This is a genomic window from Aeromonas sp. 2HA2 (assembly GCF_029237345.1).
Lineage (GTDB): Bacteria > Pseudomonadota > Gammaproteobacteria > Enterobacterales > Aeromonadaceae > Aeromonas > Aeromonas salmonicida.
In genome coordinates this window covers 630599-688269 of the sequence record NZ_JAACGB010000001.1, presented here as the reverse complement: position 1 = coordinate 688269, position 57671 = coordinate 630599, and the positions used below count along the sequence as shown (strand labels likewise).

Sequence of the window (57671 nt, the reverse complement as noted above, 5' to 3'; positions counted from 1 at the left end):
TTGAATTACCCGGCCAGGGGGATGGCTACGCTGGCATCCCCCTATATACCACTGTTTAATTTTCATTCGCCGGCATATGCTGCCGTTTAAAAATCATTTCACATAAATATTCACTACTCATTCGAAGCTTAATGCTATTGTGCTGATAGTGAATATTCCCGTCTGTTGCGCCTTTGTTGAAAGTAAAAGCACTAAAAATGATTGGTGGTGGTCATATAGTCTGCTTATGTGACATAAGTCATCATTTATGACTATTGAAATGACCACTGACTAGGCAAAGTATTGCGAAATTGTATAACCCGATCATTTACACTCGCGGTTAAACCGTCTAAGTTACTCGCGGGTTATTCCAAAAAAATGCAAAAAAACCGCCCGGATCGCTGGTTTAACTGCCTCATGGATTGAGCGTTTCTTACTCAGAACAAGCACTCAAGATAAGTACCAAGGCAAACCGGCATCTGCGGCTGATTTACGGACGAATTATTTGGGACGGATGTCCCCCGCAGAGGTAAACATGTCCTTGCTCGAAGTGAAAAACTTGCGGATCGAGTACCCCTCCCGCTATGGGGTGCTGGCCGCGGTCAAAGATCTCTCTTTGTGTGTCGAAAAAGGGGAGATCGTCGGTGTGGTAGGCGAATCTGGCGCCGGAAAATCCACCATAGGCAACGCCGTCATCGACCTGCTGAGCCCACCGGGTCGCATAGCCCGTGGCGACATCTATCTCAACGGCGAACTCATCTCCGGCAAGAGCCAGAACGAGATGCGAGCCATCCGTGGTTCCCGCATCGGTTTCATCTTTCAAGATCCCATGACCTCCCTCAACCCCTTGTTCACCGTTGAACAGCAGTTGGTGGAAACCATTCTGGCCAATACTGATCTCTCTCGCGATGCGGCTTTTGCCAAGGCCCTCGAGCTGATGGGGGCTGTGGGGATCCCGCAGCCCGAGCTGCGCATCAAGCAGTATCCGCACCAGTTCTCAGGTGGCATGCGTCAGCGGGTCGTTATCGCCATCGCCCTGAGTTGCGATCCTGAGCTCATCATTGCCGATGAACCGACCACGGCCCTCGACGTCTCCATTCAGGATCAGATCCTCCAGCTCATCCGCAACCTCTGCAAAGAGCGCCAGGTGGGCTGCATGCTGGTGACCCACGACATGGGCGTGGTTTCCAACGTGACCGACAAGGTGGCTGTCATGTACCGCGGCGATCTGGTGGAGTTCGGTACCACTGAACAGGTACTGGGCCGCCCCAATCACCCTTATACCCGCAGCCTCATCTCGGCTGTGCCCCGCTCGGACGTCAAACTGGTGCGCTTCCCGCTGGTCTCCTATATCGAGGATGCCAGTGCGCCGGATACCAATATCGATCTCAAGACCCACTGGCTCGGTCAGAGTCAGGACGAGCGCGCTTACGAAGGGGCCCTGCTGCGGGTGGAGAACGTGGACCTGAGGTTTGTCACCAAGGATTCCATCTTCCCGAGCCGCCGTCAGTACGTGCGGGCTTGCAACAACATCAGCTTCGAGATCTTCGAAGGGGAGACCTTCGGCCTGGTGGGGGAGTCGGGCTCCGGAAAATCCACCATAGCCCGCGCCATTACAGGGCTTTATCCGCCCGATACCGGCAAGATCTTCTTCGAGGGGATCGATCTCACCGCGCTAAAGAGCGAGCGTGAGCGTCGCCCCCTGCGCCGCCAGATGCAGATGGTATTCCAGAACCCTTACTCCTCGATGAACCCGCGCATGAAGGTGCGTGACATCATCGCCGAGCCCATCCGCTTTCATAAGCTGGCGGGCAGCGAGAGCCAGATCGAGGGGATCGTCAACGATCTGCTCGATCACGTCGGGCTCGGCCGTGGTGCCGGGGTCAAGTATCCCCACGAGTTCTCCGGTGGTCAGCGTCAGCGCATCTCCATCGCCAGAGCACTGGCGACCCGGCCGCGCTTCCTCATCTGTGACGAGCCCACCTCGGCGCTGGATGTGTCGGTACAGGCCCAGATCCTCAACTTGCTCAAGGATCTGCAGCAGGAGCTTGGGCTCACCATGTTGTTCATCAGCCACGATCTGCCGGTTATCCGCCAGATGTGCGATCGCATCGGTGTGATGCAGCACGGTCATCTGGTGGAAGTGGCCGAGACCGAGAAATTGTTTACCAATGCCGAGCATGAGTACAGCCGCAAGCTGATTTCCCTCATGCCGGAATTCAAGGGAATGTCCCGTGAGGGGCTGGAAATCGCAAGCTAGGAAAGCACCGGCTCGCCGGTTTGTCTGTCAATAAGAAAGCCAAAAGCATGGAGAAAGACATGAAGAAAGGATTATCCAAGATCGCCATGGCGCTGTTCGCCGCCGGCCTCGCCTTTAACGTTTCTGCCGCCGACATCAAGGTCGCCGTAGCCTCTGATCCGACCTCGCTGGATCCCCAGGAGCAGCTCTCTGGTCAGACCCTGGAGATGTCCCACCTGGTGTTCGATCCCCTGATGCGCTGGACTCAGGATCTGCAGTTCGAGCCGCGCCTGGCCGAGAAGTTTGAGCGTATCGACGACAAGACAGTCCGCTTCCATCTGCGCAAGGGCGTCAAGTTCCACTCCGGCAACGACTTCACCGCCGATGACGTGGTGTGGAGCGTCAAGCGTTTGAAAGACTCGGTGGACTTCAAGGCCATCTTCGACCCCATCGCCGACATCAAGAAGGTGGATGATTTCACCGTTGATATCATCACCGACAAGCCCTATCCCCTGGTGCTGCAGACCGTCACTTATATCTTCCCGATGGACTCCAAGTTCTATACCGGCAAGACGGAAGCAGGCAAAGACAAGGCCGAGATCGTCAAGAACGGTGACTCTTATGCATCCACCAATGTCTCGGGTACGGGTCCGTTCAGCGTCAAGTTCCGCGAGCAGGGCGTCAAGCTGGAGTACACCCGCAACGCCAACTACTGGGACAAGAGCTCCAAGGGCAACGTTGACAACCTGACCCTGGTGCCGATCAAGGAAGATGCGACCCGTGTTGCCGCCCTGCTGGGCGGGGACGTGGATGTCATCTACCCGGTTGCCCCGAACGATCTGGAACGGGTCAAGAATGGCAAAGACACCCAGCTGGTGACTCTGTCCGGTACTCGCGCCATCATCATAGAGCTGAACCAGAGCACCAACCCGGCGCTCAAAGACAAGCGCGTGCGTCAGGCGATCAACTACGCCATCAACCAGGTGGGCATCGTCGACAAGATCAACAAGGGTTTTGGTACCCCCGCTGGTCAGCTGAGCCCGAAAGGCTATGCCGGTCACAACGAAGCGCTGGTACCCCAATATGACCTGACCAAGGCCAAGGCGCTGATGAAGGAAGCGGGCTACGAGCAGGGCTTCAAGATGAGCTTCATCTCCCCGGCCGCCCGTTACGTCAACGACGTCAAGATTGCCCAGGCAGTCTCCGCCATGCTGGCCAAGATCAACATCAAGGTGGATCTGAAGACCATGCCGGTGGCGCAATACTGGCCCGAGTTTGACAAGTGCGCCGCAGACATGCAGCTGATCGGCTGGCACTCGGATACCGAAGATACGGCCAACTTCTTCGAGTTTCTGACCTTTACCAAGAATGCCGAAACCGGCATGGGTCAGTACAACTGCGCCGGCTATGCCAACGCAGAAGCTGACAAGATGGTGATGGATGCCAACGCCGAGACAGATCCGGCCAAGCGTGCTGCCATGCTGCAAAAGGTGGAAGCCATGTTGATCGATGATGCTGCCTATGTGCCGCTCCATTGGGAAAATCTGGCGTATGGCGCCAAGAAAAACGCCGACATCAAGCCCATCGTCAACGTAATGAACTTCCCTTACTTCGGCGATCTGGTGGTCGGCAAGTAAGCGAGTCGCAAGGAAGGACTGAGCGGGGGAAGCCAGCCTGTGGTAACCCCCGCCATTAACAGAAGCCTGTGCCAAGACACAGGCCACGTAGAAGGACAAGCATGTTTACATTCCTGCTGAAACGGTTCTATCAGGCCGTGATAGTGATGTTCGTCATCAGCCTGGTCGCCTTCTCCATCCAGGACAACCTGGGGGATCCGTTGCGCGAGCTGGTGGGACAATCTGTCTCCGAAGCCCAGCGTCACGAATTGCGCGAGAAGATGGGCCTCAACGATCCTTTCCTCATCAAATACAGCCGCTTCTTGAAAAATGCGGTGCATGGGGATCTGGGCACCTCCTATTTCTTCAAGCGACCGGCCCTCGAGGTGATCCTCGACAAGCTGGTAGCGACCCTTGAGCTGGTGTTTGGCGCTGCCGTGATCATAGTAGTGGTCTCCATTCCGCTTGGGGTCTATTCCGCGATCCGCCCGCGCAGCATCCTGACCAAGATCATCATGGCCGTGAGCAGCATAGGTATCTCCATCCCTGTGTTCCTGACCGCCATCATGTTGATGTACCTCTTCTCCATCCAGCTTGGCTGGTTGCCGGCCTATGGCCGTGGCGAGACCGCCAATGTGCTGGGCTGGGAGTCGGGTTTCTTCACCTGGGACGGTATCCTGCACCTGATACTGCCGGCTGTGTCCCTCTCCTCCATCATGCTGCCGCTGTTTATCCGGCTGGTACGCTCCGAGATGCTGGAGCAGCTCTCCTCTGAGTACGTGAAGTTTGCCCGTGCCAAGGGGCTGGACAACAACAAGGTCTACTACCAGCACGCTCTGAAAAACACCATGCTGCCGGTGATTACCGTCGGTGGCGTGCAGATCGGCACCATGGTGGCCTACACCATTCTGACCGAGAGCGTGTTCCAATGGCCGGGAACCGGTTTCCTGTTCCTTGAGGCGATCCACAGAGTGGATACGCCGCTCATCACCGCCTACGTCATCTTCGTGGGACTTATCTTCGTGGTGACCAATACCCTGGTCGACCTGCTCTACGGGTTCATCAACCCGACCGTCAACCTGACCGCCAAGGGGTAAGCGCATGAGTAACGCTGTGACTGTGAGCCCAAGCCGTTGGGCTCGATTCAAGAACTCTGATTTTGTCTACTACTTCCTGCGGGACAAGGTAGCCATGTTCAGCTTTGCGGTGTTCGTGGTGTTCGTGTTGGCGGCGCTGCTGGCGCCCTGGCTGGCACCGCACAACGTCTATGACCAGACCAGTTTTGATCTGATGGATGCGGAGCTGCCACCCTCCTGGCTGGATGGTGGCGAAGAGCGCTTTTGGCTCGGCACCGACAACCAGGGGCGCGATATCTGGAGCACCATCCTCTATGGTGCGCGCATCTCGCTCTCCATCGGCCTGTTCGCGGTGGGATTGCAACTGGTGCTCGGCATCGTCATTGGTCTGATCGCCGGTTACTTCGGTGGCCGCATCGACAATCTGCTGATGCGCTTTGCCGATGTGCAGCTGTCGTTCTCCACCATGATGGTGGCCATCATCATCTCCGCCATCTTCCAGGCAACCTTTGGCTCCGAGTTCTACTCCAAGTTTGCCATCCTGATGCTGGTGGTGATCATCGGCATTGCCGAGTGGCCCCAGTATGCCCGGACTGTGCGTGCCTCTGTGCTTGCCGAGAAGAAGAAGGAGTATGTGGAAGCGGCCAAGGTGATGGGGTTCCGTGCCCCGCGCATCATGTTCCGTCACATTTTGCCGAACTGCCTGTCGCCCATTCTGGTGATCTCCACCGTTCAGGTGGCCAACGCCATCATGAGCGAAGCGGCTCTCTCCTTTCTCGGATTGGGGATGCCGGTGGATCAACCTTCGCTGGGCTCGCTCATCAGTGTCGGCTTCAACTACATCTTCTCTGGCTCCTGGTGGATCACCGCCTTCCCCGGCATCTGTCTGGTGGTGCTGGTGCTGGTCATCAACCTGCTGGGTGACTGGCTGCGGGATGTGTTTAACCCGAAGATCTACAAGGGCTGACTCTGGTCAGAAGTGAAAATACAAGAAGGGCACCATCAGGCGCCCTTCTTTATTTGCTCGTCAACGAGCCTGTTCAGGTCAACAGCCAGGCCTCTATGCTGGCTTGAATGCCCGTGCTGTCGAGTCCCAGCAGCGCATAGATCTCCTCCTGGGTGCCTTGCTCCACGAAGCGATCCGGCAGGCCCAGATTGAGCACCGGCTTGCACTGCTTTTTGCGCATCAGCAGCTCGTTCACCGCAGAGCCGGCGCCACCCATGATGGCGTTGTCCTCTATGGTCACGAACTGGTCGTGGCTGGCAGCAAGCGACAGCACCAGCGCCTCATCCATCGGCTTGACGAAGCGCATGTCCACCAGGGTGGCATCAAGCGCTTCGGCGGCAGCCCTGGCCTGCTGCAGCAGGGTGCCGAACGCCAGTATGGCGGTGCCTTTGCCCTCGCGAATGACACGGCCCTTGCCCAGTTCGAGCGCCTGCATCTCGGTCTGCACCTCGATACCTGTGCCACTGCCACGGGGGTAACGCACCGCAGCCGGCTGGTTGCACTGATAGCCGGTGTAGAGCATCTGGCGACACTCGTTCTCGTCGGACGGGGTCATGACAACCATGTTGGGCACGGTGCGCAGGAAGCTGATGTCGAATGCTCCCTGATGGGTCGGCCCATCGGCACCCACCAGACCAGCCCTGTCGATGGCAAACAGCACCGGCAATGCCTGCAGCGCCACATCATGGATCACCTGGTCATAGGCCCGTTGCAGGAAGCTGGAGTAGATGGCAACCACAGGTTTCTTGTCGGCGATGGCAAGGCCGGCGGCGAAGGTGACCGCATGCTGTTCGGCGATAGCCACATCGAAGTAGCGATCCGGATACTGCTGGCTGAACTTGACCAGCCCCGAGCCCTCGCGCATGGCGGGGGTGATGCCGACCAGCTTCTCGTCTTTCGCCGCCATGTCGCACAGCCACTGGCCGAAGATGGCGGAGAAGCTTGGCTTGCCGCCACTCGCCTTGGGCAATGTGCATTCGTCCGGATCGAACTTGGGCACACCGTGATAACCGATGGGGTCTTTCTCTGCGGGCTCATAGCCCTTGCCCTTCTTGGTCTTGACGTGCAGCAGCTGCGGGCCCTTGAGATTGCGCATGTTGCGCAGGGTCTCGACCAGCGCCTCAATATCATGGCCGTCGATGGGGCCTATGTAGTTGAAGCCGAACTCCTCAAACAGGGTACCGGGTACTACCATGCCCTTGAGGTGCTCTTCGGCCCGTTTGGCCAGCTCCTTGACCGGCGGCAGCCCCGCCAGCACCTTCTTGCCGCCTTCGCGGATAGTGGTGTAGAGCTTGCCAGACATGATGCGGGCCAGATGGTTGTTCAGCGCCCCCACATTCTCGGAGATGGACATCTCGTTGTCGTTGAGCACCACCAACATGTCCTTGTGGACATCGCCGGCGTGATTGAGCGCCTCGAATGCCATGCCGGCGGTGATGGCGCCGTCACCAATCACTGCCACCACCTTGCGACCCAGGCCCTCGCTCTCGGCGGCAACGGCCATGCCGAGCGCCGCACCTATGGAGGTGCTGGAGTGACCGACCGAGAGCACGTCATACTCGCTCTCGCCGCGCCAGGGGAAGGGGTGCAGGCCGTCTTTCTGACGAATGCTTTGCATCCGGTCGCGACGCCCGGTCAGGATCTTGTGGGGATAGGCCTGATGACCCACGTCCCACACCAGGCGATCGAACGGGGTGTTGTAGACGTAGTGCAGCGCTACCGTCAGCTCGACGGTGCCGAGCCCGGAGGCGAGATGACCACTGGAGCGACTCACCGAACGCAGCAGATATTCACGCAGTTCGTTGCACAGCAGCGGCAGCCGTTCGTAGGGCAGGGATCGCAACTCGACCGGCGTATCCGCGAGGGCCAGGTTGGGGAAATTGCTTATATCAACGCTCATATTTTTACTGTTATCCAGCGTTTAGTGGGTTCGCTCAATGATGTAATCGGCAAACGCTTCCAGAATGTCGGTATTGTAGGGCAAAGATTGCAAGGCTGTTAAGGCTTTACCGTGCAGTTCGCGAGCCAGCTCACGGGCATTGTCGAGTCCGAGCAGGGCCGGATAGGTACTTTTTTCCTGTGCCAGATCAGAGCCTTGTGGCTTGCCCAGTGTCACTGTATCCCCTGTGATGTCGAGGATGTCATCCTGTACCTGGAAAGCGAGCCCTATGGCTGCCGCATAGGCTTGCAGTGCCGCCAGTGTGGTGTCGTCTACGTCGGCCTTGCACAGGGCTCCGAGGGCCACGGCGCATTCGATCAGGGCGCCAGTCTTGTGGCGATGCACCTGCTCCAGCTCGGGGAGGCTGATCTGGCGGCCTTCGGCCTGCAGATCCAGTGCCTGTCCGCCACACATGCCAAGGTAGCCGGAGGCGCGGGCCAAGGTGCTTAGCATACGTACCCGGTTGGCCAGAAGCCGGTCGGGCAGGGGATGATCTGCCAGAATGGAGAAGGCCAGGGTCTGCAAGGCATCACCGGCCAGGATGGCGGTGCCTTCATCAAATGCCTTGTGTACTGTCGGTTGACCACGACGCAAGTCATCGTTGTCCATGGCGGGCAGATCGTCGTGCAGCAGCGAGTAGGCATGGATGCACTCCACAGCTGCGGCAGGGCCGTCCAGCAGCTCGCGTTTGACGCCCAGCATTTCACCCACGGCATAGACTAAAAAAGGGCGCACCCGCTTGCCGCCTAGCAGCAGGCCGTAACTCATGGCATCGCGCAGACGCGGGGCCATGGCGGGCAAGGATTCAAGTTGTGCAGACAGACAGTCGTCAATACGTTGCCGATGCAGACGGGAAAAATCGTCCAGCGTCACTCATTCCTCTCCTTGCTCTGGCTGGAAGGGGACCGCTTGCTCAGTGCCATCGGCCTGAGTCAGCAGGATCTGGATCTTCTGTTCGGCCTGCTCCAGCTTCTGCTGCCCAGCCCGTACCAGATGGACACCCTGTTCGAATTGCTTGAGTGCCTCTTCCAGCGGTAAGGAACCTTGTTCCAGTTGATGAACTATGGTTTCCAGCTCTTCCAGAGTGGCATCAAAACTCAGGCGGTCGATTTTCTTACTGGCCATGTTCATCCTCGGGGATTGAAAAAAACGGCTTATCTTAACATCGACGACGCACAGGGGGGAGGCAGAAAAGCGCAGTCGGCTTAAACTCTCGGAAAAGTGGCCGATAATAAGCCATCTTGTGGGTAAGGAAAAATATGGTGGCCCTTGCCGCTTGGTGCGTAATAGCAGAAAATTCAACAAACTATCATAGACATCAGAACCGGTGACAGGAGTAGGGACGTGGATCTAGGCAGTCTGATAGGCATAGTGCTCGGCTTTGGGGTGGTGGGTTATGCCATGGTGCTGGGTGGTGGCGTCGGCATGTTTGTGGATGTTCCCTCCATTCTGATCACTTTTATGGGCTCAATTTTTATTGGCATGATGAAGTTCAACATCGGCCAGTTTTTTATGGCATTCAAGGTCGCTGGCAAGGCCTTCATGTACAAGGGCGACAAACTCGATGACTTGATCCTCAAGTCCGTCGAGCTGGCCGATGCGGCTCGCAAAGGGGGCTTTCTTGCACTGGAAGCTGCCGAGATCCCCAATACCTTCATGAAAAAGGGGATCGACATGCTGGTCGATGGTCATGATGCGGACGTGGTGAGATCTGTGATGGAAAAAGACATAGACCTCACCGAGGAGCGGCACACCAATGCCATCAAGGTCTTTCGGGCGCTGGGGGACTTGGGCCCCGCCATGGGCATGATAGGTACTCTGGTGGGGCTTGTTGCCATGCTTTCCAACATGAGTGATCCCAAATCCATCGGGCCTGCCATGGCGGTTGCCTTGTTGACCACCCTTTATGGGGCCATCCTTGCCAACATGTTTGCCATTCCCATCGCGGACAAGCTTGATTTGCGCAATTCGGAAGAACGACTCAGTCGCTCGCTTATCCTCGATGCCATCATGGGGATCCAGGATGGTCAGAACCCCAGGGTGATAGAGTCCCTGCTCAAGAATTATCTGCATCAATCCAAGCGTGAGCAGGCAACGGAGTAATCTGCACCATGGCAAAATGCAAGTGTCCGCCTCCCGGTCTTCCCGCATACATGGGGACCTTCGCCGATCTCATGTCATTGCTGATGTGTTTCTTCGTACTGCTGCTCTCTTTTGCCGAAATGGATGTACTCAAGTTCAAGCAGATCGCCGGTTCTATGAGAAATGCTTTTGGTGTGCAGAGCATTCTGGAAGTGAAGGACATTCCCAAGGGAACGTCCGTCATCGCCCAGGAGTTCAGGCCGGGTCGCCCCGAGCCGACTCCTATCGATACCATCATGCAGCAGACCATCGACATGACCCAGACGGAGCTTGATTTTCAGCCCGGTGACGCCGATCAGGCGGGTGGGCATGACAAGACTGATGGGCAGTTGAGTGGTGGCGATACCCAGCAAGAGGCGCAAAAGCAGCAGGAAGCACAGAAGCAGCAAGAGCAGTCAAATGCACTGGCCAAGGCGCTGGCCGAGCAGATGAAAGCCCAGATTCAAGATGGTGCCATCGAGGTGGAAGCCCTTGGTCAGCAGATTATCATCCGGATCCGTGAAAAAGCCGCCTTCCCGGCCGGTTCGGCTTTCTTGCAACCCCAGTTCTGGCCGGTTATTCGCAAAGTCGCCAGCTTGTTGAAAGATGTGCCAGGCGAGATAACCGTGTCGGGCCATACCGACAACATAGCGACCGAAAATGAGCTGTTTCAATCGAACTGGGATCTCTCATCCCAGCGTGCGGTGGCGGTGGCTCACCAGATGATCAAGGTGCCTGGCTTTGACGGTAAACGGTTGGTGGTGCAAGGCATGGCCGACTCCCAGCCCCTGGTGCCCAACACCAATCCGGACAATAGGCGTATGAACCGGCGAGTGGAGATCTCCATCATGCAGGGCAAACCGACAGTGTCGGCCCCGATTGGCGTCTCTGAGCCCAAGCAGAATTGAGTGCAAAGCGCGATCCCGCTCGCAGGGACTGACATGGATTTTGTGCTGGCTTCATATTAAGATGCCCCATCCGAACCGATAGCTGCGGCTCTCTTTGATTGCCGCAGCTTCTCTTTTTCAAGCAACCCAGGTTTCGACTATGAATCATACTCCGATGACTGTTCGCGGCGCGGAAAAGCTGCGCGAAGAGCTCGACTATCTGAAGAGCGAGCTTCGTCCGCAGATAATCGAAGCGATTGCAGATGCCCGTGAACATGGCGATCTGAAAGAAAACGCCGAATACCATGCCGCCCGTGAACAGCAAGGCTTCTGTGAAGGCCGCATTCAGGAAATTGAGAGCAAGCTCTCCAATGCCCAGGTGATCGATGTCACCAAGATTGCCAACAATGGTCGTGTCATCTTCGGTGCAACCGTGACTCTGCTCAAGAGCGAGACGGAAGAAGAAGTGGTCTACCGTATCGTGGGTGATGACGAATCGGACATCAAACAGAACATGATCTCCGTGAACTCGCCCATTGCCCGAGCCTTGATCGGCAAGGAAGTGGACGATGTCGTCATCGTCAAGACGCCGGCTGGCGATGTGGAATACGAGATCCTGGCCGTCGCCTACCTCTGATGTGAGGTGATGCCTGAAACAGGGGAGCACGGCTCCCCTGTTTGTATTTAGCGGGGTTGGTAAGCCTGGGTGAACGCATCCTGATGGCGCTGGAACATCCAGCTTCGCAGTCGTTCCAGGTCCGGCTTGGCCATCTGGAAGTGGAGTGCCCAGCCCTGTACGCCATTGCGCTGATGGATATGCCTGACCAGCTCGGCGCAGAGGGGGAGCGGGGCCAGTTCATGAATGAGCAGGGTACCGCTGAGAGTGGTGCCGACGGTCAGTTTGGTCGGCAAGCCTTCCACGACAAGCCCATCCAGCGACAGACTGTGTACCAGACATTCGGTTTCGGCCACCTTGAAGCGGGCCTTTTCATCCAGGCGCCAGGCGCGCAGATGGGGGTAACCCAGCTCCTTGATGACGGGCGCTGCGATGCGTGGTTCGACAAAGCCATCGTCTCCCTGAGTGAAGCGCAGCGGAAAGCGGAGTTGATGCCCGGCAAAGCGGGCTTCGAGTACCAGTTGATCGGCGCGTTGCAACAGTCCGAGCAAGGGAGTGGCGAGATAACCGCTCAGGGATTGTCCGGCGGCCATCTCCTGATCGCTCCCCAAGTCCCGTAGCATGGCCAGTTCATCTTCGGTGAGAATCTGATGGTGATCCATAGCGGGTATCCAGGAGTATTCATCGCAGGTTAAGGGCCTGGCGACTACTTTGGCAAGCGACTTGGGAAGAAGGGAAATGAAGGAAAGAGCGAGGCTCTTTCCTGTTACTTGCGAGGCAGCTGGATTTTCGGCTCGTTGGCCTGACGGTAGATAGTCAGCACGTGGCCGATACTCTGTACCTTGACCGCGCCGGTTTCACGGACAATTGCATCCATAACCAGTTGTTTCATCTCACGATCTTCAGACGCAACCTTAACCTTGATCAGCTCGTGGTGGTTCAGCGCCAGATCGATCTCGGCCAGTACACCTTCGGTCAGGCCATGTTGACCCAAGAGGACAACGGGCTTCAGACTGTGGGCAAGGCCCTTGAGGTACTGTTTCTGTTTATTGTTGAGAATCATGGCAATTTCTTCATAAGTCAGGGTTGAAAGGGGCGTATTCTACCCCCACTTAGCCCTTAATACTAATAACCCTTGTGGTTTTTTAAAGTCGATAATCATGACCCAGAAAAAACGTTCCCCCAGCTCAACCCGCTGGTTAAAAGAACATTTCGACGATCAATACGTCAAAAAAGCCCAGAAGTTGGGGCTGCGTTCCCGCGCTGTTTTCAAAATTGATGAAATTCAGGGCAAGGACAAATTGCTTCGCACCGGCATGACGGTCGTGGATCTGGGGGCCGCCCCGGGTGGCTGGTCCCAGTTCGCCGTTGAGCAGGTGGGTGACAATGGGCGAGTCATCGCCTGTGATATTTTGCCGATGGATCCCATTGCCGGTGTCGATTTCCTGCAAGGGGACTTTCGGGAGGAGACTGTACTCGGCGCCCTGCTGGACCGTGTTGGTCCGGACAAGGTGGACGTGGTCATGTCTGATATGGCGCCCAATATGAGTGGCACCCAACAGGTGGATCAGGCCCGCGCCATGTACCTGATCGAGCTCGCGCTCGACATGTGCAATCAAGTGCTACGCACTAATGGCAGCTTCGTGGTGAAGGTATTCCAGGGAGAGGGGTTCGATGCCTATCTCAATGAAATTCGTAAGCTTTTCTCTGCTGTCAAGATTCGTAAACCAGACTCGTCTCGTGCTCGTTCACGAGAAGTCTACATTGTGGCTACCGGTTTTAAACTGTAGTACCCTAACCTTCATCGTTAACTGTCAGTCTGCGAGGTCATTGATTTGAGTGACATGGCGAAAAACCTAATCCTGTGGCTGGTCATCGCCGTCGTGTTGATGTCGGTGTTCAATAGCTTCAGCCCCAGCGATACCACCAGTCGCCAGCTGGACTATTCCAGCTTCGTTAAAGAAGTGACCCAAGAGCAGATCCGTGAAGTGCGGATGGATGGCAAGGTCATTAATGGCGTCAAGCGCACTGGTGAACGTTTCACCACCATCATACCGGCGCCGGATCCCCAGCTGCTCAACGACATGCTCAATCACAATGTCAAAGTGATGGGTGAGAAGCCGGAAGAGCCGTCTTTGCTGACCTCTATCTTCATCTCCTGGTTCCCGATGCTGCTGCTGATCGGTGTCTGGGTCTTCTTCATGCGTCAGATGCAGGGCGGCGGTGGCAAGGGTGCCATGTCGTTTGGCAAGAGCAAGGCTCGCCTGATGAGCGAAGATCAGATCAAGACCACTTTTGCTGACGTCGCAGGCTGCGATGAAGCCAAAGATGAGGTGAAAGAGCTGGTCGACTATCTGCGCGATCCGAGCAAGTTCCAGAAACTGGGTGGCAAGATCCCGACCGGCGTCCTGCTGGTAGGTCCTCCCGGTACCGGTAAGACCCTGCTGGCCAAGGCCATTGCGGGCGAGGCCAAGGTGCCTTTCTTCACCATCTCGGGTTCTGATTTCGTCGAAATGTTTGTGGGTGTCGGTGCCTCCCGGGTACGTGACATGTTCGAACAGGCCAAGAAGTCGTCCCCCTGCATCATCTTCATCGATGAAATCGATGCGGTCGGTCGCCAGCGTGGCGCCGGTCTCGGCGGTGGTCACGATGAGCGCGAGCAAACCCTGAACCAGATGCTGGTCGAGATGGATGGTTTTGAAGGTAATGAAGGCGTCATCGTCATCGCTGCCACCAACCGCCCTGACGTACTGGATCCAGCCTTGCTGCGTCCGGGTCGTTTCGACCGTCAGGTTGTGGTCGGTCTGCCGGATGTGCGCGGTCGCGAGCAGATCCTGAAAGTACACATGCGCAAGGTGCCATTGGCAGATGATGTCAATGCAGCCGTGATTGCACGTGGTACTCCGGGTTTCTCCGGTGCTGATCTCGCCAACCTGGTCAACGAAGCTGCGCTCTTCTCTGCCCGTGAGAGCCGCCGTGTGGTTTCCATGGCCGAGTTCGAGAAGGCGAAGGACAAGATCATGATGGGGGCGGAACGCCGTTCCATGGTGATGAAGGAGTCCGAGAAGGAGATGACGGCTTACCATGAGGCGGGTCACGCCATCATAGGTCGTCTGGTGCCGGATCATGACCCTGTCTACAAGGTTTCCATCATACCGCGCGGTCGTGCGCTGGGTGTGACCATGTACCTGCCCGAGCAGGATCGCTGGAGCCACTCCAAGCAGCACCTGGAGTCCATGATCTCCAGCCTGTACGGTGGTCGTCTGGCGGAAGAGCTGATCTACGGTGCCGAGAAGGTCTCGACCGGTGCGTCCAATGATATCGAGCGTGCGACCGACATCGCCCGCAAGATGGTGACCCAGTGGGGCATGTCCGAGCGTCTCGGTCCCATGCTCTATGCAGAAGAAGACGGCGAAGTGTTCCTCGGTCGCAGCATGGCCAAGGCCAAGCACATGTCCGACGACACCGCGCGAGTCATTGATGCAGAGGTCAAGCAGGTTATCGATCGCAACTACGCCCGCTCCAAGCAGATCCTGCTGGACAACATGGACGTACTGCACACCATGAAAGATGCGCTGATGAAGTACGAAACCATCGACGCCAAGCAGATCGACGATCTGATGGCCCGTCGCGAGGTGCGTGCTCCGAGCAACTGGCATGATGAGCACAGCGATACCCCGTCAGGTGGTACCACTGTCGCAGAGGATGCCAAACCAGCTGTGACCGAGGTCGAGCAGGTGGCTGATGTCGATATCGACAAGGCCAATGATCTCCCGGCCAAATAAATTGTAATGATGCAAACCCCGGGCTGGTCCCGGGGTTTTTCTTTGTGCAAATGGAAGTGAAGATGCAGCTAATCAGCAAAGGGCTCAGCCTCTCCCTCGAACGCCCCCATGTCATGGGGATCCTCAATGTTACCCCAGACTCCTTCTCCGATGGCGGTCATTTCAATCAGATTGAACGGGCGATGGTCCATGCGCGTCAGATGGTCTCTGACGGGGCAACACTTATCGATATTGGTGGCGAGTCGACCCGTCCTGGCGCCCCTGACGTGAACGAACAGGAAGAGCTGGACAGGGTGATCCCCGTGGTCGAGCGGCTGGTCGCCGAGCTGGATGTGATGATATCCCTCGATACCTCCAAGGCTGCCGTGATGCGCGAAGGTTGCAAGTCTGGGGCCCATCTCATCAATGATGTCAGGGCGCTGCTTGAACCCGGCGCCCTGGCGGTTGCCGCAGAAGCTGACGTACCAGTGTGTCTGATGCACATGCAAGGCCAGCCGAGAACCATGCAGGCCGAACCCCATTATGATGACCTGCTGGGGGAGGTGAGGGCTTTCTTCGATGAGCGTATTGCCGCCTGTCTGGCCGCCGGGATACGGCGCCAGCAGTTGTTGCTGGACCCGGGCTACGGCTTTGGCAAGACGCTGGCACACAACTATCAACTACTGGCACAGCAGAGCAAGTTGCTCGATTACCAGCTTCCGCTCTTGGTCGGGATGTCGCGAAAGTCTATGATAGGCCACCTGCTTGGCCGACCGGTTGATGATCGGTTGGCCGGCAGCCTGGCCTGCGCGCTGATCGGGATGCAACATGGCGCCCGGATCATCCGGGTGCACGATGTGCGAGAGACCATGGATGCCCTGCGCGCCGGCTGGATGGTAATGACGGGACAAGATTTCATATCCAAATAAAAAAACGAGAACAGATAATGGCAAGAAAGTATTTCGGCACCGATGGTGTCCGCGGCAAGGTTGGCGAATTTCCGATCACCCCTGATTTCGTGATGAAGCTGGGTTGGGCAGCAGGCAAGGTGCTCTCCAAGAAGGGCACCAAGAAAGTGCTGATCGGCAAAGATACCCGCATCTCTGGCTACATGCTGGAATCCGCACTGGAAGCCGGCCTCTCCGCTGCCGGCCTCAAGGCTATTCTGATGGGCCCCATGCCCACCCCGGCCGTTGCCTACCTGACCCGCACCTTCCGTGCCGAGGCCGGTATCGTCATCAGCGCCTCACACAATCCCTTCTATGACAACGGCATCAAGTTCTTCTCCGCTGACGGTACCAAGTTGCCGGATGATGTGGAAATGGCTATCGAGGCCGAGCTGGATCACGAGATCAAGTGTGTCGAGTCAGCCGATTTGGGCAAAGCCGTGCGTATCGAGGATGCTGCTGGCCGCTATATCGAGTTTTGCAAGAGCACCTTCCCCTCCAATCTGAGTCTGGAAGGGTTGAAAATGGTGGTCGACTGCGGCAATGGTGCAACCTATCACATAGCCCCCTCCGTCTTCCGCGAGCTGGGCGCCGAGGTGATTGCCATCGGCTGCAGCCCGGATGGTCTCAACATCAATGACGGGGTCGGTTCTACCGCTCCCGAGGCGCTGGCGGCCAAGGTGCTGGAGTGCAAGGCAGACCTGGGCGTGGCCTTCGACGGTGACGGCGATCGTCTGGTCATGGTTGATCACACCGGCTACATCATTGACGGTGACGAGATCCTTTACATCATTGCCCGCGATGCCCTGCGTAACGGCCGCCTCAAAGGCGGTGTGGTCGGTACTCTGATGGCCAACATGGGCCTGGAGCTGGCGTTGCAGACCCTGGGGATCCCGTTTGCCCGGGCCAAAGTGGGTGACCGCTACGTGCTGGAGATGATGAATGAGAAGGGCTGGCGTATCGGGGGTGAAAACTCAGGTCACATCATCTGCCTGGATCAGACCACGACAGGGGATGGTATCGTCGCCGCCCTGCAGGTGCTGATGGCCATCTGCACCGCCGAGATGCCGCTGGCCAAGCTGCGCTCCGGCATGAGCAAGTTCCCGCAGGTGCTGGTGAACGTCCGTTTCGCCGAGGGCAAGGATCCGCTGGCGGCTGACGCCGTCAACCAGGAAGTCGCCAAGGTGGAACAGGAGCTGGCCGGCCGTGGTCGCGTATTGCTGCGTAAATCCGGCACCGAACCCCTGATCCGGGTCATGGTGGAAGGTGAACATGAGCAACAGGTGCGCGACATGGCCCAGCGCATTGCACAACAGGTTGAATCGGCGTTTTAATGAACAAAAAGGGCGGCTTTTTAGCCGCCCTGGTTGTATCTTGTTCAAACGATTCGAAAATTCAAAAATAGCACTTGTCAGCTGACAATCCTCTGGATATTATCAGCCCCGCTTTCGCAAGGGAGTTGCCGATGGGACATCGCAAGCCGTTTGTAGCAGCCAACTGGAAGTTACACGGTAGTAGGTCGCAGCTAGAGCAGTTTACTGGCCAATGCCTGAAAGGTATTGATGAACAAGTAGATGTGGTCTTGTGTCCATCCCATGTGCATCTCGACTTCACCGCCGCACTGCTCAACGAGCAAAAGGTAATGAAGTTGGGGGCTCAGAATGTGAGTCAGCACCGACAAGGCGCTTATACGGGTGAAGTCTCGTGTGAGATGCTGGTTGAGGCAGGGTGTCGTTACGTACTGGTAGGGCACTCCGAGCGCAGGCGTCTCTTTGGTGAGACCAGCTTTATCGTCGCAGAGAAGTTTGCGGCAGCCAGAGCGGCAGGCTTGATCCCCATCCTCTGTTTGGGTGAGTCAGGTGCAGCGAGGCAAGCGAGAAGAGCCTTCGAGGTGATCGCTGAAGAGCTGGACATCGTCATAGAGAAAAATGGCGCGATGGCTTTCGATAATGCTATCATCGCCTACGAGCCGATTTGGGCTGTAGGTACAGGTAAATGCGCCACACCCGAGCAGGCACAAGAGGTTCATTCCTTTATACGCGGTCGCTTGGCGGAGGATACTCCGGTAATAGGTGAGAAAGTTAGAATCATCTATGGTGGGAGCGTGACACCGACCAATGCGAGAGATTTGTTTACCCAGCCCGACGTTGACGGCGGTCTGATTGGTGGAGCAAGCCTCGATGACAAGACGTTTTTAGGAATTGTTGAAGCGGCAAAGGGTGCAAGTTAAATGTACGAAATTCTTTTAGTCGTTTATCTGCTGGTTTCACTGGCTCTGATTGGTCTGGTGATGATTCAGCAAGGTAAAGGGGCTGACATGGGCGCCTCCTTCGGCGCAGGGGCATCGAATACCGTATTCGGCTCCGGTGGTTCAGGCAGTTTCCTGACCCGAACAACAGCAGTTTTGGCTACTCTGTTCTTTCTGATTAGTTTGGTGCTTGGCTCTATGTCCAGCCACAAGGTAAAACAGGGTAGTGAATGGGAAAATCTGCAACAAACCGAACAGGTTGAGCAGACCAAAACGCCAGTAAACAAAGATACTGACGTTCCCCAATAAGTGAGTTTTGCCGTGGTGGTGGAATTGGTAGACACGCTATCTTGAGGGGGTAGTGCTCTAGGGTGTGCGGGTTCGAGTCCCGCCCACGGCACCAATTAAGCAGTGAACTCGGGTAACCGGGTGTATTATAGTCGCTCAGTCTTGTATGAAGAGAATGAACTGGCTATAATCTCGCACGATTTCGGACGCGGGGTGGAGCAGCATGGTAGCTCGTCGGGCTCATAACCCGAAGGTCGTCGGTTCAAATCCGGCCCCCGCAACCAAATTTCACGCATTTCCTACGCTCAGGAAGGCGGTCGCTGCGAGGCGACAATCAGGGTAAAGCGCCAAGCCCCGATTTGACATCGGGGCTTTTTGTTATGTGCGATTTCTTCTGAATCGATATCTATCTGGGCTTTATGCCCTTTTTTTGTTTTTCGGAGGGTGACTTTGGCTACGTTGGAACAACGTTTGACCGATCTGCTCGAGGCTCCGGTCGTTGCCTTGGGTTTTGAACTTTGGGGTATTGAGTTTATCCGCGCGGGTAACCACTCCACTTTGCGTGTCTTTATCGACGGCGAGAATGGAGTGACTGTCGAAAACTGTGCTGAAGTCAGCCATCAGGTTGGCGCCATCATGGATGTCGAAGATCCCATCACAGAAGAATACTTCCTGGAAGTATCCTCCCCTGGTCTGGATCGTCCGCTGTTCAAGGTTGCCCAGTTCGAAAAATACGTTGGCCAAGAGGCGGCAGTGCAGCTGCGGATGGCAACAAATAACCGCCGCAAGTTCAAAGGCGTAATCAAAGCTGTGCAAGGCGACATGATCACCCTGACAGTAGATGGTAAGGACGACGTGTTGGCTTTCACCAATATCCAAAAAGCGAACATAGTGCCGAACTTTGGTTAACGAGGCTATCGGATATGAATAAAGAGATTTTGCTGGTCGTTGACGCTGTATCCAACGAGAAGGCGGTACCCCGCGAGAAGATTTTCCAGGCTCTGGAGACTGCGCTGGCGACTGCGACCAAGAAAAAATATGAAGGCGAGATTGAAGTTCGGGTTGAAATCGATCGCAAGACCGGTGACTACGAAACCTATCGTCGCTGGGTTGTTGTGGCCGATCAGGCTGCAATGGAGAACCCGTACGGTGAAATCACCCTCGAAGCCGCTCAGATCGAGCAGCCCGAGATCCAGCTCGGTGACTATGTAGAAGATCAGATTGACTCTGTTACCTTCGATCGTATCACCACCCAGACCGCCAAGCAGGTTATCGTGCAGAAAGTGCGCGAAGCCGAGCGTTCCCAAGTCGTTGACCAGTTCAAGGACAAGGAAGGCACCATCATCAGCGGTGTGGTCAAGAAGAGCAATCGTGACAACGTGATCCTGGATCTGGGCAGCAATGCCGAGGCCGTGATCTTCCGTGACGACATGCTGCCGCGCGAGACCTTCCGTCCGGGCGACCGTATTCGTGGTCTGCTCTACGCCGTGCGTCCAGAAGCCCGTGGTTCCCAGCTGTTCGTCAGCCGCTCCAGCCCGGACTTCCTGAAAGAGCTGTTCCGCATCGAAGTACCGGAAATCGGTGAAGAGATGATCGAAATCATGGGCGCCGCCCGTGACCCGGGCTCCCGCGCCAAGATCTCTGTCAAGACCAACGATCGTCGTATCGACCCAATCGGTGCCTGTATCGGCATGCGTGGTGCTCGTGTGCAAGCTGTCTCTGCCGAGCTGAGCGGTGAGCGTGCCGACATAGTGCTGTACGATGACAACCCCGCACAATACGTGATCAATGCCATGGCGCCAGCCGATGTGGCCTCCATCATAGTGGATGAAGACAACCACACCATGGATATCGCCGTGGAAGCCGCCAACTTGGCCCAGGCCATCGGTCGCAACGGTCAGAACGTGCGTCTGGCTTCCCAGCTTACCGGTTGGGAGCTGAACGTCATGACCGTCGAGGACATGCGCTCCAAGCACCAGGCCGAGAACGATCGCATCCTGACCCTGTTCACCAGCGCCTTGGACATCGACGACGATTTCGCCGGTCTGCTGATGGAAGAAGGCTTCTCGACTCTGGAAGAGATCGCCTTCGTACCCGTCAATGAGCTGCTGGCCATCGACGGTCTGGACGAAGACATGGTGGAAGAGCTGCGCAAGCGTGCCAAGGATGTCCTGACCACCAAGGCCCTGGCCAAAGAAGAATCCTTGGACGGCGTAGAGCCTTCCGAAGACCTGCTCAATCTGGCTGGCCTCGGTCGCGACATGGCATATGCCCTGGCCGCGCGTGGTGTCGGCACCCTGGAAGATTTGGCAGAGCAAGGTATCGACGACCTTGCCGACATTGAAGAGCTGACCGCTGAGAAAGCCGGTGAGCTGATTATGGCTGCTCGCAATATCTGTTGGTTCGGAGAAGAGCAGTCTGAATAAGATCAAACGGAGGAAAATGAATGGCAGAAGTATCAGTCAAACAACTTGCCACTGACATCGACACGCCGGTTGATCGTCTTCTCCAGCAGTTTGTCGATGCCGGTATCAGCAAGAGCAAGGCCGACGACCTCGTCAGCGAGTCTGAAAAGCAGACTCTTCTGGCTCACTTGAAAAAACAGCATGGAGGTGACGAGCTCACCGCACCAGCCCGCATGACTTTGCAGCGCAAGACCAAGAGCACCATCAGTGTTCAGGGGACTGGCGGCAAGAACAAGGAAGTGCAGGTTGAAGTGCGCAAGACTCGCACCTATGTAAAACGCTCGGCGCTGGAAGATGAACAGCGCCAGGCGGAAGCCGAGGAAACAGCGCGTTTGGAAGCAGAAGAAAAAGCTCGTAGCGAGGCCGAGAACAAGGTTCGTCTCGATGCTGAAGAGAAGGCTCGCCGTGAGGCTGAGCAGGCTCGTCGTGAAGCTGAGGAAAAGGCGCGGATCGAGGCACAATCAAAGGCTCGACAGGCTCCACAGCCCGCCAAAGCAGCCAGTAGCACAGCTCAGCAAGAGGCAGAAAAGATGGCCAAGCGCGAAGCAGAAGAACTGAAGCGCCAACAGGAACAAACAGCTTTGCAAAAAGCAGAAGAACTCGCCGCCAAGAAAGCCGAAGAGGCTCGTCTCATGGCGGAACAGAACGGCCCTCGCTGGGCTGAAGAAGAAGCTGCTCGCGCCAAAGAGAGCAGTGACTATCATCTGACCACCAACAAGCATGCGCAAGCCGCAGAAGACGAGTTGGACCGGAAGGAAGAGACCAGCCGTCGCACGGCTGCTGCAGCGGTCAAGGCCCCGAAAAAGGCCGGTCGTCGTGAAGACGATCGCGACTCCCGCAACCCGCGTGCCCGCAAAGGCAAGCGCGGCAAGATGGCCATGCCCAACGCCATGAAGCACGGCTTCAACAAGCCCGCAGCTGTGGTTAACCGTGACGTTGTCATCGGCGAAACCATCACTGTAGCCGAACTGGCCAACAAGATGGCCGTCAAGGGTGTTGAAGTCATCAAGGCGATGATGAAGATGGGCGCCATGGCCACCATAAACCAGGTGATCGATCAGGAGACTGCCCAGCTGGTCGCCGAAGAGATGGGTCACAAGGTGGTGTTGCGCCGTGAGAACGAACTGGAAGAGGCGGTACTGTCCGATCGTGACGAGACCTCCGAAGCCAAGTCCCGTGCTCCTGTCGTGACCATCATGGGCCACGTCGACCACGGCAAGACCTCGCTGCTCGACTACATCCGTAAAGCCAAGGTTGCTGCTGGCGAAGCCGGTGGTATTACCCAGCACATCGGTGCTTACCACGTCGAAACCGACAGTGGCATGATCACCTTCCTGGATACTCCGGGTCACGCTGCGTTTACCTCCATGCGTGCTCGTGGTGCCAAGTCGACCGATATCGTCGTTCTGGTTGTTGCTGCCGATGACGGCGTCATGCCGCAGACCATCGAAGCCATCCAGCACGCCAAGGCGGCTGAAGTACCCATCGTGGTTGCTGTCAACAAGATCGACAAGCCTGAAGCGGATCCGGATCGCGTCAAGACCGAGCTGGCCCGTTACAACGTCATGTCAGAAGACTGGGGTGGCGATAGCCAGTTCGTCCATGTTTCTGCCAAGTCAGGCGAAGGTATCGACGATCTGCTGGAAGCCATCCTGATCCAGTCCGAAGTACTGGAACTGAAAGCGGTAGTCGATGGCATGGCCAGCGGCGTCGTGATCGAGTCCTTCCTGGACAAGGGTCGTGGTCCGGTTGCCACCGTGCTGGTACAAGAAGGTACTCTGCGCCAGGGCGACATCGTACTGTGTGGTCTGGAATACGGTCGTATTCGTGCCATGCGTGACGAACTGGGTCGCGAGATCAAGGAAGCAGGTCCGTCCCTGCCGGTGGAAATCCTGGGTCTGTCCGGGGTGCCGTCTGCCGGTGACGAAGCCACTGTTGTACGTGACGAGAAGAAAGCCCGTGAAGTGGCGCTCTATCGTCAGGGCAAGTTCCGCGACGTCAAGCTGGCTCGCCAGCAGAAGGCCAAGCTGGAAAACATGTTCGCCAACATGACCGAGGGCGAAGTGTCCGAAGTGAACGTGGTGATCAAGGCCGACGTACAGGGTTCAGTGCAAGCCATTTGCGATGCGCTGGTCCAGCTCTCTACCGACGAAGTCAAAGTCAAGATCGTGGGCTCGGGTGTTGGTGGCATCACCGAAACCGACGCCACTCTGGCTGCGGCTTCCAGCGCCATCCTGGTGGGCTTCAACGTCCGTGCCGACGCTTCTGCGCGCAAGGTCATCGAATCCGAGAGCCTGGATCTGCGTTATTACTCCGTCATCTATGATTTGATCGACGAAGTGAAGCAGGCCATGAGCGGCAAGCTGGCTCCTGAGTATCGTCAGGAGATCATCGGTCTGGCTGAAGTGCGTAGCGTCTTCAAGTCACCGAAGTTCGGCGCCGTTGCCGGCTGTATGGTTACCGAAGGTGTGGTCAAGCGTTCCAACCGTATCCGTGTTCTGCGTGACAACGTGGTTATCTATGAAGGCGAGCTGGAATCCCTGCGTCGCTTCAAGGATGACGTCAACGAAGTCCGCAACGGTTACGAGTGTGGTATCGCGGTCAAGAACTACAACGACGTACGCGAAGGCGACCAGATCGAAGTTTACGAGACCATTGAAATTCAACGGACTCTGTAAGCCGACAGTTAGACAAAATAGGGGGCTGCGGCCCCCTTTTATCGCAGGATAGAATATGGCCAGAGAATTCAGCCGGACCAACAGGGTCGGCCAGCAGATCCAGCGCGAAATCGCGCTGATCTTGCAGCGTGAGGTCAAGGACCCGCGCATCGGCATGGTAACCGTCTCGGACGTGGAAGTGTCCAAGGACCTCAACTATGCCAAGGTTTATGTCACCTTCTTGCAGCTGGATATCGATGCCGAGCGCATCGCAGAAGGGCTCAAGGGCCTGACCGAAGCGGCCGGCTACATCCGCAGCCTGCTCGGCAGCGCCATGCGCCTGCGGGTGGTGCCCGAGCTGCGCTTCTACTACGACCAGACCCTGGTCGAGGGGATGCGCATCTCCAACCTGGTGTCCAACACAGTGCGTGACGACAAGCGTCGCATGGCCGAAGCCGGCCGTGAAGAAGACGAAGCCGCACCGGATGATACAACTGAGGATAAAGCCTGAGATGTCTCGTAGACGCCGTTTCAAGGGTCGTGACGTACACGGCATCCTGCTGCTGGACAAGCCGACCGGTCTGACCTCCAACGATGTGTTGCAGAAGGTCAAGCGTATCTACAACGCCGCCAAGGCCGGTCACACCGGCGCTCTGGATCCGCTGGCGACCGGCATGCTGCCGATCTGCCTCGGCGAGGCCACCAAGTTCTCCCAGTATCTGCTGGAGGCGGACAAGCGCTATGAGGTGACCGCCAAGCTGGGCGAGCGCACCAACACCAGCGACTCCGACGGCGAGGTGGTTTCCACCCGTCCGGTGAACGTGGCCCTGGGTACCCTGATCGAGTCGCTGGACCAGTTCCGCGGCCCCATCATGCAGGTGCCGTCCATGTACTCGGCCCTCAAGCACAACGGTCGCCCGCTCTACGAATATGCCCGTGAAGGCATAGAGATCGAGCGGGAAGCCCGCCCCATCACAGTGTTCGAGCTCAAGCTCATCAGCTTTGAAGGGGATGAGGTCAAGCTGGAAGTGCACTGCAGCAAAGGCACCTACATTCGCTCCCTGGTGGACGATCTGGGTGAAGTGCTGGGCTGTGGCGCACACGTTACCCAGCTGCGCCGTACCCAGGTGGCCACGTATCCCTATGAGCGGATGCTGACCCTGGAACAGCTCGAGTGCATCTTCGAACAGGCCAAGGCCGAGAGTATCCCGCCACGGGAGCAGCTCGACCCCTTGTTGCTGCCGATGGATACCGCCGTGGCCGCACTGCCCGAGGTGAACATGCTGGCGGCAGTCGCCGCCTATGTGAACCAGGGTCAAGCCGTGCAGGTAGCTGGCGCGCCGCAAAGCGGCCAGGTTCGCATGACGGTGGGCCCGGAGCGTGAGTTCATCGGTGTGGGCGAGATCGACGATGAAGGGCGGGTTGCCCCCAAGCGTCTGGTTCGCTACCACGATGAACACGACGAGGAGTGATCCTCAGGCGGTATCAGGGCGTCTTTCCCGCGGCGCCTCTTTCTCGTTGCGAAAAGTGACGGGGACGATTATGATACCGCCCTCATTTCATGGCTGAATTAGAGATTGGCTGTGAACCTTTAAACACTCTATTGGAGTAATACCATGTCTCTAAATGCTGAGATCAAAGCTTCCATCGTTGCTGACAACGCTCGTTGCGCCAACGACACTGGCTCCCCCGAAGTGCAGGTTGCCCTGCTGACTGCCCAGATCAACCATCTGCAAGGTCACTTCAAACAGCACGCTAAAGATCACCACGGTCGTCGTGGTCTGCTGCGCATGGTTTCCCAGCGTCGCAAGCTGCTGGACTACCTGAAGCGTAAAGATGTTCAGCGTTATGCTGCTCTTATCGCCAAGCTGGGTCTGCGTCGTTAATCGACCATCAGATTTCGCGAAAAAGGGGAACCTCAGGGTTCCCCTTTTTTATTGTCCGTCAGGCTGTTGCCATCCTCACAGAATGTGTGTCACTGCTTACCTTTTGGTTCGAATCAAGTATACTTGCACGCGAATTTAAAGAGCCAAATTGTAAAAAGGAAATTCACGTGAATCCTATTGTAAAGTCATTCCAGTACGGTCAACACACCGTCACTCTGGAAACCGGTGTGATGGCCCGTCAAGCCACTGCGGCCGTTATGGTCAGCATGGACGATACCTGCGTATTTGTGACCGTCGTCGGCAAGAAAGAGGCCGATCACGGTCGCGATTTCTTCCCGCTGACCGTCAACTACCAGGAGCGTACCTATGCTGCTGGTCGTATCCCGGGTGGTTTCTTCCGTCGTGAAGGCCGTCCGAGCGAAGGCGAAACCCTCACCTCCCGCCTGATCGACCGTCCTATTCGTCCGCTGTTCCCGGAAGGCTTCCTCAATGAGGTTCAGGTGGTTGCCACCGTTATGTCCGTGAACCCGCTGGTTTCCCCGGACATCGTTGCCATGATCGGTGCCTCTGCTGCACTGGCCATCTCCGGCATCCCGTTTGGTGGCCCGATTGCGGCTGCTCGCGTGGGTTACATGAACGGTCAGTATGTGCTGAACCCGACTACCGCCGAACTGCCCCAGAGCGATCTGGATCTGGTGGTTGCCGGTACCGCCAACGCCGTGCTGATGGTGGAATCCGAAGCGGCCATCCTCTCTGAAGAGGTGATGCTGGGCGCCGTTGTGTATGGCCACGAGCAGATGCAGGTCGTGATCAACACCATCAACGAATTCGCCGCCGATGTGGGTACCCAGCCATGGGATTGGACCCCGCCTGCGACCAACGAAGCCCTCAAGGCCAAGATTGCCGAGCTGGCTACAGCTGAACTGGGTGAAGCCTACCGCATCACCGAGAAGGCCGTGCGTTACGCCGCCATCAGCGCCATCAAGCAGCGCGTGGTTGAGCAAGTGATCGCCGCCGGCGTGGAAGACGATGCCAAGAAGATTGGCGAAGAGTTCCACAGCCTGGAAAGCCGCATCGTCCGTGGCCGCGTCGTACGTGGCGAGCCGCGCATCGATGGTCGCGATCCGGAAATGATCCGTGCCCTCTCCGTCGGCACCGGCATCCTGCCGCGCGCTCACGGCTCCGCTCTGTTCACCCGTGGTGAGACTCAGGCCATCGTCGTTGCGACCCTGGGTACCGAGCGTGACGCCCAGAACATCGACGAGCTGGCTGGCCACCGCGCCGACCGCTTCATGCTGCACTACAACTTCCCGCCGTATTGCGTCGGTGAAACCGGCATGATGGGTAGCCCCAAGCGTCGTGAAATCGGTCACGGTCGTCTGGCCAAGCGCGGCGTTGCTGCCGTGATGCCGAGCGCCGCCGAATTCCCGTACGTAGTGCGCGTGGTGTCTGAAATCACCGAATCCAACGGCTCTTCCTCCATGGCGTCCGTTTGTGGTTCCTCCTTGGCGCTGATGGATGCGGGTGTGCCGATCAAGGCCTCCGTTGCCGGTATCGCCATGGGTCTGGTGAAGGAAGAAGAAGGTTTCGTCGTGTTGTCCGACATCCTGGGTGATGAAGATCACCTGGGTGACATGGACTTCAAAGTGGCCGGTACTACTCAAGGTATCACTGCGCTGCAGATGGACATCAAGATTGAAGGCATCACCAAAGAGATCATGGAGATTGCCCTCAAGCAAGCCCGTGGTGCTCGCCTGCACATCCTGAAAGTGATGGACGAAGCCATCCAGGCGCCGCGTGCCGAGATTTCCGATTTCGCCCCGCGTATCCATACCATCAAGATCAATCCCGAGAAGATCAAGGACGTGATCGGCAAGGGTGGTTCCGTGATCCGTGCGCTGACCGAAGAGACTGGCACCAACATCGAGCTGGATGATGACGGTACCGTTCGCATCTCCGCCGTGGCCAACGAAGCGGCCATGGAAGCGATCCGTCGTATCGAAGCCATCACCGCCGAGATCGAAGTGAACCGCATCTATGAAGGCAAGGTTGTGCGTCTGGCCGATTTCGGCGCTTTCGTCAATATCCTGCCGGGTAAAGATGGTCTGGTGCACATCTCCCAGATCACCGACGCCCGCGTGCAGAACGTGGCCGACTTCCTGAAGCTCGGTGATGTTGTGAAGGTGAAGGTACTGGAAGTGGACCGTCAAGGCCGTGTGCGTCTCTCCATCAAGGAAGCGAATGCACCGACCGAAGCCGTTGCTCCTGCTGCTGACGTAGCCGCTGTCGAAGAGCCGGCTGCCGAATAAGGCTGCTGCGCTGTGAAGAGCCGACCTCAGGGTCGGCTTTTTTGTGTCCGATATCCACCACGCTTGTTTCCTATGAGACCCTCTGCTACAACGGAGAGCTCCCCGCGCGACGGGCAACAAGGAGCAGTATGATGTCGTGGGCCCTCCTCAGGCAGTTTCCCCCTCTGGTCTGGACCGTGATCCTGGGTACCTTCATGGTGCGCACCAGCTATTACATGGTCTGGCCGTTTCTCTCCATCTTGCTCTATCGGGAGTATGCCCTTTCGGCCACCAGTATCGGTGCCATGCTGGGGGCGACCGCGGCCATCTCGACCCTGGTCAGCTTCTATGGCGGCTGGCTGTCGGACAAGCTGGGGCGGCGCAACATCTTGCTGGCCGGTTGTCTGGTCGCGCTGCTCTGCTACGGCCTGTTGGGATTTGCCCACTCTGTATTCTGGTTAGGGGTCGGGGTGCTTGGCAGCGGCCTCTCTTCCGGCTTGATCGATGCGCCCGGTAAGGCGCTGATGGCCGACAGCCTCATCTCTGCCAAGGCCCGCGAGCTGGCACTCCACCTGCGTTACTTCTTGCTCAACCTGGGGGCGGCGATCGGGCCCCTGCTTGGGGTGACGCTGGGGATCAGTGCCCAGCAGCACACTTTTTTGCTGCTCTCCGGCAGTTATTTGGTGCTGGGGGCCGCCTTCGTCTGGGGTTTTCGCCAGCTGATTGAGGGCGAGCAGCGCAGCGGCGGCCTGGGTCTGCGCGCCGCCATCAAGGTGCTGTGGCTGGATTTGGGTTTTCTGTTGCTGGTGATGGCCAATCTGCTGATGGTGCTGGTCTACTCCCAGTTTCACTCGCCGCTGGTGCAATACCTGACGCGGGCAGAAACCCCAGAGGTGGCGAAACTGGTCGCCATCCTGGTGACCACCAATGCACTGACCGTGGTTGTGCTGCAATTCCCGCTGCTGCATCTGCTCGCCCGCTGGCCGCACAAGGTGCGGCTGCAGGTCGGCATCATGTTGTTTCTGGGGGCTCAGGTGCTGTTCGCGCTGGGGGATCCCCAGCAGTGGTCACACTGGATCGGGGCCGTGCTGTTGCTGAGCGTGGGGGAGACCATTCTGTTTCCGCTGCTCAATGTGCTGATCGACCAGATGTCGCCCCCTCATCTCAAGGGGAGCTATTTCGGCGCCGGTGCGTTGGCCGGGCTGGGTGGGGCCATCGGCGCCGTGCTGGGAGGCTGGATTATCGAGCAGTGGAGTGGCCAGTGGCTCTACATACTGATGACGCTGCTCTGCGTGCTGACGTTTCTGTTGTACGAATGGGGGGCCCGGATCCCGCGCCCCGAGGCGGCGAAATCCTGTGCCCGCCAAGGCTAGTGGGTCTCTTTCGGATTTACCTCTTTCAGTGCCTTCTTGGCGGCATACATGCGCTCGTCGGCCAGCCGGATCAGGCTGTTGCCCTCGTCGAACTGCAATGGCCCTGTCTGCACCAGGCCGATGCTGAGGGTCACATCGCCTATCTGTTCTGCCAGTGTGTGGGTCAGCCGTTGCAGATAGACGTCTCTGGCCTGATCCTCGCTGCAGTTGGGCAGGATCAGACAGAACTCGTCTCCGCCGTAACGAAAGCAGCAATCCTCTGCCCGTGACACCTTGCGGATGGACGCACCCACTAGGCGCAGTATCTCGTCTCCCCGCTGGTGCCCCTGGGTGTCGTTGATCTGTTTGAAGTCGTCGATGTCGAGGTAGGCGATGACCACTGGCTCGGCCCGGCGCTGGCAGGTGCGCAGGGTGCGGGTCAGGTTCTCCTGCAGGTGACGCACGCTGAGCAGGCCGGTGAGGGCATCGGTGCGGCTCATCTCCTCCAGTTGCTGGGTACGCTCCCGGACCTTCTCCTCCAGCGCTTTGGCATAGATCTCCGACTTCTCCTTGGATGACTCTATCTCCGAGACCAGACTGCGGATGTAGGTTTCGAATACCAGGGTAATGTCGAACAGAAACAGTTTGTCGAGGGCGGTCAGCATGGCGATGCGCTCGGGCTCATGGGCTATCTGGAGGAAGATATCCTCGATGAGCAGCCCCTTGAGGGTGTTGATGGCCGCCAGATAGAGCTTGGGTTCCACCCCGATCCGCTTGTGCACCAGCCCGATCCGCAGCCGGTTGTTGACGTACTCCAGGTCATAGAGACCGCTGAACAGATCGAGTATGTAACGGCGCTGAGCCGCTCTGAGTCGTGTCAGCGTATCGGCATCGCCGATCAGCAGGGCAATTTCGGTGATCCCGGTCTGCAGTATATAAAACTTGTCGACCAGCAAATCGATATGGGGTTCTATCTTGGTGCGATAGCTGGCGAGCCGGGTGAAGTCGTCCTCGTCCAGCAGCAGTAGCTCCTTGCGATGGGCGATCTCAAACTCGGTGATCCGCATCTGCTCCAGCAGGGTCTGTTCGGTTGGATTCATGGTAGTTCCCTGAACGAATATGAGGGGGCGCACATTGTTATCTAACTGACAGTGTAGACAGTAAAAACAGGGTAATGGTTTTCAAATGGCGCAGGTCCCCCGCCGATCAAGACTTGCGCCTGTGAGGCTGTGCGCTGGCTAGAAGGTCAGCACCTTGTCGGCCGCCAGTGTCCATTGGGCCAGCAGTGGCAGGGTACCAATCTCGATCCCTTCAATGAGGGGCAGTGCCGTGATGCCGCGGGCATCGGTGCAGGTCTTGCACAGACGGATGGCGGTGCCCTGTGCCAGCAGTATCTCCAGCATCTGGCGCAGGTTGTAACCCTCGGCCGGGGCTTGCCCCGCCAGGGCGGCACTGACAGCGTCGGACATCAGGAACAGCTGCAGGCTAGCGCCACCCTGCTCGCCCAGGGCAATGGCCAGACGCAGGGTATTGAACAGGGACTCGCTGCCATAGGGGGCACCGTTGGCAATGATGACAATATGTTGATTCATAAGAGACTCCATCACGAAAACACCATTGTAGTCCTGGCCGGCCTGTATTGGCGTGATGTTGCACAAACTCTGTCGTACCGGTTTGCGCATGACTTGACCCGGTTGGCCGAGTACGGTCTGATAGGCGACCATCAAACATGACAGAGGAATGAGGTCGTTATGTGGAAGGTTTTCGGAATAAGTATGCTGCTGTTGGCCGGTCAGGCTTATGGCAGCCAGCAGGTAGGCTGCAAGGCTAGGCAACAGGCAGTGGCGGATCAGCTGGTCTTCGCCAAGGCGCACAATAATGCGGATCAGATAGCTGGGCTGGAGCAGGCGCTGCGCAACATAGAGGCCCACTGTACCGATGATGGTCTGTTCAAGGAGCAGCAGCAACGGGTAGCCAAGCTGAAAGAGCAGGTGAACGAGCGGCTGCTCGAGCTGCAAAATGCGCGGGTGTCGGGCAAGCCGGACAAGATCGCCAAGAAGCAGGCCAAGCTGGAAGAGGCCCAGGCCAAGTTGCTGGCCGCCCAGAGCGAGCTGGATGCCCTGAGCAAGCTGATCAAACCCTGAACGACGAATTGCACAATGAAAAAGCCGGGCATGCCCGGCTTTTTCATTTTTCAGCAGGCACTCATGTCAGATCCCCCGTCGCCCCACCATGTTGGCGGGCACTACCCAGGCATCGAACTCCTGCGCCGTGAGGTGGCCGGAGGCAATGGCGGCTTCCCGCAGGCTGAGCCCCTCACTGTGGGCCCGCTTGGCTATCTCGGCCGCCTTGTCGTAACCGATGTGAGGGTTGAGTGCCGTGACCAGCATCAGGGAGCCGGCCAGCAGCTCGTCTATGCGGGCCCGGTTGGGTGTGATGCCGGTGGCACAGTGATCGTGGAAGCTCTGCATGCCGTCGGCCAGCAGACGCACACTCTGTAAAAAGTTATGGGCAATCAGTGGGCGGAAGACGTTCAGCTCGAAGTTGCCGCTGGCGCCGCCTATGTTGATCGCCACGTCGTTGCCCATCACCTGGGCACACAGCATGGTGAGCGCCTCGCACTGGGTCGGGTTGACCTTGCCGGGCATGATGGAGGATCCGGGTTCATTTTCCGGAATGAGCAGCTCACCGAGCCCGCTGCGGGGGCCGCTGGCCAGCCAGCGCACGTCGTTGGCGATCTTCATGAGCGACGCGGCCAGCGTCTTGAGGGCGCCGTGAGCATGAACCAGGGCATCGCTGCTCGCCAGCGCCTCGAATTTGTTGGGGGCGCTCACCAGCGGCAGGCCCGTCTGCTCTGCCAGGGTGGCCGCCACGTCATCGGCAAAACCGGGTGGCGTGTTCAGGCCGGTGCCGACGGCCGTGCCCCCCAGTGCCAGCTCGCAAAGATGGGGCAGGGCGGCTCGAATGTGGCGCTCCCCCTGTTCCAGCTGGGCAACCCAACCGGAGAACTCCTGCCCTAGGGTGAGCGGAGTGGCATCCTGCAAGTGGGTGCGGCCAATCTTGACGATGTCGTCGAAGGCGTGGGCCTTGCGGGCCAGCGTCGCGCTCAGGGTGATCAGGGCGGGCAGCAGTTGCAAGGTAATGGCAGTGACGGCCGCCAGGTTCATGGCGCTCGGGAAGACATCATTGCTCGACTGGCTGAGGTTGACCTGATCGTTGGGATGGACGAGACAGCCCTGCCCCCGCGGACCGCTGAGCAGTTCGCTGGCCCGGTTGGCCAGTACCTCGTTGACATTCATGTTGGTCTGGGTGCCCGAGCCTGTCTGCCAGACGCGCAGTGGAAACTCTTCCTCATGCAGGCCGCACAGGACTTCATCGGCGGCGCTCATGATGGCCTGGGCCGTGCGGGCGGGCAGCAACCCCTTGGCGTGATTGACCCGGGCGCAAGCAGACTTGATGCGGGCCAGGGCGCAGATGAGCTCGGCGGGTTGGCGTTCCCCCGAGATGTCGAAGTGGAGCAGGGAGCGCTGGGTCTGGGCGCCCCACAGCCGTTCGGCTGGCACCTCTATCTCCCCGAAGCTGTCGTGTTCGATCCGTATCGTCATCGCATACTCCCGTCTAACAAAACAAGGGGCGAGGGAAGATCCCTTGCCCCTTATAGCATGGCAAACCGTCGGTAAGGTCGTTCAGAACAGTTTTTAACATTATCAATAATTGATTTTGGTCGATGTTACATGCAAGTGATATGGTTTAAAACCACTCGACTTAAATGTGTTCTATGAGTTGCTGAAAACATTTTATTTTTCTTTTAAAAAATTAACTGCTCATTAATAAATATGTTTACTGTAATTATTTAGGAATTTTCCTACAGCATCAATAGTATTGTCTTATACTAAATGTGGTGCTGGAAGTAGTATTATTCCGGCCGGTTAATTTGGGGGCTGTATGAAAAATAATTTAAATATTCTAATCGTAGATGATCACCCAGCAGTTAGATTGGCAGTGAAATACGTATTAAATGCAGCAGGCTATAGCGATGTAATACAAGCATCGAGTGGAATAGAAGCAATTAATGAGAGCAATAAAATTAATTTTGATGTAATTATTTTGGACTTGGATCTACCCCATATTGATGGGTTAGAGGTAGTTAAACGAATTAGAAGAACTAATCCTGCAGTACGAATTTTAGTATTGTCTGCGATGGTTACCGATGTGTATGTTATGCGCTGCTATACTGCTGGTGTGAACGGATTTATGGAGAAAAATGAAGACATTGAGAATCTTCCATCAGTAGTGACAAATATTATGAAAGGATTTACTTATTTCCCTACCGTGTTCGGTGATGAGGCACTAAAGCGTCGAGCAAATATGGGGACTGGTTTGATATCTTGCCTGAGCGATCGTGAATTGACTGTATTTAACAGCTTGGCGATAGGGAAAACAAACTTGGAAATAGCTAACGAGCTATTTTTGAGTAATAAAACGGTGAGCACTTACAAAACCAGGATTTTTCAAAAGTTGGGTGTTTCCAATATAGCTGAGCTTATTGATATATCTAAGCAAGTTGAAGGGTAAATAGCAATGAAATGGTTCAGCATGTTATTTGCTTTATGTGCCTCGATGCCTGGATTTTCTGTAGAACAACTGGAATTGGTTGGCCGTGCGCTAACGGTAAACGATCCTGTATTTATTTCTCCATCCGAAAATGAGTGGCTAGCCAGGAATAGAGTATTGAATGTAGGCGTCATTTTTCCTTCATATGAACCATTTGAGGTGACATCCGCAACGGGTGATTTTGAGGGGATCTCTGCTGATATATTAAATTTCATCGGCGATGAACTGAAAACAAAAATAGTTATTAAGGCATACAACGATAACATCAGTGCGAAAAATGCTATGCAAGCTGGTGATATTGACATGTTAAGTGTCGGTAGTTGGTTTTCCATTGAAGATAGCAACTTGATTGGTTCTTTCAGTGAACCTTTTTTAAAGAGCAAGCTGGTTTTTTCTACACTAAAAGAACGAGTGGATAAATATAAACTAATCCCAGATGGCACAAGAGTTGCTGCTCCAAAAGGAATAGTTGATGATGAAATTTTCAACCTTATATATCCGAATGCTGCTCTTGTCGAATATTCATCACCACTAGCTGCTATGGATGCAGTTTATTTTGGCCATGCAGATATACTGCTGAGCGATATATATTCCACACATTATCTGAGTGGGGAGCGCTTTGGTGACTTTGTTTTTATTGGTCACGCCAGACACGAATCAAGGGACTTTGGTTTTTTCATATCAGAGCGAGCTCCTCAGCTACTGTCACTAGTTAATAAAAGCATTTTAAATCTGCAGGACTATGGCCGTGGTCCAATAGTATCTAGATGGCGAGGTGCAATTACAGAGGTCTTGTCAGCCAATGATATACTGTCACAGTCGGAGCTAAACTGGATCGGTGAGAGAAAATCGGTAATTGTTGGTATTAATAAGAATAACGTGCCTTACACATTTATCGGGCATGAAGGAAAACCAGTTGGCATAGCCAGTGATGTACTTGATATTATCTCTGGTTTGAGTGGACTTGATTTTGAGATAAAAACTTATGACTCAGATGATGAAGTAAAAAATGCAGTGATGTCTGGTGATGCTGATTTAATGGCGGCGTATCAAAATAAAGTGATGGAGCCATCTCTTACTTCTACTATAAATTATAATCGCGATGACATTATTGCTCTTACATCGGATAGGATGTCCATAGATAACGGTGGACGATTTATTGGCAAAAAAATTGCTGTTTCTGAGGGGATTTCCAACTACAGTACCTTCAAGCTGCGCTATCCAAATACAGAAATAATATTTGTATCTAATGGTGTGGATACGCTTAACTTATTATCTGAAGGTAAGGTCAATGGTGCGGTGACCTCGCTATATCAAGCAAAGTATTTTCTATCATCAAATAGCATTGCTGACCAATATCTATTTCTGGAGCGAGTCAGTGAAAACCCGCTAGAATTTTCTTTTGCACTGCGCTCATCAGATGTGCAGTTATTGAAAGTCATAAACAAGGTAATTAAAGCAATACCGCCAAGTGATTTATCTCGGATATCTTATAATTGGCGAAATAATCCATTGCCCCATCTCACTCTGTGGGAGAGATATTCATCTGAACTAACAGGTATATTTTTCTTGTTGGTCTCTGCGTTGATAGTTTACTTTATGCGAAGTTATTACTTGTATAAAGAGCTACAACATAAAAAAGAACTGGAAGGGAAGTTACTCGATGAGTTATATTTTAATAAGACGCTGTTAGCTGGACTTCCTATGCCAATATCCGTGCGAGACGAACACGGTAAACTTATTTTTTGTAATAATTTTTATCTTTCAGCTTTGAGTGTTAAACAAGAGGATGTACTTGGTAAAAGTATATCTGAATCATTCTCTAGCAGAATCGATGATACCGACCGTATTGATGAAATATATAATGATGTGCTTTCATCCGGAATTCAGTCCGTCAGAGATTTATCCATAAAAATGGATGGTGGGGCTATTGAAATATATCAATGGGTGATTCCATTTCGGGATGTCAATAACAATATCAAGGGCATTGTCTGTGGTTCGATTGATGTGACAGAAAGAAAATTGTTACAAGTTCAATTGGAAGTAGAGAAAGAAAAAGCCGAACAAGCAAATTTAGCCAAGAGTAACTTTTTAGCTGTGATGAGCCATGAGCTCAGAACTCCAATGAATGCCATTATTGGATTTATTGAGTTATCATTACAAAAAGCAAAAAATGGTGAGACTGATACCGATTCATTGCATCGTGCATCAGAAGCTGCCGATGCGTTGTTGGATCTTATTGGCGGAATTCTTGATATATCGAGTATTGAGGCAATGCAGTTCACCATAAATAACAAAAGCACTTGCTTGAATAAGCTAGTGAACTCTACGGTAGGATTACTACAGACGGTTGCTTCAACTCAAAATAATAAACTATTATATTCTTCAGGGGTGAGTGATGTGAGTTTTATCCTTACTGACCCAGTCAGGCTCAGGCAAGTGATATATAATGTTGTTGGTAATGCTTTAAAGTTTACTAAAAATGGAGTGATTGACGTTAATCTCCATCAAATAGATAAAGAATTTATTATAACTATAACTGATAATGGTATTGGAATTCCAAAGGATAAGCTGGGGGATGTATTTCAGCCCTTTAGTCAGGCACACAATAACTATCACTCAGGCTATAGTGGTAGTGGATTGGGTTTGAGTATTGTTAGACAAATATGTCAAATAATGGGGGGGCAAGTTGAACTGAATAGTAAAGAAGGGGTTGGTACATGTGTTGTCATCACACTTCCCTTCATCTTGTGTCAAGATGAGTTACCCCATGTTGCAATCTCTCATGTTTCCCCTGAGATTAATGCCGAGATAAATGCAGAGCGATATATATTAGTCGTTGATGATCATGTTGCAAATCGTATTTTGATGAAAAAACAACTGGAGTATATAGGGTATCACGTAGTGACCGCGTGCGATGGTGTAGAAGCATTAGCCATTTACAATAATGAGAAAGTAGATCTGATCATCACAGATTGCCAAATGCCAAATATGAACGGATACTCCCTGGCTCGTGCAATAAGACAACAGGAAATGCTATTAAATAAAACACCAATTGGAATATATGGGTTGACCGCAAGTGCCATGCAGGAGGACTTTGATCGATGTATTGAAGCTGGTATGGATGATTGTTTATTTAAGCCATTCAAGTTGACTGTGATGGCAGCACAAATAAATAAATATTTTGATTCAATACCTTTGATAAACATTACCAATGTCAAAGAAAATCCATCAGATTGGAAAGTTGCATTATATGATCAATTTATGGAGTGCAATATAAAAGATCTGGAAAGTATAACTGGTTGTATCAATAATAGTGATTATGAAGGTGTACTGCATTATATTCACCGATTGAAAGGATCATGTCAAATGATTGGTGGGGATAATATTGTGGCATTATGCAAAATGATAGAGGATGAATATAGGAATAGTGGTGTATTCAGAGCTGACTTGATGAAGGAAATAGAAATAAAAATAAACGCTATGCCTACCGGTCTCAGTTAATTAGGTTGTTCACTTTTTTCTGTAAAAACTAGCTTGTATTTTATCTCACTATACATTTTTAGATGGTGGGCCACTACAGGCATGTATTTAAGTCGGTTCATCTGCAGTGTGATGATATGGCTGTATCATAAGTTGCGCCAAAAATTATTATTATGATAGCTAATCTGTTTTCTGTGTTAGTTGGCGTATGGCCACTATTAGAGTCTGTAAATGAAAAATTAGACGTATATGTGGGAAATCCTTCCTAATGAGATCGTCAGGTCCATACAGCAGGCTATTCAATAAGGTTTGGCCTACGAGTTTATAGCCTTGTTCCTACATACCTAAGGTGGATGCGCTTGGTATCTTATCGGTCAAGAAATCAGCGCTGCTTACATATACATATATCAGCCTTTTTATGGATTTCTTATAAAGCCGATGTCAAAACAATTTACAACACAGGAAGTATCTAAATGAAAAAAACTATGCTGGTTCTGGCCCTTGCCTTCTCCGCTTCTGCCATGGCTGCCAACCCTGTAGCGAACATCGTATGGTCTGGTTTTGTCCCAGGCTCTGTAGCTGGTGACGACCTGATCATCACCGGTCTGGCTGGTCAGGCCATTGAGAATGGTCAACTGATCGTTGCTACCGATGGCTCCTTCACCTCTACTGCCGTAACTGTTGAAGCACATGACTACGACTCTGTAACTGGTACCGGTGATCTGGCTGATGCCAACTGGACCCTGAGCAACGCCCAGGTGAGCTACTCAGGTACCTCCGACGTTGGCACTTTGGTTGTTAGCTCTAATGCTACCCCTTGGGCTATTGGTGAGATCGTAAATGGTGAATCCACCCTGAACCTGACTGTTGCCCAGGCTGATGCGGTTGATGTCGGTGCAGGTGGTTCCGTGCAGGCGCAAATCACCATCGTTGCTGAAAAAGTCTAAGTTTTTAGTTTAGTTAGTCACTATACTTAGCGACAGAACTGAAATATTTGAGCGCCTATTTATTTCTAGGCGCTCTTTTTATATAGAGAAGCCAGGAGGCATTGTGCGCATAGCAATCATTACGCTAGGTATTTTGTTGTTACCATCAATGTCCATTGCGGCGCCAATATCCAGACAAATCGATATCTCTACCGAGATAGATAAAAATAAATTCTCGGTAGGCGAGTTTATGGACGTTAGATTCGTCCCTGATTCATTGGTTGCTGTTTTTGATCGTGATGCGGGATTTTTCAGGGAACTGACCACAAATATGTCGGTTATCACTAGCCTGCCGACATCTGAAGCCAACAGTGGCTTCTCGGTGTTTCTCAATGAAAACAGCATCACCTGTTTTGATGAAAATAACACAGCAGTCACATTAACCCCTGCCCCTGATACGGATGTTTACGGCTTTGCAAAGTTGCGCATCGATGGTATCAGCCTCCCTATAGGAAGTAGTGTGTCTATTCCAGAGTTCAATATTATCAATGATGGTTTTTTTGAAGGGTATTACCCCGTCAATATCAGTTTTTCGGCATTATCGGCATCCCACCTTGATGCAGGAAAATGCTCAGGAAATATTTCTGTTCGGGTTGAGTTTAATATATGAAAAATATTAACAATGTAGCGCTTGTGATCCTCATGACATTGTCATGCCCCATCATGGCTGAAACCGACATGCCAGAAGAGTTTTCTGAGCTTTTTGAGTTTAAAGAGCGCTCGGTCTCTATTAAAGATATTAATGGCACTGGAAAAACCAGCCTGATTTTAAGTGTAAATTACGACACTATCCGGCTGCCAAAAGATCAGGGCATGGCTGTTGTTCAGTTACAACGTTATTTCAAGCGAAATAACGTCTCACAGGCCATGTCCGAACGGATTTTGCTATCTCTGAAAAAGGGTGTCAAGAACACCGAGAGCTGCCACGGCTATATCAGTGAATGTGTGGTGACGCCGGTTGATTATGAGTTTTATTACGATTATGACAATGCGTTGTTAGCCTTGTTTGTCAATGGTGCTGAGCTGGATAAGCCAACCGCAGATGTTGAGTATGCAAACGCCCTCAATCAACATGGCGCCTTGGTGAATCATGTCGATATATACTCTAGCGCATACCATGATTCATCATCTTATGCAATTAATAACAAGTCGATACAAGGCTTACCCTACGGTCATCTGACATCAGACTTTACTGTCAGCAATTCACTCAATAAATTTTATGAGCTCTCGTATGATCTCTCTTTTGCCGGTGATAAGCGTATTTATCTCGGCCAGTTTGATAATGGCGTCTCATTTAACTCAACCAACATCGTCAGCCCTACCCGATTCATCAAGCAGACATCGTTCAATTTTGGTTCGACGAGTAACCTTGTTATAAATAATGAACAAAGTTATGAACGGTTATTCTTTTTCTCGCCAGCACCTGGTGAGTTGAGGGTGCTGCGCGATGGGCGAATTATAAAACAGCTGCCGATTTCTGAAGGGCAAGGTACGCTCTCATACAGCGATCTACCACCTGGACGTTATGATATCGAGCTCGAAGTGCTGGTAGCGGGTAATGTTTTCTCATCTGAAAAAAAGACAATCTACAATGATGTGACCAATATGCCAAGAGTCGGTTATGGCGATTATGTGCTTGCAGCTGGGCAGTTGAATGAATCTCGCGAGTTATTTTCAGCGCAGTTCGATGAGCTAGAAGGAACGACGCAGCAGTTGCAGAGTGAGGCATCTCGTTTCGATGATGTTGCTTTTGCCAGTGCCTTATATTCCAGACGGGTCACTGATTCATGGTTTGTTGCTGCAGGGGGACTCGGCGCCGACAGTGATGGTATGGCTGTGCTGGGTTCACAATGGTATCTCCCCTTCAAAGGCACTCTGAATAGCAGCGTGTCAATGTATCATCCCGGTTCGCTGGCATTTGATGCACAGCTCGCGGTAAATTATTTTTCGATCCAGTATGAAAAACTGCAGCATAAAGATAGTGGTGATACGCTGGCTGCCTATCTCATGGGTGAGTTTGACTATCAGAAAATATCTGGGAATGTATTTTACAGCTTTGATAATGGCTTGAATAGTTATTATACCTACACCAATGGTGACTATTATATTCCGGAAAGTGGCAAGTTATACACCGAATATAATGTATCCACCATTGGTCTTGGTTATACCTTGCCATTAAATGCGAGGGTAGATCTCACCCTGGATTATGATCATGTCGGCAAGAGCCACGCTACATTTATCACGGTCCAGATTCCGATCAGTAGCAGTTGGGAAGCAAAATTCAGTACCAATGATAGCTCTGTTGGTGGCAGAGAATATCGTGCCAGTGTGCTAAAAAATGATCTCATTGATAGGGCTAATACGAGTAGTTCGCTTGAGCTGTCTTCGGCATATTCAGATTCCAGTCGGGACGTTATCAATGAGATGTATGGCACAGCATCAACCAATGAGACCGCATTTCGCGGCAGTGCCAACGTGTATGCAAACAATGATGGTAATCATGGTATATCGGGAAGTTTGTCCAGCAGCCAGATTGTCTCAAGCAATGGCGTGGCGTTCACCAGCCAGCGTGCAGATGCCTACACCATCATTGATGCTGATATACAAGAGATGATTGTTTCAGACAGTGAGCCTTATGGTTTTGTCACGCTGCGCAAGAATGAGATATTGGAAAACAAGACATTCATCTATGAAAACAATCAGAGCATGCCCATCAGTGCGTATGATAGCTACAATATAAATATTGATACCGAGAGTGTCTCTCTTTATAACAGTGGTGATCAGGGATTTGATGGTTTCACTTATCCAGGCAGTGCGGTAGTGATTAAACCCAGGTTGAAACCGGTCGTCACCTTTGTCAGCTCGTTTTCTGATGTCTTTGATGACCCTATCGATGAGGTGTTATGCAAGGGGTTTGGTTGTATTGATGTGACTAAGGTAATGGATGGCGTGTTTCGTGTAACGCTAGTTGAAGGAAGCGACTTTGCATTGTATGCAGGGGGCGCTCGCTGCCTGGTACCGAGCGACTATGAAGATGCCGAGTTGATGAATTTTGGTAATAATTATTGTTTGCCGGATGCAAAGCCTCGTTCAATCGTCACTGTCACCAAGCAGGATGCCTTGGCACAATCAGAGCTTTATTATGTTGGCACTTTTGATGACACCAATCTGGTTAACGACTACATCAAGCGACTAGTCTCACTCGATGGCGCTATCTATCAACGAAAAGTGGGCTCCGATATCGCACTATATCTGCTAATGGACAATGAAAAATCATTGACCTTGTCCAAGGCACAGCAATTGGTGATTGATAGCATGCAGCTGTATGCCCGTGAGAATCACAGTCTGGATACGATTAATCAACCTGTGGCAATGCGTGAACATAGTAAGGAATTACAGCATGATTAAGAAAATTTATTTTATCGTTGGTCTGATGGGCAACAGCGCTGCCCATGCATTGACTGTTGATACCATGTTTCTTGTGTCTGATGCGAGTGGTAATGGTGTCGTTACCTTGACAAATGACTTTGACAAGACGAGTTTTATCAAGACATCCATCAGTGAAATTAACACTGATAGCCGGGGTGAGATAACGCGAAATAAATATACAAAAGAGAACATTCAGCAATGGCGTGTGATGACAACCAATCCAAAACTGATTCTCGAACCTGGCCGAGCAAAAGATGTTGGCATTCGATCACTCTGCTATAAGGTGAAGTGTGAAAGTGACAAGGATATGACCTTCAGCGTGGTATTTGAACCTGCCCCCTATCTGAAAAAGGGCGAGGAACAAGATAATGCTGTGCAAGTGAACTATGGCTACTCGGTTATTTATGTTGTTCCTGCCAAAACCAGTGAAATGAAATACAGTATTACCCGCAAGGGCCGGTCACTCGAGATCCTGAATCAGGGTAATACCATGCTCACTTTTGTGATCGATCGCTGCAAGTCAGATAATGTGGCTAATTGTCGAACGCAGGAGCGCGTTATCTCTGGACGATTTAAAAAGTTTGAATTGCCAGAGTATATGCAATCGTTGACGCTGGAAGCGTCGATTTACAATCATGATGAAAGCTATAAGCGTCAGGTTGTATTGACACCGGAAGCCAAGATATGATTTGGAAATACATTATTACAGCCTTGTTATGTTTACCAATGTCATTGGCCAACGCTTTTAGTTTAAATGGGAAGATTGCCAACGGCAGACTGACCTGGGATAACCTTGTGTTATCTCATGGAGAAAATACACTGAGTACTTGGGCTCCCATCAATGGGTTGACACCGACAGAAAAATGGCGCCCAGGGTTTATGGCCTCACCTCAGTCAAGCCCAGAAATTACTATTACCAATGGCGGCAACAGTGTGAAATTCGCATTGTCACTCACTGGCATCGAGTATAATACTGGCAGCAATTCTATTGCAGATGTCACACCCAGTCCACCCGCGACACGGTGTGCTGACCAAGGGGTGGCTGGCAATGTGATCTATTTGATTGGGCAATTCAATTGTAGCTATGATCAGTTGATAAATAATGGTTCCTCAAAAACACCATTCTTTTTTTTACGACCACTGTTTAATGTTGATAGTAGTGCTGTTCTCGCCGGTTTTGCGGGTAAACCAGAGGGGTTATACACAGGCGTCATACCCATGTCCACTCGCTATTTTTATTATACTGCGAGTGGTGCTCTGACATATCGAGATATCCGTCAATCGTTTTCTGTGCAGATTCACTTCAAGCCAGCCTATATCAGCTCGGTTAGCGTGATTGGCAGCGGGATTCTGGTGCCAACGTACGATAAGGTGGCTAAAACGGTGTCGGCAACAACGACGTTTGACGTCAACGCGACAGGGTACTTCGATAAAGGGATAAAGATGATGCTGCTGCCTGACAGTTATCGCCTCACTCATCCGACATCGAGTAAAAATATCCCGTACAGCATCAAGTGCACTGGTGCTGCATGCTCAGCTTCCTCATTGGTGGCTGCGGGGACACTCAACACGGCAAACTCCATATTGAGTGCTGGCACAGATAAATCCAGAGTGGATTTTAAGCTGGAAATATCATACGAAAATATCGCTGCCGCTAATATTGAAAGTGGCCGTTATACAGATAGTTTCTTGGTTTTATTCGAAACTGATTTTTAATGTATTACTTTTGTATTAGGGGTTGAAATGAATAGGTATCGAATTTACTCAACGCTGATATGTGCGTTATTGAGTGGTTGCGGCGGTGGTGGTGGTGATGGTGAGAGTGACAATTCTGCTCAGCCAACACCGCCAGCGACGACATATGCAGTATCTGCCAATGATACAATTCATGCGTTTAAGGTTAATGATATAGCCTCCGTGGATTTAAAACCATTTACGGCGTCTTCAGATGGTGGCGCTGTACACCTTAAATCCCTTGAAGTATTAGGTGGGGATAGTGTTTGCCACGACGCGGTGAAGGATAAAAATGGTTTCTCATTAAAATCTGATAATGCTGCATCTTGTGTGTTCAAGTATACCGTTGCGAATGAGCAGGGCGGTACCAACAGTGCCGTCAGCCGTACTGTTGTTCGCGCCGTTTCAGAAGAGCCAATGGCCTACAGTGTGCAGTTGACACCACTGAGTCTCACACTGTCAGAAAATACCACGGGTTCAGTGGATGTTTCTAATGGTGGATTGACGTTAACTGATAATATTATTGTGTTGGGCTCAGGTACTGCGGTCGCTGACGTATTAAACAATACGATTTCGTACGACGCTCAAGAGTCTGGAATTACCCGTATTTTGTATGAGATGGAAGATAGTGCAGGGGCTGTCTCTCTTGGTAGTGTCGATGTTGCTGTTTCACAGGATAGCAATACTGCACCGGTAGCCAATAGTTTTGTTTTCCCGGTATCACCACAAGTCCTGAAACCTGGCCAGGAAGCCTTGATTGATGTAGCAAGCCATATATCTGACCCGGATGTTGGTGATACTGTTCAGTTATATGATGTGCACTCTTTTAATGGTGTCGCACAAATTGCTTTCCCTGCGGATGTGACTAATACCAAAGTAAGATTCAAGTCATATGTGCCTGATGATTATTATATTAGCTACACTGTCACTGACCATAATGGTGGTTTCGCAACCAACATTATAAAAGTATCGGTCGAGGGCTTTTTTACCAGTATTCATTTAGTGTCGGATGAGCTGTATTTCAATGCGCCACTCAGTGCCGAGCAGGCGACTCAGCTTGGCCTCAAGGTCACCAGCTCCCCAGAGACCAATATTCCTGGTAGTAACGGTGTGTATAATGCGGCAGCCTTCAATAATCTGGCGGCAAAAGGGCTCTGTGCGGCTCAAGGTGCTCGGTTGCCCACAGCCGCCGAATTAACAAAACTTCAGACGTCTGGCAAGGCAATCAACTACTGGCCGACCCAGAAGTTTTATTGGAGTTCTAGCCAAGGTACAGCTAGTAGTACCTATCAAGTAGTCAATATCGAGAGTGGTGCTATTGATGGTGCCTTTAGTAGCTCGGATCTTGCTTATGTAACCTGTATCAATCAGCAAGATGCCGTTCTTCCGGGTGGGGTGACTTATGATATGGTACTGCCAGCCACAATGCAGACAAATACTGCCTATACCTTTAGCGTGACATATAAAGAGGCAGACAACATTCTCAAGACCTTCACCGGTGATGTGACATTGACGGGTGTGACGCCTGCCAATGACAGAATTTCGCTCATCTTGCAATCTGCCGGTAAATATAGGCTGTATTCAGGTCCTACAAGGGGTAGCTTTAAACTGAGTTTTCTATTCTCACTGCCAGGGCATCCGTTGGATGGGGTTGTGGTGAATCGAGATTTGAGCATAGAAGCGACCACGACTTCCATCGTCACGCCCCCCCCACCTATACTTCCTGGTGAGGTATGGTATCAGCGAGAGTTTGATTTTTCAGCGAAGAGCGAGTTCTTTTGTGGCTATAGACTTAACAGTAATACAGGGACACCATTTGCCCTCTATGGGTTGGGTTATACTAGCACTGACTTTGCCGGACAGAACTCAAAAGCTCCTTATAATCCAAAGCCGGTCACATTTAAAATTGATAATATCACTAGTATACGGATAACAACTGCCAACACTAACTCGGAGAAAGAAAGGCGTATCTATGCTTTTAATGTGACACACACGGTTAATGGTGTGGCGACAACATCGTACTGCGGTGAGCAGAATAATAGCCTGGCTGTACAGGACCGTGTTTATACTACATATAATTTCCCCGAGGGGAAACGATTAACAGGCATGACGGTGCATTATATTATTGCAGTGTCTCCGACAGCATTAATTGGTGGTTCTATTGGCGCGCTTGGATTTGAAATGACAGATGTTAGTCCATAAGTAACAGCTGTGAAGTTAAAAGGGATGACACTGTGTCATCCCTTTTTTATTGTAAATTTATTAAATTCACATTGCAGTATTAGGCTCGGTCACTCACCGTATTCTAATTCTTGTTAGTCTGGGTGTTGTAGTGCCACCATTTTCTTCCACTATGTTCAACCATGCTTCCTGGTTGCTTTTCAATGAATCACCTTTGATGGTGATTATGGTGCGTTCAGCGTTATTTAATGTGGTTTTATTAAGTGAGATATCATCTTTGGAGAGTTTTTCTTGGTGGTTTTTTAAAGACAGCCATGCGGTCAACTTGACCTGGTTACGATTACCGTTCTCAATCCACCAATAATAGTTATTACGATTCTTTAGCGGTTCTGAACCACTGATAAAAGTAATGCCGTAGGATGGCGTTATATATGCCAGTGAGATAACCATATAGATAAGTCGTCTAGTCGTTTTTATCATACCCGATCACCCATGCTTCTATTTTTTTGTTGTCAACGATGATGTGCTCTTTTTTAACTGTCACGTATTTGTTGTCGGGGCAGATGATCCGCTGATTTATCTGAACCAACTTGCTATCTGAATAACTATCCATTTGACATGTAGATACGGGGACTGTGCCAGAAAAAGTGATGGTTTGACTTACTGGGTGAATGGTGGCGTTTTCATTTGCCATCAAGGCCGTGGCAAGAAGCAGTGCGAGCATGGTGTCTTCCTTATTGTTTGGGATTCACCTATAGCATCGGCTTCATCTGGCTAATGTTGAGCGTGGGGGGATTGTTATGCTGCCAGTTTCAAGTGTTTTTAGGGGGTGCGGTCAGTTGTGGCCTACAAATATTTTGCTAAGCGTTTCTTATGGCTGGGGATAAATTTTGTTTGTAAGAAAGTTCTTTTTTATCTGGGGTAAGGGAAAGAGGGATGGTTTCGCCATCCCTCTTTTGCTTTTCAGGCTGTGATGTGGATGGTCAGGCCACCTTGAACGGCGTCAACGCCGCCAGCGGGGTGGCATCCATGAATTCCTGCACCTCCTCGCCGTGTTTGAAGATCTTGTAGCTCTCGCCGCGGGCGCTCCAGTATTCGAGGGTGTCGCCGCTGCTCTCACCGCTTATCTGCAGCAGGCTGGCTTCGCGCAGGGCCACCACGTATTCGCTCGGATTGATGGCGCAGAACTCCGCCAGACGTTCGTCGCGGGTTTCGCCCATGTGACCGCTGATGCTGGCATCCAGATAATGAGGGTTGATCTGCAACGGGAACAGGCCCAGTGCAGGCAGCACGGCGGCGTTGCACACCGGCATGTCGTTGGTGGTGCGAATGCTGGGGGTTGCCACGTTGCAGCCTGCACTCCAGCCCACATACAGCACGCCCCGCTCGCGCACCGCGCGCTGGATTGGCACGACCAGACCATATTCGTGCAGCAGCTGGTTCAGGCGCCAGGTATTGCCACCGCTGATGAAGATGGCATCAGCCTGATTGATGGCATCCACAGGGTCATCAAACTGATGAATACTGATGGCTTCCACCCCCAGACTCTCGGTGAGATCGCGGGCGCGGGCATCCCAGTCGCTGCGGATCACGGCGTAGGGGATCAGCAGTATGCGTTTGACCTGTTTGCGGGCGAGCAGGGTTTGCACCCTATCCCGGGCCCAACCGAGCAGACCCGGAAATTCGGTGGCTTTACCGTTGCTGAGAAGAAGCAGTTCCATGAAGCGTGTCCTTGATGAGTGAAAGCGGAGGCATCATCGCCAGAGCCTGGCGACAAGAGTCCCCATTCTAGCCTCATTGGTGCCCGTGTTCTGTGATCCCGTCGCCCCACCTTGGCAATGATACCCATTGCTGTGCCCCTTGGCGCTTGCCGTGACCAAGGGCGCTTCACTTTGTTTGAAAACAATCAGGGGGCCCGCGGGCCCCCTGATTATTGATAACACCATCAAGTTAGTCGAGCTTGAAGTCGACCCACACCAGCCGGTGATCCGAGCTGACCCCCTTGGCGATGCCGAGCTTGGCGTCGTACACCAGGTGATAGCCCGGCTCGAAGCTGGCGGGCCAGAACACGCCCGAGGCGACCGCGTTCAGGTTGGCGGAGGGTAGCAGGTGATCGAGCTGCAGGCCGCTGCTGCTGGTGATGCGCTCCGGGGTGGGGCGCTTGTTGTTGCGCTTGCACTGATCCGGCTGGCTGGCTAGGCATTCGGGGCCGCCCTGGCTGACCGGTATGATGGCGCCGTTGGTGACCGCCTGATTGACCAGTACATGGTTGTGCAGATCTTGAATGGCGGTGAGATCCCCGTCGCCAATCTGGGGATCGGCGTTGAGATCCCCGGCGATGACGAACTTGGCGCCCTCGGCCAGGCCGCCGGCCTTGCCCGCGTCATCCACCATGTAGCTGGCGGTCTCCACGTAGTCCTGCCAGAAGGCGACTTCGGCGCGATTGTGCTTGACGTTGTGGCGCGCCGCGTTGCCGAAGATGGGTGGGGTCGGGTGGGAGATGAGGAAGTGGATCACCTCCTCCTTGTCGCCGCGCTTGATGCGCACCGGCACGTCGGCGTGGTTCTTGGAAGAGAGTGGAAACTGCTGCCAGGCGGCGTCGTCATACCAGGCATCACCGCACTGGCGGCCCGCCGGGATCGGCGCCTTGGGGTTGTTGCAGTCGTCGATGACTGGGTTCGATTCGCCGGGCATGTCCTTCCACTTGAAGTGCTGGAAGGTGCGGATCTGCTTGGTATCGATGGGGTACTGGGACATGACGGCGAAGGCGTACTGGCCGTGGTAGTTGCCAAAGCCCCAGGCGTCGTCCGGCCCACTGCCCACCTTGCCATCCAGGTTGAGGTCATGGCCGCTCATCAGGCCTGTGTTGGTGGCGAAGTTTTGCAGCACAGGGTAGCTGATGGCCTGCACCTCGCTGTGCTGGGCGTGGGCCAGGTAGTTGTCGTTGAACGCCTTCAGGTCGGCGGTATTTTCGCCTTTGCCGTCGTTGTCGAATTCGTTGAGCAGGAACACATCCGGCCGAGTGCGCTGCACTATCTCGGCGATATTGCGGATCTGCTGCACGTCCAGGGCTTTGGTCTTCTCTGCGCCGCTCAGGCCGCCGTCAGCGAGGCGAGCCAGCAGGGTGTCCTGCTCGGCGCGGGTCAGGGCCAGCTCGCTGCTCAGCATGCCGGGAGCGGTGCGATCAAAGGAGAGGTTGAAGGTAGCGAAGCGAACCATGGTATCTGGAGTCTCGGAGTCATTGTTGCTGTGACAGCCTGCCATCAATCCGAGGGAAATGGCAGCGGCGAGTAGGGACTTGCTGATTTTTTTCATTGTAATATTCCGTAGCATCAATAAGTTATACCTCATGGCACCAGAGCAGAGGCGCGCCCATTATAGGGATCCCAGCCCCGGGTCGGGCACCGGATGGGTCAAAGTGTGAGTCCATTCACAGAGTAAAATCAGCGGGAGGCGAGATGAGTCGGCAGCAAACGGCCCTGGTGGTCGAGGGGGGCGCCATGCGCGGCATTTTTGCCGCGGGTGTGCTGGATGCCTTTTTGGCACAGGGCAGGACGGCGTTCGATCACTGTATCGGGGTCTCGGCGGGAGCGGTCAATCTGGCGGCTTTTCTGGCCGGTCAGCGCGGACGCAACCACAGCGTCATCACGGACTACTCCTGCCGCCCCGAGTTCATCAGTCTGGCCAGGTTCGTGCGTGGCGGTCACTGGCTCGATCTCGACTGGCTGTGGGAGATCACCATCCGCGAGTGCCGACTCGATCTGGCCCGCTTTGCCGTCAATCCGGTGCCGCTGACAGTGGTGACCACCCGGGTCTCGGACGGTCAGGCCGCCTACCTCAAGGGGAACGCGGCCGAGCTGGAGCAGCAGATCAAGGCCTCCTGTTCTGTGCCGCTGGTCTATCGCGACTTCGTGCGCATCGGCGGGGAAGCCATGACGGATGGCGGGGTAGCCGACTCGATCCCGGTGCGATACGCCTACGAACAGGGGGCGAGGGAGATTACCGTGGTGCTCTCCCGGCCGCTGGGTTATCGCAAGCGGGCGCCACGTCTGCCGGCCCTGCACCGTTATCTGCTGCCTCAGACCCCGGCCCTGGCTCGCGCCAGCCTGGCGCGCCATCGCAGCTACAATGACGCCATCGACTTCATCCGCCAGCCACCGGCGGATTGCCGCATCCGGCTCATCCACCCGCCGGCGGGCTTTCGGGTCGGTCGCATGACCACAGACAAGGGGCGGCTGGAGCAGGGCTACCAAATGGGCTGGCGGGCGGCCCTGGATTATCTGGCGGCCGACCCGGCCCAGCCTTGAATCATCTGGCGGCTCCGCCCGGGGGCGCCACCATGAAAAACCATGGCGATGCCGCTGCGGGTCAGTGATGAATCATTTCGCCCGCCCCCCCGTCTTGATTGCCAAAGCTCACGCCCTGCTCGTCTGCTTAATATGCAGCTGGATAATTGTTTGCGATATTTAAAGCAAAATGGTCAGCATTGACGGCATGAGAAAATATCACTGTTAAGTTGAGCTAAATAATCCACGAGTCAAATTGTGACGGAATAATAAAGCCGATGGGGAACTTTCCTGACTGGTGCTTTTTAATACGCCAAAGTATTCATTAAATCTGTTTTTATTCATATGCATAGAGTGAGTTTGCTTATGCGAAATAGATTGTTAGCGCTGGGTTGAATCTCTTTACATTAATGGCGAATTGATAGCCTGACTTCATCTCGGCTACTGTCCCCTCTCGATTCGTTTGGGTAGCAAACGGATACATCCATAATAACGACAGAGACTGGACGCATTGATAAAGAGTCATCTTTATTGATTTTATCCTGCCTAAAGGAGCCGGAATAATGAGTGGTTTATCTTCCCATCAAATTGCCCGTGAGATATTTGCCGAGTTGTTGCCCTATCGTCGCCGCTTCCCCGATCCCATCCTGGACCGGCACAGCGAAGAGCAGGAGGTGGCGGCCATCCAGATCCCCCGGTTGCAAGCCTTCATCGAGCGGGGTGAGACCATCACCTGCGTCTTGCCCGCTTTTCCCACCAAGTCGCCGAACCCGAACAAGGTACTTGGCACCCTGCCGGACATGGCGGAGCGCCTCTCCCTCAGCTTTCTCAATCACCTCTGCCAGCGCATCCAGCTGCACTACCGGCCCGGCATGCGGATCCTCATCTGCTCGGATGGCCACGTCTTCGGCGATCTGATCCGGGTATCGGACCCGGCCATCGATGCCTATCAGGCCCACATAGAGCAGCTGATCCTGGAGCTGGGGGCGACCCACCTCGGGGTCTTTCACCTGGGGATGGTGGCGGGCATGGCCGAGTTCTGCGCCAGCCGCGACTTCGACACCCTGCGTGAACAGCTGGTCGAGCGTTATGCCGAGCCGCTGGCGCAGATCAGTGAAGAAGTGAAGACCACGGAGGAGGGGGTTCGTCTCTATCGCGCCATGACCCGCTTCCTCTATGAAGACAGCCAGCTGCCGGACACGCCACTCTCCAACACGGCGCTGCAGCGGGATGCCAAGTCGCGCACCCACGGCGTGATCCAGCGCAGCCGCGCCTGGGGCAAGCTGCTGGCGGAGCGCTTCCCCGAGGCCATCCGTCTCTCCATCCACCCCCAGGCCAGCCACAGCCTGAAGATGGGCATTCACATGCTGCCGACCCGGGATGACTGGCTCACCCCTTGGCACGGGGTCGCGGCCAATCTGGATGGCCAGTTCGTGCTGATGAAACGGCGCGACGTGCTGGCTCTGGAGCACGAACTGGTCCATATCCACGGTCGTCCGAGCCACTACCTGATCCATAGCAAGCGGGCCGCTGCCTGAGGAGTTCACCATGACTGCATCCATTATTCCCCTCGGCGGCGAACTCTGCCGTATCCGTCCCCAGGCTCCCTTTGGCCTGCTGATCGAACCGGCCAGGAGCGAGCAGCCGGTACAGGCTCTGCCGGTCGGGTCGCTGCGCGAACTGGCCCGTCGCCACGGCGTACTGATCCTGCGTGGGTTTGGTTCGGGTTTTGTCGACCCCGAGCGGCTGACCCATTACGCCGAGCGCTGGGGCGAGATCATGATGTGGCCCTTCGGCGCCGTGCTGGATGTGAAGGAGCACGAGAACGCCACCGATCATATTTTCGACTCCAGCTATGTGCCGCTGCACTGGGATGGCATGTACAAGCCAACCGTGCCGGAGTTCCAGCTGTTTCACTGCGTGCATGCACCTGCCGCCGATGAGGGCGGGCGTACCACCTTCATCAATACCCGCCAGCTGCTGGTGGATCTCGATGGCGAGCGGCTGGCCCGCTGGGAGCGAGTGCGGATCACCTATCGCATCAAGCAGGTGGTGCACTACGGTGGCGAGGTGAGCTCGCCCCTGCTGGTGCCTCATCCGGTGAGCGGCGAAACCGTCATGCGCTACAACGAGCCGCCGCGCGAGGGGGTTCGCTTCCTCAACCAGCATGCGCTGCAGGTTGAGGGGATCCCGCCCGAGGAGCAGGGCGCCTTCCTGCAGGATTTGCACGAGCGACTCTATGATCCCCGCTACTTCTATGCTCACCAGTGGCAGCCCGGGGATGTGGTGATTGCCGACAACTTCGGCCTGCTGCACGGGCGGGAAGGCTTCACCGCCCGCTCGGCACGCCATATCCAGCGGGTCCATATCCAAGCCAGTCCGCTCTGCCTCAACCCGGCGCTGGCGCCGCAAGGGGCTGCGTGATGGCGACCATTTTGCTGGCGGCCACCGCCACCCCCGGCCACGTCAACCCCATGCTGGCGGTGGCCCGCCTGCTGGTGGGGGAGGGGCACAGGGTGTTGATGCTGTGCGGCGCTCTGTTCGAGAAAGGGATCCGCCAGAGCGGCGCAGAATTTGTGTCCTTCTCCCCCGAGGTGGATTTTGACTACCGGGCGCTGGAGCAGCACTTCCCCGAGCGTGCCGAGTTGAGCGGCACTGCCCAGATGGCGCTGGCACTCAGGCGTTTCTTCGCCGCGCCCATCCCGCAACATGACAGCCGGTTGCGGGCGCTGATCGCTGAAGAGGGGGTGGATCTGCTGCTGGTGGAGAACGGCTTCTACGGTGTGCTGCCGCTGCTGCAACAGGCCCGCAGCCAGCGCCTTCCCATCCTGATGCTGGGGGTGAACCCCGTCTCTTTCTCGAGCCCGGATGCCATCTTCTATGGCCCACGCATCGCCCCCGAGCTGCGCCACTCCCTTGGCGAACTGCCCTGGCTGGATGAACAGACACGGCGACTGCAGGCCGAGGTGCAGCAGAGCTTCGATACTGCCCTGGCCGAGGCGGGGGCGCCGCCGCTGGCGGCCCCCTTCACCGATGTGATGGTGACTGCGCCGGATGCCTTCCTGCAGCTCTCCTGCGCCGGCTTTGAATATGAGCGACCCGAGCTTGAGGGGCTGATCCGTCATATCGGCCCCCTGTTGCCACCGGGGATTGCGTTGACGCCGCCGCCCTGGTGGGAACGGCTGGATGGTCGGCCGCTGGTCATCGTCAGCCAGGGCACCCTGGCCAACGTGGATCTGGGGCAACTGCTGATCCCGGCCATGCAGGGGCTGGCGGGTGACGAGGTGCAGTTGCTGCTGACTACGGGCGGGCGGGATCCGGTGCTGCTGGGGCCATCCATCCCCGCCAATGCCATCGTCACCGACCATGTGCCGTTCGAGCTGGCGCTGCCCCGTGCCGCCGTGCTGGTGACCAACGGCGGCTATGGTTCTGTGCAGGCCGCACTGGCCCACGGTGTGCCATTGGTGGTGGCAGGCACAGGGGAGGACAAGGCCGAGGTGGCCACCCGGGTGGCATGGAGTGGCGTGGGCATCAATCTGCACAGCAACGAGCCGACGGCAGAGGCCGTGGCTGCGGCAGTGCGCAAGGTGGTGCACGAGCCGCGCTATCGGGCACGGGCGCGCCTGCTGGCCGACGAGATGGGGAGGCTGGATGCCAGGGCCGCCATCAGGGAGGCTGTGACCCGCCTGCTGGCCAGAGCCTGCTGAGGAGAGGGAGACCCATGGGTCTCCCTTTTGTTCATGCTCTACTCATTTGCTGATTGTTAGCTTGGCAAGGGTAAAAATGACAAGTCAGGGGCTGTGAATAGACTGTTCATGCAAAAAGAGCCATCCTGACGTTGAAATTTTGTCCGACTCAGGGAAGAATGCGCGCTCGGTGATTGGCCTCGGGCGCAAGGTGACTCGTCACAGGTCAGACCGAGGATGACACGGCCCCCGGCCAACTTGGTACAGGAAACCACACAGGAATTTTATGAATCCTTTTCGCACTGCCGCTTCGGCCCTTTTATTTACGCTGACGCTGGTCAGCTATCAGGCTGCTGCCGTTGAATACCAGCTGCCCGCTGCCAATAGCCGCCTGATCGGTGAGAACCTGGAGTATGTGGTACCCGCGGACAATCGCCCGCTGGAGCAGATCGCCTCCGACTTCCAGTTGGGCCTGACCAACATCATGGAGGCCAACCCCGGGGTCGACCCCTATCTGCCGACACCGGGCAGCAAGCTGATCATTCCTCATCAGCTGATCCTGCCAAATGCGCCCCGTGAAGGGATCGTCATCAACGTGGCCGAGATGCGCCTCTATTACTACCCGAAAGGCAAGAATGTCGTCGAAGTGCTGCCCATCGGTATCGGCCAGCTGGGTGTGAATACCCCGGAAAACTGGATCACCAAGGTTGAACGCAAGCGTGCCAACCCGACCTGGACTCCGACCGAGAACATCCGTCGCCGTTATGCGGCCCAGGGCAAGACACTGCCTGCGGTCTGGCCTGCGGGTCCGGACAACCCCATGGGTCTGCATGCCCTCTATATCGGCAACCTGTATGCCATCCACGGTACCAACGCCACCTTCGGCATCGGTCTGCGAGTGAGCAGCGGCTGCGTGCGCCTGCGCGCCGACGACATCAAGTATCTGTTCGACAACGTGCCGGTCGGCACCCGCGTCCAGTTCGTCAACCAGCCGGTCAAGTCCACGGTCGAGCCCGATGGCGGTCGCTACATGGAAGTCCATGAGCCACTGTCACGCAACGAGGAAGAGTTCAACTCCTCGGCGTCCGTGCCGCTTCCCATGACTCCTGCCATTACTCGCTTCATCGCTCACGCCGACAGCGACTCCAATGTGGTCAAACAGGTGCTGGAACAGCGTACCGGTATGCCGACGCGTCTCAACCCCTGAGCCTGATGGCTTGAATGTGAGACTCGGTAATGACAACGGCGACCTTATGGTCGCCGTTGTTGTTTCTGTCCTCGGCAGTGGGATTATTTGTGGCTGATGGTGACGATCGCCATTGTGCGGCCTTCATCGACCCACTGGTAGGAAACCTGACTGTGGGAGAGGCTCATTGAGGCCTCTCTTGCCAGCTGTTGCAGATCAACTGTCTCGGTTGTTTGTGAGGGGCCGGAGAGGCAGGTGACCTGCATCTGCTTCTCTTGCTGGTTGACGCGGCAGGCATCTTCCACGATGGCGCCGCTGAAGGTGATGCGTCCTGTGCTGCTTGCCGAAGCGGCCTGTGCCATCGATATGCCCAGTGTGGCGAGGGTGATCGCCATTGCGATTGTCTTCATGCAGACCTCCATATTGTCTTGCACTTTGGTAGGAAACCGCGTTTGCATTGCCTTGCATTGTCAGTATCGACGGTGCCAGGCGGGGCATGAGCATTATTTGACCATTAGCCGGCAAGCTCCAAGCCACAAGTAAGAATAAAAAAGAGGGCAACCCTTGGGGTTGCCCTCTTGCTGTTCAGAACGGGACAAAGTGCCGTTTTCTCTTTAAATGCGAGGGTTACTTGCCCGCAATGTTCAAACCACCGAAACGGATCAGCGGCGCGTAGAAGCCCTTGCCATCGTTGTGCTGCAGACGGTCACCGACCGCTTCCAGCTCGCCGAGCAGGCGGTAGAAGTTGCCTGCGACTGTGATGCCGCGCACCGGCTGGATTCGCACACCATTCCGGCACAGGAACCCTGACGCGCCGAACGAGAAGTCACCGCTTACCGCATCGGCCCCTGAGTGCAGGCCATCGAGTTTGACCAGCTCCAGATACTCGCCGGTTTTGACTTCTGCCTCGCTGTGGGGGCCTTTGCCAAACACCAGATGGCGGGTGGTCACATCCAGCGCGCTGCGGGCGCTGCGGGCGGCCGAGCCGTTGCTCGCCACGCCAAAGTGGTGGGCGGTGGCGCTGTTGTGGAGCAGGGTTTTCAGCTCGCCCTCGCCAATCAGCAACAGATCCGAGGTGGCTGTCCCCTCGCCATCGAATGCCTTGATGTTCATGCCGCCCGGCATATAGGCCCGGCTCTCCAGGGTGAGCCAGCGGGAAGCCACAGACTGGCCCACCTTGTCTCGCCAGGGGTTGATCCCCTGCTGGGCCCACTTGCCCGACAGCGCTGCCTGGAAGCAGCCAAACAGGCTGGCGAAGCAGTTGGTGCTGAAAATGGCGCTGTAGCGACCGCTCGGTACCGCTTCCCCTGGCAGCAGGTCATGGGCCACTACGTAGATCTGTTCGATAAGGGTCTGGCTAGCCAGCTCGTCGAAGCGGCGGCCATACTGCCCTTGCGAGTGCATCGACTGGCGGCCATCCCGCTCTACCAGCGCCGAGGTATAGCAGCCGACGCTGAATTCACTGTGCTGGCAGAGGCTGCCCAGGCTGTTGGCGAGCCAGAGGCGACTCTCCCCCTCGAAGAAGCTGTTGTAGGGGGCACCGGTCACATCAGGTTGTGCCAGCATATCCGCCTCGAGGCGCAGGGCCAGGGCGATCTTCTCCTCTACCGCCGTGGTATCGGGCTGGTGTATCTCGGTGCAGTCGGTGCTGATCCGGCTGCCGGCAACCGAGATGCGCTGATCCGGGTCCACCTTGGCAAAGCGGCTGGCATCCAGCGCATCCTGCAACATGGCATCCAGCGCCGCCTCATCGAGGGATTCCGAGTAGGCAATGCCGACCCGTCCATCCTTGATCAGACGGATACCGAGCTGCTGGCTGCTGGTGACCTTGTATTCCCCGAGCTCGCCCTTGTCGGCCTTGAGGGAGAAGGCTTTGTCCTGATTGGCGATGATATCCGCCTCGGCGCCCAGATCGGCGACCTTCTCCAGCAGGCGGGTGAGCAGGTTGTTCATATCGAGTGTGCTCATCAGGCGTTCCCTCCTACTAGGATCTTGTCAACTTTCAAGGCGGGTTGGCCGACAGACGTGGGTACCGAGCCCGAGACGGAGCCGCACATGCCGGCGGCCAGCGCCAGATTGCTCCCGACCATGGAGATCTCTTTGAGCACTTGCGGGCCCGTGCCGATCAGGGTCGCCGATTTGAGCGGGCGGGTGATCTTGCCGTGCTCGATGAGATAGGCCTCCTGCACGTTGAAGTTGAACTCGCCGGTACCCGGCTGCACCGAGCCGCCCCCCATCTTCTTGGCATAGATGCCGTGCTCGACCGTGGCCAGCATATCGTCGAGGCTGTGGTTGCCCGGCTCGATATAGGTGTTGCGCATGCGAGAGGTAGGGGCGTATTTGTAGGATTCGCGCCTTCCCGAGCCGGTGCGGGCGTAGCCAGTCTTGAGGGCGCCCATTCTGTCCACCAGAAAACCGGTCAGCACGCCGTCTTTGATGAGCTGGGTGTGCTGGGTCGCCATCCCTTCGTCATCGACGTTGATGGAGCCCCAGGCGTTGCTCTGCAAGCCTTCATCCACGGCGCTGACTGCCGGATTGGCGATCAGCTGGCCCATCTTGTCGTGGAATACCGAGGCCTTCTTGGCGACCGAGGTGGTCTCCAGCAGGTGGCCGCAGGCCTCGTGGAAGATGACGCCGCCAAAGCCGCTCTCCATGATGACCGGCAGGGTGCCGCTCGGGCAGGGGGCTGCACCGAGTTTCACCAGCGCCTGG

General features: G+C 54.6%; 51 protein-coding genes and 2 tRNA genes (2 of these 53 running past the window's edge). 38 read left to right on the top strand and 15 right to left on the bottom strand.

Features of this window, described 5'->3' with window-relative positions:
* The 5 genes from GWQ29_RS03155 to GWQ29_RS03135 form a co-directional block, all read left to right on the top strand.
* Window positions 1-4 carry the end of a phosphatidylglycerophosphatase A gene (locus GWQ29_RS03155; RefSeq protein ID WP_005317590.1) on the top strand. 491 nt of this gene lie to the left of the window's left edge, so only the last 4 of its 495 coding nucleotides appear in the window; its start codon lies beyond the left edge, outside the window; the stop codon is at window positions 2-4.
* Between the two features lie 510 nt (window positions 5-514).
* Complete coding sequence (locus GWQ29_RS03150; protein ID WP_275918736.1) at window positions 515-2239, top strand: ABC transporter ATP-binding protein; 1725 nt, start codon at window positions 515-517, stop codon at window positions 2237-2239.
* Between the two features lie 59 nt (window positions 2240-2298).
* Window positions 2299-3855: an ABC transporter substrate-binding protein gene (locus GWQ29_RS03145; protein ID WP_021138132.1), complete on the top strand. Its 1557-nt coding sequence runs from the start codon at window positions 2299-2301 to the stop codon at window positions 3853-3855.
* A gap of 101 nt (window positions 3856-3956) precedes the next feature.
* Window positions 3957-4931, top strand: a complete 975-nt coding sequence (locus GWQ29_RS03140; protein ID WP_005317584.1) for an ABC transporter permease — start codon at window positions 3957-3959, stop codon at window positions 4929-4931.
* Window positions 4932-4935: 4 nt separating this feature from the next.
* Window positions 4936-5877: an ABC transporter permease gene (locus tag GWQ29_RS03135; RefSeq protein ID WP_059111414.1), complete on the top strand. Its 942-nt coding sequence runs from the start codon at window positions 4936-4938 to the stop codon at window positions 5875-5877.
* Between the two features lie 73 nt (window positions 5878-5950).
* Here the strand turns inward: GWQ29_RS03135 and dxs are convergent, their stop codons facing one another.
* Genes dxs through xseB form a run of 3 tightly spaced genes read right to left on the bottom strand, consistent with a single transcriptional unit; the run spans window position 5951 to window position 8980 of the window.
* A complete protein-coding gene (gene dxs / locus GWQ29_RS03130) occupies window positions 5951-7816 on the bottom strand; it encodes a 1-deoxy-D-xylulose-5-phosphate synthase (protein WP_275918735.1) in 1866 nt (621 codons plus the stop codon).
* A gap of 21 nt (window positions 7817-7837) precedes the next feature.
* The gene (ispA, locus tag GWQ29_RS03125; protein WP_265420919.1) at window positions 7838-8728 is read right to left on the bottom strand and encodes a (2E,6E)-farnesyl diphosphate synthase; all 891 of its coding nucleotides are present in this window, start codon (window positions 8726-8728) and stop codon (window positions 7838-7840) included.
* A complete protein-coding gene (gene xseB, locus GWQ29_RS03120; protein ID WP_005317577.1) occupies window positions 8729-8980 on the bottom strand; it encodes an exodeoxyribonuclease VII small subunit in 252 nt (83 codons plus the stop codon).
* A 219-nt stretch (window positions 8981-9199) separates the two neighbouring features.
* Between xseB and pomA the strand changes: the two genes are divergently transcribed.
* From pomA to greA, 3 genes are all read left to right on the top strand, one after another.
* Complete coding sequence (gene pomA / locus GWQ29_RS03115; protein WP_111588456.1) at window positions 9200-9958, top strand: flagellar motor protein PomA; 759 nt, start codon at window positions 9200-9202, stop codon at window positions 9956-9958.
* An 8-nt stretch (window positions 9959-9966) separates the two neighbouring features.
* Window positions 9967-10884, top strand: coding sequence for a flagellar motor protein MotB (locus GWQ29_RS03110; protein ID WP_159167028.1), 918 nt, complete (start codon window positions 9967-9969; stop codon window positions 10882-10884).
* A 139-nt stretch (window positions 10885-11023) separates the two neighbouring features.
* Window positions 11024-11500: a transcription elongation factor GreA gene (gene greA / locus GWQ29_RS03105; RefSeq protein WP_005317553.1), complete on the top strand. Its 477-nt coding sequence runs from the start codon at window positions 11024-11026 to the stop codon at window positions 11498-11500.
* Between the two features lie 47 nt (window positions 11501-11547).
* Here greA and GWQ29_RS03100 read toward each other — a convergent pair whose 3' ends face one another.
* Both GWQ29_RS03100 and yhbY read right to left on the bottom strand, forming a co-directional pair.
* Window positions 11548-12141 (bottom strand): PilZ domain-containing protein, encoded by a 594-nt coding sequence (locus GWQ29_RS03100; protein WP_275918734.1) that lies wholly within the window; start codon window positions 12139-12141, stop codon window positions 11548-11550.
* 104 nt (window positions 12142-12245) lie between these two features.
* The gene (gene yhbY / locus GWQ29_RS03095; protein ID WP_005298134.1) at window positions 12246-12542 is read right to left on the bottom strand and encodes a ribosome assembly RNA-binding protein YhbY; all 297 of its coding nucleotides are present in this window, start codon (window positions 12540-12542) and stop codon (window positions 12246-12248) included.
* Window positions 12543-12639: 97 nt separating this feature from the next.
* Between yhbY and rlmE the strand changes: the two genes are divergently transcribed.
* The 16 genes from rlmE to GWQ29_RS03015 all read left to right on the top strand — a co-directional run bounded on the left by rlmE (window position 12640) and on the right by GWQ29_RS03015 (window position 29395).
* Window positions 12640-13269 carry a 23S rRNA (uridine(2552)-2'-O)-methyltransferase RlmE gene (gene rlmE, locus GWQ29_RS03090; protein WP_005317545.1) on the top strand — a complete coding sequence of 210 codons (630 nt, stop codon included), beginning with the start codon at window positions 12640-12642 and terminating at the stop codon, window positions 13267-13269.
* Between the two features lie 45 nt (window positions 13270-13314).
* Window positions 13315-15264, top strand: a complete 1950-nt coding sequence (ftsH, locus tag GWQ29_RS03085; RefSeq protein ID WP_169047557.1) for an ATP-dependent zinc metalloprotease FtsH — start codon at window positions 13315-13317, stop codon at window positions 15262-15264.
* A gap of 62 nt (window positions 15265-15326) precedes the next feature.
* Window positions 15327-16172, top strand: a complete 846-nt coding sequence (folP, locus tag GWQ29_RS03080) for a dihydropteroate synthase (protein WP_275918733.1) — start codon at window positions 15327-15329, stop codon at window positions 16170-16172.
* Window positions 16173-16189: 17 nt separating this feature from the next.
* Window positions 16190-17524, top strand: coding sequence for a phosphoglucosamine mutase (glmM, locus tag GWQ29_RS03075; protein WP_099994132.1), 1335 nt, complete (start codon window positions 16190-16192; stop codon window positions 17522-17524).
* Between the two features lie 131 nt (window positions 17525-17655).
* Window positions 17656-18420, top strand: coding sequence for a triose-phosphate isomerase (gene tpiA / locus GWQ29_RS03070; RefSeq protein WP_169047559.1), 765 nt, complete (start codon window positions 17656-17658; stop codon window positions 18418-18420).
* Window positions 18421-18747, top strand: coding sequence for a preprotein translocase subunit SecG (secG, locus tag GWQ29_RS03065; RefSeq protein WP_265463004.1), 327 nt, complete (start codon window positions 18421-18423; stop codon window positions 18745-18747).
* Window positions 18748-18756: 9 nt separating this feature from the next.
* Window positions 18757-18841 (top strand) — tRNA-Leu (locus tag GWQ29_RS03060).
* Window positions 18842-18933: 92 nt separating this feature from the next.
* Window positions 18934-19010 (top strand) — tRNA-Met (locus tag GWQ29_RS03055).
* Window positions 19011-19176: 166 nt separating this feature from the next.
* Window positions 19177-19635, top strand: coding sequence for a ribosome maturation factor RimP (gene rimP / locus GWQ29_RS03050; protein WP_005317527.1), 459 nt, complete (start codon window positions 19177-19179; stop codon window positions 19633-19635).
* Window positions 19636-19649: 14 nt separating this feature from the next.
* Window positions 19650-21152: a transcription termination factor NusA gene (gene nusA / locus GWQ29_RS03045; RefSeq protein WP_005317524.1), complete on the top strand. Its 1503-nt coding sequence runs from the start codon at window positions 19650-19652 to the stop codon at window positions 21150-21152.
* A 20-nt stretch (window positions 21153-21172) separates the two neighbouring features.
* Window positions 21173-23869: a translation initiation factor IF-2 gene (gene infB / locus GWQ29_RS03040; RefSeq protein WP_005317521.1), complete on the top strand. Its 2697-nt coding sequence runs from the start codon at window positions 21173-21175 to the stop codon at window positions 23867-23869.
* Window positions 23870-23924: 55 nt separating this feature from the next.
* Entirely contained in the window at window positions 23925-24359 is a 435-nt protein-coding gene (gene rbfA, locus GWQ29_RS03035; protein ID WP_005317518.1) for a 30S ribosome-binding factor RbfA, read from the top strand.
* 1 nt (window position 24360) lies between these two features.
* Complete coding sequence (gene truB, locus GWQ29_RS03030) at window positions 24361-25320, top strand: tRNA pseudouridine(55) synthase TruB (RefSeq protein WP_005317516.1); 960 nt, start codon at window positions 24361-24363, stop codon at window positions 25318-25320.
* Window positions 25321-25464: 144 nt separating this feature from the next.
* Entirely contained in the window at window positions 25465-25734 is a 270-nt protein-coding gene (rpsO, locus tag GWQ29_RS03025) for a 30S ribosomal protein S15 (RefSeq protein ID WP_265463003.1), read from the top strand.
* 167 nt (window positions 25735-25901) lie between these two features.
* Complete coding sequence (gene pnp / locus GWQ29_RS03020) at window positions 25902-28043, top strand: polyribonucleotide nucleotidyltransferase (RefSeq protein WP_275918732.1); 2142 nt, start codon at window positions 25902-25904, stop codon at window positions 28041-28043.
* 41 nt (window positions 28044-28084) lie between these two features.
* Window positions 28085-29395: an MFS transporter gene (locus tag GWQ29_RS03015; RefSeq protein WP_345893267.1), complete on the top strand. Its 1311-nt coding sequence runs from the start codon at window positions 28085-28087 to the stop codon at window positions 29393-29395.
* Here GWQ29_RS03015 and GWQ29_RS03010 read toward each other — a convergent pair.
* On the bottom strand, window positions 29392-30474 hold the full coding sequence (locus GWQ29_RS03010; protein WP_169045531.1) for a protoglobin domain-containing protein: 1083 nt from the start codon (window positions 30472-30474) through the stop codon (window positions 29392-29394). The genes GWQ29_RS03015 and GWQ29_RS03010 overlap by 4 nt on opposite strands.
* 138 nt (window positions 30475-30612) lie before the next feature.
* Window positions 30613-30966, bottom strand: coding sequence for a DsrE/DsrF/TusD sulfur relay family protein (locus GWQ29_RS03005; protein ID WP_096118667.1), 354 nt, complete (start codon window positions 30964-30966; stop codon window positions 30613-30615).
* Between the two features lie 159 nt (window positions 30967-31125).
* Here GWQ29_RS03005 and GWQ29_RS03000 point away from each other — a divergent pair, with 159 nt between their 5' ends.
* A complete protein-coding gene (locus GWQ29_RS03000; protein WP_058393767.1) occupies window positions 31126-31518 on the top strand; it encodes a DUF1090 domain-containing protein in 393 nt (130 codons plus the stop codon).
* A 66-nt stretch (window positions 31519-31584) separates the two neighbouring features.
* Here the strand turns inward: GWQ29_RS03000 and fumC are convergent, their stop codons facing one another.
* Entirely contained in the window at window positions 31585-32979 is a 1395-nt protein-coding gene (fumC, locus tag GWQ29_RS02995) for a class II fumarate hydratase (RefSeq protein WP_275918730.1), read from the bottom strand.
* Window positions 32980-33319: 340 nt separating this feature from the next.
* Between fumC and GWQ29_RS02990 the strand changes: the two genes are divergently transcribed.
* From GWQ29_RS02990 to GWQ29_RS02955, 8 genes are all read left to right on the top strand, one after another.
* Window positions 33320-33949: a response regulator transcription factor gene (locus GWQ29_RS02990; protein ID WP_131729620.1), complete on the top strand. Its 630-nt coding sequence runs from the start codon at window positions 33320-33322 to the stop codon at window positions 33947-33949.
* A 6-nt stretch (window positions 33950-33955) separates the two neighbouring features.
* The gene (locus GWQ29_RS02985) at window positions 33956-37492 is read left to right on the top strand and encodes a transporter substrate-binding domain-containing protein (protein ID WP_275918729.1); all 3537 of its coding nucleotides are present in this window, start codon (window positions 33956-33958) and stop codon (window positions 37490-37492) included.
* A gap of 452 nt (window positions 37493-37944) precedes the next feature.
* A complete protein-coding gene (locus GWQ29_RS02980; RefSeq protein WP_275918728.1) occupies window positions 37945-38418 on the top strand; it encodes a hypothetical protein in 474 nt (157 codons plus the stop codon).
* Window positions 38419-38521: 103 nt separating this feature from the next.
* Window positions 38522-39067 (top strand): hypothetical protein, encoded by a 546-nt coding sequence (locus tag GWQ29_RS02975; RefSeq protein ID WP_275918727.1) that lies wholly within the window; start codon window positions 38522-38524, stop codon window positions 39065-39067.
* Entirely contained in the window at window positions 39064-41865 is a 2802-nt protein-coding gene (locus GWQ29_RS02970) for a TcfC E-set like domain-containing protein (RefSeq protein ID WP_275918726.1), read from the top strand. Before GWQ29_RS02975 ends, GWQ29_RS02970 begins: the two co-directional genes overlap by 4 nt.
* Window positions 41858-42574 (top strand): hypothetical protein, encoded by a 717-nt coding sequence (locus GWQ29_RS02965; protein WP_275918725.1) that lies wholly within the window; start codon window positions 41858-41860, stop codon window positions 42572-42574. Before GWQ29_RS02970 ends, GWQ29_RS02965 begins: the two co-directional genes overlap by 8 nt.
* Window positions 42571-43602 (top strand): hypothetical protein, encoded by a 1032-nt coding sequence (locus GWQ29_RS02960; protein ID WP_275918724.1) that lies wholly within the window; start codon window positions 42571-42573, stop codon window positions 43600-43602. The genes GWQ29_RS02965 and GWQ29_RS02960 overlap by 4 nt, the downstream gene beginning before the upstream one ends.
* 27 nt (window positions 43603-43629) lie before the next feature.
* Window positions 43630-45822, top strand: coding sequence for a hypothetical protein (locus GWQ29_RS02955; protein WP_275918723.1), 2193 nt, complete (start codon window positions 43630-43632; stop codon window positions 45820-45822).
* Window positions 45823-45915: 93 nt separating this feature from the next.
* On the opposite strand, the gene GWQ29_RS02950 is transcribed toward GWQ29_RS02955, so the two are convergent.
* From GWQ29_RS02950 to GWQ29_RS02935, 4 genes are all read right to left on the bottom strand, one after another.
* Window positions 45916-46251 (bottom strand): hypothetical protein, encoded by a 336-nt coding sequence (locus GWQ29_RS02950; protein WP_275918722.1) that lies wholly within the window; start codon window positions 46249-46251, stop codon window positions 45916-45918.
* Between the two features lie 13 nt (window positions 46252-46264).
* A complete protein-coding gene (locus GWQ29_RS02945) occupies window positions 46265-46525 on the bottom strand; it encodes a hypothetical protein (protein ID WP_275918721.1) in 261 nt (86 codons plus the stop codon).
* A gap of 259 nt (window positions 46526-46784) precedes the next feature.
* Window positions 46785-47522 carry a dipeptidase PepE gene (gene pepE / locus GWQ29_RS02940; protein WP_275918720.1) on the bottom strand — a complete coding sequence of 246 codons (738 nt, stop codon included), beginning with the start codon at window positions 47520-47522 and terminating at the stop codon, window positions 46785-46787.
* A gap of 229 nt (window positions 47523-47751) precedes the next feature.
* Complete coding sequence (locus tag GWQ29_RS02935) at window positions 47752-49116, bottom strand: endonuclease/exonuclease/phosphatase family protein (RefSeq protein WP_275918719.1); 1365 nt, start codon at window positions 49114-49116, stop codon at window positions 47752-47754.
* Between the two features lie 143 nt (window positions 49117-49259).
* On the opposite strand from GWQ29_RS02935, the gene GWQ29_RS02930 reads away from it, so the two are divergent.
* The 5 genes from GWQ29_RS02930 to GWQ29_RS02910 all read left to right on the top strand — a co-directional run bounded on the left by GWQ29_RS02930 (window position 49260) and on the right by GWQ29_RS02910 (window position 54980).
* Entirely contained in the window at window positions 49260-50108 is an 849-nt protein-coding gene (locus tag GWQ29_RS02930; protein WP_275918718.1) for a patatin family protein, read from the top strand.
* Window positions 50109-50650: 542 nt separating this feature from the next.
* Window positions 50651-51625: an isocyanide synthase family protein gene (locus tag GWQ29_RS02925; protein WP_021138153.1), complete on the top strand. Its 975-nt coding sequence runs from the start codon at window positions 50651-50653 to the stop codon at window positions 51623-51625.
* Between the two features lie 10 nt (window positions 51626-51635).
* Complete coding sequence (locus GWQ29_RS02920) at window positions 51636-52511, top strand: TauD/TfdA family dioxygenase (RefSeq protein ID WP_275918717.1); 876 nt, start codon at window positions 51636-51638, stop codon at window positions 52509-52511.
* On the top strand, window positions 52511-53794 hold the full coding sequence (locus GWQ29_RS02915; RefSeq protein ID WP_275918716.1) for a nucleotide disphospho-sugar-binding domain-containing protein: 1284 nt from the start codon (window positions 52511-52513) through the stop codon (window positions 53792-53794). The genes GWQ29_RS02920 and GWQ29_RS02915 overlap by 1 nt, the downstream gene beginning before the upstream one ends.
* A gap of 265 nt (window positions 53795-54059) precedes the next feature.
* Window positions 54060-54980, top strand: coding sequence for a L,D-transpeptidase family protein (locus GWQ29_RS02910; RefSeq protein ID WP_021138156.1), 921 nt, complete (start codon window positions 54060-54062; stop codon window positions 54978-54980).
* A gap of 83 nt (window positions 54981-55063) precedes the next feature.
* On the opposite strand, the gene GWQ29_RS02905 is transcribed toward GWQ29_RS02910, so the two are convergent.
* From GWQ29_RS02905 to GWQ29_RS02895, 3 genes are all read right to left on the bottom strand, one after another.
* On the bottom strand, window positions 55064-55369 hold the full coding sequence (locus tag GWQ29_RS02905) for a hypothetical protein (protein ID WP_005317463.1): 306 nt from the start codon (window positions 55367-55369) through the stop codon (window positions 55064-55066).
* A 217-nt stretch (window positions 55370-55586) separates the two neighbouring features.
* Window positions 55587-56927, bottom strand: coding sequence for a TldD/PmbA family protein (locus GWQ29_RS02900; RefSeq protein ID WP_275918715.1), 1341 nt, complete (start codon window positions 56925-56927; stop codon window positions 55587-55589).
* Window positions 56927-57671: the 3' portion of a TldD/PmbA family protein gene (locus GWQ29_RS02895; RefSeq protein ID WP_275918714.1), read on the bottom strand. 656 nt of this gene lie beyond the right edge of the window; 745 of the gene's 1401 nt are visible here — the last part of the coding sequence; its start codon lies beyond the right edge, outside the window — the gene reads right to left on this strand; the stop codon is at window positions 56927-56929. Before GWQ29_RS02895 ends, GWQ29_RS02900 begins: the two co-directional genes overlap by 1 nt.

Coding starts and splice junctions, on each gene's coding strand:
- glmM (WP_099994132.1), top strand. CDS start 16,190: ATGGCAAGAAAGTATTTCGGCACCGATGGTGTCCGCGGCAAGGTTGGC.
- fumC (WP_275918730.1), bottom strand. CDS start 32,979: ATGACGATACGGATCGAACACGACAGCTTCGGGGAGATAGAGGTGCCA.
- GWQ29_RS03110 (WP_159167028.1), top strand. CDS start 9,967: ATGGCAAAATGCAAGTGTCCGCCTCCCGGTCTTCCCGCATACATGGGG.
- GWQ29_RS02935 (WP_275918719.1), bottom strand. CDS start 49,116: ATGAAAAAAATCAGCAAGTCCCTACTCGCCGCTGCCATTTCCCTCGGA.
- GWQ29_RS02920 (WP_275918717.1), top strand. CDS start 51,636: ATGACTGCATCCATTATTCCCCTCGGCGGCGAACTCTGCCGTATCCGT.
- GWQ29_RS02905 (WP_005317463.1), bottom strand. CDS start 55,369: ATGAAGACAATCGCAATGGCGATCACCCTCGCCACACTGGGCATATCG.
- GWQ29_RS03135 (WP_059111414.1), top strand. CDS start 4,936: ATGAGTAACGCTGTGACTGTGAGCCCAAGCCGTTGGGCTCGATTCAAG.
- GWQ29_RS02965 (WP_275918725.1), top strand. CDS start 41,858: ATGATTAAGAAAATTTATTTTATCGTTGGTCTGATGGGCAACAGCGCT.
- GWQ29_RS02985 (WP_275918729.1), top strand. CDS start 33,956: ATGAAATGGTTCAGCATGTTATTTGCTTTATGTGCCTCGATGCCTGGA.
- rpsO (WP_265463003.1), top strand. CDS start 25,465: ATGTCTCTAAATGCTGAGATCAAAGCTTCCATCGTTGCTGACAACGCT.
- xseB (WP_005317577.1), bottom strand. CDS start 8,980: ATGGCCAGTAAGAAAATCGACCGCCTGAGTTTTGATGCCACTCTGGAA.
- nusA (WP_005317524.1), top strand. CDS start 19,650: ATGAATAAAGAGATTTTGCTGGTCGTTGACGCTGTATCCAACGAGAAG.
- truB (WP_005317516.1), top strand. CDS start 24,361: ATGTCTCGTAGACGCCGTTTCAAGGGTCGTGACGTACACGGCATCCTG.
- GWQ29_RS02990 (WP_131729620.1), top strand. CDS start 33,320: ATGAAAAATAATTTAAATATTCTAATCGTAGATGATCACCCAGCAGTT.
- GWQ29_RS03140 (WP_005317584.1), top strand. CDS start 3,957: ATGTTTACATTCCTGCTGAAACGGTTCTATCAGGCCGTGATAGTGATG.
- GWQ29_RS02910 (WP_021138156.1), top strand. CDS start 54,060: ATGAATCCTTTTCGCACTGCCGCTTCGGCCCTTTTATTTACGCTGACG.
- GWQ29_RS03005 (WP_096118667.1), bottom strand. CDS start 30,966: ATGAATCAACATATTGTCATCATTGCCAACGGTGCCCCCTATGGCAGC.
- GWQ29_RS02945 (WP_275918721.1), bottom strand. CDS start 46,525: ATGCTCGCACTGCTTCTTGCCACGGCCTTGATGGCAAATGAAAACGCC.
- infB (WP_005317521.1), top strand. CDS start 21,173: ATGGCAGAAGTATCAGTCAAACAACTTGCCACTGACATCGACACGCCG.
- GWQ29_RS03010 (WP_169045531.1), bottom strand. CDS start 30,474: ATGAATCCAACCGAACAGACCCTGCTGGAGCAGATGCGGATCACCGAG.
- dxs (WP_275918735.1), bottom strand. CDS start 7,816: ATGAGCGTTGATATAAGCAATTTCCCCAACCTGGCCCTCGCGGATACG.
- GWQ29_RS02925 (WP_021138153.1), top strand. CDS start 50,651: ATGAGTGGTTTATCTTCCCATCAAATTGCCCGTGAGATATTTGCCGAG.
- GWQ29_RS03150 (WP_275918736.1), top strand. CDS start 515: ATGTCCTTGCTCGAAGTGAAAAACTTGCGGATCGAGTACCCCTCCCGC.
- tpiA (WP_169047559.1), top strand. CDS start 17,656: ATGGGACATCGCAAGCCGTTTGTAGCAGCCAACTGGAAGTTACACGGT.
- GWQ29_RS02960 (WP_275918724.1), top strand. CDS start 42,571: ATGATTTGGAAATACATTATTACAGCCTTGTTATGTTTACCAATGTCA.
- folP (WP_275918733.1), top strand. CDS start 15,327: ATGCAGCTAATCAGCAAAGGGCTCAGCCTCTCCCTCGAACGCCCCCAT.
- GWQ29_RS02970 (WP_275918726.1), top strand. CDS start 39,064: ATGAAAAATATTAACAATGTAGCGCTTGTGATCCTCATGACATTGTCA.
- GWQ29_RS02915 (WP_275918716.1), top strand. CDS start 52,511: ATGGCGACCATTTTGCTGGCGGCCACCGCCACCCCCGGCCACGTCAAC.
- GWQ29_RS03100 (WP_275918734.1), bottom strand. CDS start 12,141: ATGGATCACCATCAGATTCTCACCGAAGATGAACTGGCCATGCTACGG.
- GWQ29_RS02980 (WP_275918728.1), top strand. CDS start 37,945: ATGAAAAAAACTATGCTGGTTCTGGCCCTTGCCTTCTCCGCTTCTGCC.
- GWQ29_RS02930 (WP_275918718.1), top strand. CDS start 49,260: ATGAGTCGGCAGCAAACGGCCCTGGTGGTCGAGGGGGGCGCCATGCGC.
- rbfA (WP_005317518.1), top strand. CDS start 23,925: ATGGCCAGAGAATTCAGCCGGACCAACAGGGTCGGCCAGCAGATCCAG.
- greA (WP_005317553.1), top strand. CDS start 11,024: ATGAATCATACTCCGATGACTGTTCGCGGCGCGGAAAAGCTGCGCGAA.
- GWQ29_RS02900 (WP_275918715.1), bottom strand. CDS start 56,927: ATGAGCACACTCGATATGAACAACCTGCTCACCCGCCTGCTGGAGAAG.
- rlmE (WP_005317545.1), top strand. CDS start 12,640: ATGACCCAGAAAAAACGTTCCCCCAGCTCAACCCGCTGGTTAAAAGAA.
- GWQ29_RS02950 (WP_275918722.1), bottom strand. CDS start 46,251: ATGGTTATCTCACTGGCATATATAACGCCATCCTACGGCATTACTTTT.
- GWQ29_RS03145 (WP_021138132.1), top strand. CDS start 2,299: ATGAAGAAAGGATTATCCAAGATCGCCATGGCGCTGTTCGCCGCCGGC.
- GWQ29_RS02955 (WP_275918723.1), top strand. CDS start 43,630: ATGAATAGGTATCGAATTTACTCAACGCTGATATGTGCGTTATTGAGT.
- secG (WP_265463004.1), top strand. CDS start 18,421: ATGTACGAAATTCTTTTAGTCGTTTATCTGCTGGTTTCACTGGCTCTG.
- GWQ29_RS03000 (WP_058393767.1), top strand. CDS start 31,126: ATGTGGAAGGTTTTCGGAATAAGTATGCTGCTGTTGGCCGGTCAGGCT.
- yhbY (WP_005298134.1), bottom strand. CDS start 12,542: ATGATTCTCAACAATAAACAGAAACAGTACCTCAAGGGCCTTGCCCAC.
- pepE (WP_275918720.1), bottom strand. CDS start 47,522: ATGGAACTGCTTCTTCTCAGCAACGGTAAAGCCACCGAATTTCCGGGT.